The following is a 50,501-nucleotide window of genomic DNA, read 5'->3' as shown; positions in this document are numbered from 1 at the left end:
TCTCCCCCTCTCCCTATCTTGGCCGGCCGAGAGTGGTGATGTAAAGGACGGCTTCATCAGCAGGAATGCCGAGAACTTCGTTAACGTGGTCGTCGAAAAAGCCACCGATACCGCTGACTCCTAAACGTAGGTGGATGGCTGCTAGATTCAATCTTTGCCCTAAATGGCCAGCGTCCAAATGTAGATAGCGGTACACGCGATCGCCATATTTTGCTACTGCTTTCTTCAAGTCGGCGGTATGAAACAGCACTACTCCTGCATCCCTCCCCAGTTCTTGCCCCAAACACAAAAAGTGTAACTCACGCCGAAAATTTTTAAACCGAATTTGTCGCAATTCTTGAGCTTTGGGAGCGTAATAGTAACAGCCCTCTTCTAAACCTGTTACGCCAGAAACGGCGATAAATGTTTCAATTAAACTCAGGTCAAAATAATCAGGCGAACCGTCTAAACCTTGGTCAATATAGTGATGGGATTGATAAGTAAAATCCAGTAAAGCTAGAAGTTCGCCCAAGCTCAAGGTAGCACCTGTGTAAGCGCGGGTAGAACGCCGCTTAAAAATTGTACTTTCTAAGGATTCGAGGTTTGCACCCCAAGGTATGGATGGAGTGACGGCAGAAACTTTTGTGCAGAAAGGGAAGTTATATTTATCTTCTAGTTGCTCTTCACTTTCATCAGCTTTCCAACGATCGGTTCCCAAGGAATCGGAGTTAATCAGAGTAGCTTTGTGCAGCGATACTAGCAGTTGACCCTCTGGAATTTTCGGATAGTCTGTCTGTGTGGGCCCGGACAAGGCGGTTCGGAATCTAGGCAAGTTTTGTTCTATTTCTAGTAAATCCGCTAAGGCTGCGATCGCGATTGTTCCTTCTTGTTCCGAGTCAAGGTATAGCAATTCATTCACCGCAGCATCGGCAAATCCACCGATTAGGTGCGGCCGATAGTCATTCAGAGCACAGGCTAACTCGATATTGCCCAGTAGGTGGCCGCTATCCAAGTAAATTCGCCTGTAGGCGCGATCTTCGTAACGCCAAGCTGAACGAAAAAAAACTGCTGTAATTGCGATCGCGAGTTTAGTCTCCTCTAAAGCCGGATGCCAAAAACAAGCCCCTTGCAAAGCGGGCCAAACTTCGCTATTCCAAAAATGAACTAACGAATGAGTCCTAACTTGATAGTTGTAAAGTCCCGCAGGTAACAATCCCGTACCGCGAGAAATTATATAAACCTCCGCAGGGTATAGCCCACCCGCAGAAGGGGCCGATCTCAAATAAAGCGGAGCTCCCCCCATTGTCGGTACTTTCGCCGTCAAACCGTAACTACAAAGCAGCAACCGAGACAATCGTTGCCACCATTTCACATCAGGATCGGCCGCTAACCCTTCTGATTGATCTCTCAGATATGGCTTTAAGTCAAAAGTTGCCCCAATTTTATATTCCTTAAAGGGAACTGGCTGTTGTTCCCAATCTAGTTGTTTATTTTTGGCCGCTATGGTTTGGGGGTCGTATTTCGTTCGCTCGTGGTAGTGTTGAGCAATAGACAAAGGAAGTTCTGGCATAGGTCAGTTGAGGAACAGTGTTAAATGAAAGTGTTATCGATCTTGGCATTGCCTACTCGGAAAATGTCGTGAAGTCAGCTACAGGGAACGCGATTGGCAGTGTATATAAGCCAACTAAATATCTTTCACTGTACACTTTCTTTCATAAAATTAATACTGCTGAAACGATTGCTGAAGATTGCATTTTCCTTCTGCCCTTGTAGATAGATAAGAAAATTTTTCAGGATAATTGCTTTTTGCCCTTCTAAATAAGAAATTTTTTCAGTATAGCTGCCTTCTGCCTTCTACCTTCTGCCTTACCGTTTCAAAAAAGAGGTGCGATCGGCAGTATACATAATAGGACTTACGCAGGGAGTCCCAGAAACCGGGTTTTTTAGACAATATGTGAGTCACAACTAAGTATTTTGGTCAAAAAACCCGGTTTCTTTGGTTGGATGCGTAAGTTCTGTATAAGCTACGTAAATATCTCTCATTTTACAAATAAATCGGTTTTGGGACAAAATTACTGATTTTGTCCCGGTGGCTGAGCGTAACAGGAATTTACAAATCTAAAAAAAATATTAGAAAAAATGTGTTCTTTATTACACAAGCTTAACATAAAAATAAATGCGTAAGTATAAATACGCATAATATCAGCCATTAATTATTCTGATGGATTGGCAGCGATCGCTGTCGCCGGAAAAGAGGTACAAATGCAAAAGCTAAGCGCTGAGGAATTGCTGGCTCAGTATTCTGCGGGTAAGCGAGACTTTAACGCCGTTAATTTGAGTGAAGCTTACCTATTTGAAGCCAATTTACAAGAAATTAACTTTGAAGGTAGCGATTTGAGTCGTGCTTATTTACCTTATGCAAACTTGAGTCAAGCCAACTTGTATAAAACTCAGTTAACCGCAGCCCAATTGGGAGACGTTCAACTTTATCAAGCCAATTTATCGGGAGCAGATCTAGAAGGGAGCAATTTGTCAAGAGCTAATTTACGTCGTGCTAATTTGCAGGGTGCAAATCTCTCTCGTGCAACTTTACAAGGCGCAGATTTGTACAATGCAGATCTCAGCGGTGCAGATTTAACTTATGCTGATTTGAGCAGAGTTAATTTAGAAAATGCCAAGTTAACGGGAACCCAGTTAAAGGGATGTAATTTGTTTAAAGCGCGAAAGGTAGATGTTTCTAATGCGGAGTGCGATCGCACTACGATTATGCCCGATGGCTATTTAAACGATCGGTAGTTATTGTCAGTAGTTATTGATTGCTAAATCTGTAATTAAAGGTAGGTGATCGGAACCAATTTTGCGACCAGTCCTAATATTCAAAACTTGGATATCTTTGGTGATTAAACAGTGATCTATGGGAATGTATAACAGCGGTTTATTAGTCGGCCAAGTTGGTAAAATACCAAAGCCAGATCGTGCATTTCGCAATCCCCCTGTCTTTACCATGCTTTTGTAAAATGGCGACCACATCGTGACATTAAAATCTCCAACAACTATCACAGGATTTTTGATTTGTGCGGCATATTCACCAATAGCTGCCAACTGCTTATTTCTATCAATAAAACTCTTTTGTCTAGTGGGAACAGATGGATGAACAGCGAGAATAGAAATAATTTTATCTTGAACTCTTATATCTGTAGATACCACTTTTCTTCCCAATGAAAAAATTTTAAGTTCTCTATTTTCCAGCGGAAACTTACTGTATATTACCATGCCAAATTTCTCGGACTCTTGATTTCCGAAAGAATAGGGAAGTAAATCCTTTAAAACTACTAACTCTTTTGCCCAAGTAGACCTGGTGACTTCTACAAAAACTGCAATATCAGGTTTTTCTTCCCTAACTAAAGATATAACATCTGCATAATGGCGATTTCCTGTCAAAACATTGCTTTGGAAAATCCGTAACTTTTGTCCTGAAATTTCTGCTGCAATTGCTGGCTCAGGAAAATACCAAGGCACGATTTCAGCCAGATTAACGAGTATACAGAAAATACTAACAACTAACCATAACTTTTTTGTGCGCGTAAGTCCAAAAAAAATGCAGCAACTGAAACCCACAATTAGATATTGTAGTCTCAAATGAGAAGTCAATTCAAAAAATCTATTGTTTTCCCCTAAGTAGCTAGAGACAGAAAATAGTGCCGAGAGAATTGCGGCAATAATGAAACTCCTTGAAATTATGTGCTTGAACTGCGGTTGAGAGTAGATGCGATCGTGAGTAACCGTCCATTTTAGTTTAATTTTGAGGTCATCGGATAGTGGCAATTTCTCGATTTCTATTAGCAATTTTTCTAGTGGTTCCGACTGCTGCCGCTTTTGATAAAATCTAATTAGCAAGCCATCTACAAGATAGCGGCTAAAATAACTAGCAGCTAACCCGAAAATAACCAATATACCTAAACCCATCAGCAAACCAAAAGGACTGCCGAGCTTTTGTAAAGAGTTCGCGATCGCAGCCTCACCTGTTTTACCCGTAGTGCTTGCTACTGTGAAGAGAAGCCAAGCAGGTAAGCCGATAGTAATTAATTTTCTAATTAGCTCATCCATTAATTTTATATTGCCATCTATATTGCTTGAAATTGCTGCATTAACCAAGCGCCGACTTGAGTTTGATCTGCCTCGCGGCTGCGGTTCAAAGCTGATTCTAATAAACTAATTGCTAATCCCGGAAAAACTAGAGATTCAGTGATGCGACGACTCCCACCATCGCCGACTGCAAAGGCTCTCACTAAGGCTCCTTGTACATCCACAACCCAATATTCTCTAACTGGTACTTCTTCATAAAGCAGGCGTTTATTACCTAAATCGTCAGATAGCGTACTGTCAGAAACTTCTATAGCTAAATCCGGCGGTGGATATTGATTTAACTCTACAATTTTAGTGCCTCTGGGAATAGATTGGGCGCGATCGCCAATATAATAAGCGATATCTGGCTGACACTCCCACAACCCTGCTTTGCGAAAGCTGCAACCAGTCAACCCATTGACAGGAATGCGGTTAAAAATGCAGTAAAAATTGACAGCCAAGATCGTAATCGCTTTGTCGCAAGAATGGTCGTATCCAGTTCCCAGCGCTTCAATCAACATTTTGCCATTATAATAATAACCCTTAGCGCGTTCAAAAGCTGGATTATCAGCAGCCTCGATAAATTCATCCCAAGTTGCTGCCACCCAAGTATCTGTAGATAATTTTGTTTGTGTGTTTTTCATGGTTGACAATATTAAACAAATTTTTGAGGATCGTAAGCTAGCATTTGTCCAGAGTTAAGCCGCTGTAGATAGTCCTTCAGATCGGCAGCTACTTCATTGGATAGGAGATAACAAGCTATTAAGTTAGGGACTGCCATACTTAGCACCATCATATCAGCAAATTCAACGACAGCTCCCACACTGACAATAGCACTCAGAAATGTAAAGAAAACGTAGATACTGCGATAGATAATCAGAGTTGGTCTGCCAAAGATATAAATCCAGGCTTGTTGGCCGTAGTAACTCCAAGAAATTACAGTTGAAATCGCGAAAAGTATCACACAAATAGTTAAGAGTGTCGGGAACCAATCAGCAATGGTTCTGAAGGCTTCGGCAGTGATGGCGATACCTGATGTACCTTCTGGCACTGTAGCATAAACACCTGTAGAGACAATGGTAATTGCTGTCAGGTTGCAAACAACTATGGTGTCTATGAAAGGTTCAAGTAAACTAACAATTCCTTCCCGTAAGGGTTCATTGGTTTTAGCTGGTGCATGAGCGATCGCAGCGGTTCCTAGTCCAGCCTCATTAGAAAAGCAACTTCGCCGAATACCGATGACTATTGAACCGAAAATGCCACCGGTGACTGCCTGCGGGTCAAAAGCTGAACCGATGATTGTGGCGATCGCACCTGGAATCAGGCTGAAGTTATTAATCAGAATTGTCACGCAAGCAATGGTATAAATAATTGCCATAGCTGGAGTGAGTTTATCTGTAATGGTGGCAATCCTAGTAATGCCACCAATGAGTACAAAGCCGATGACAGTGGCAAGGATAATGCCAAACAACCAGTTAGGAAACTCTGGTATAATGTGTGCAACAGCAGCATAGGTTTGATTTGATTGAAAGAGAGTAGTTGAAAAACTCGCAGGAATTAGTAAGATGGTAAAGGCATAAGACAAAATTTGTCCTAGTGAAGCCATTCCTCTGTCAGCAAAACCTTTTTTGATATAGTACATCGGCCCGCCTTCAACTGTTCCATCTGCTTCTATGACGCGATATTTATTGGCTAGTCCGCATTCTACAAATTTGGAAGTCATGCCGAGAAATCCTGCTAATGTCATCCAGAAGGATGCACCAGGGCCGCCAAGTTGAATTGCAATCGCTACTCCTGCAATATTTCCTAATCCTACTGTTCCCGATATAGCAGTTGCTAGGGCCTGAAAGTGAGATACTTCACCTTCCTCGTTAGGATCGTCATATTTACCCATTACTACGTCAATTGCGTGTTTAAATAGTCGAATATTGGGGAAACCCAGGCGGATTGTAAAAAATGTGGCTGCACAAATCAGCCACAAGACAATCAGAGGAAAACCATTTTCGCCACCAATTTTAAAAAAGATAACGAGAGATAATTCATGGACAAGCTGATTGAATACACTATCGATAATATCAATAGTTTCACTCAATAATTGTGTGTATTCAGTGAATATTTGTGTGGGTAATGGCATTAGTAATAAAGTAGTGGATTAGAAGGAAGAAGACTTATGCAAGGTTTACGTAACGCCGCCCTCTGAGTGGTATCATAACCGCCCAGAGGGCGGCCGTACTGCGATTGTGTGTAAGTCCTAATAGGTTATAACAAAAAAAATTCAGAAAATTGATTGTTTGTAACTTTAGATACAAACAACCTTTAAGCAGAGCTGTAATTTACATTGTATGCAGTATACATCCACCGCAAATCTAGGAGAAGCGATCGCGCCATTGACATGAAAATCAAAGTCATAAATCCCAATACGACGGCTAGCATGACCCGAAAAATCGGGATTGCAGCTCAAGCAGCAGCCAATTCCAGCACAGAAATTATTGCTTGCAATCCTGTCATGGGGCCTGCTTCCATCGAAGGGCATTATGATGAAGCCCTCAGCGCGATCGGGATTTTAGATGAAATCCGTAAGGGAGAAGCAGAGGGTATTGATGGTTATGTCATTGCTTGCTTCGGCGATCCAGGTTTGTTGGCGGCTCGCGAATTGGCACGGGGCCCCGTTTTAGGCATAGCAGAAGCAGCGATGCACGCTGCTAGTTTCATCGCCACAGGATTTTCAATTGTGACAACTTTGAACCGCACGCGGATCATTGCTAAACAATTAGTAGAAAACTACGGCATGACTCGCTTTTGCCAAGGAATTCGTGGTACTGAATTATCAGTCCTTGAACTAGAAAAAGAAGGCTCTCAAGCTCAAAAAATAATTACAGAAGAGTGTCGGAAAGCTCTCATTGAAGATGGTTCGGGGGCAATTATTTTGGGTTGTGCTGGTATGACTGATTTAGTTCGCCAGATTAGTCAAGACATCGATGCACCTGTCATCGATGGTGTCAGTGCTGCCGTCAAGTTTGTAGAAGTTCTCATTGCTTTAGGTTTGGGTACGAGCAAAGTAGGTGATTTAGCCTATCCGCTCGCCAAATCTTATACGGGGATGCTCTCAAATTTTGCTCCCAAATCTTAGATAAACGATGAATTTTAAAAATTTACGAAGAAATAGGCTATTGGTATCTTTGATAACTTTTTTCTAGTAATTCATCGCCTAGTGTTATGCAGCATATAAGTTAGTTCTTCCACCATTGTCAACAATCTGTAGGGGCCGGTTTACCAATAGGTTTAATAAAGTACAGATAGGTAAATAAACCCGCTCCCACCCGATGAGAATGGTGCCAGACATCAAATACAACCTACTTTTTGAAGGAGAGGGTGTCATGAATATCGGAACCGAACAAGCCAAGGTCAGAACAAGCGAAATCAACAATGGGAATAGCGCGATCGCGCAAGAATTAGCCTCCAGTGCTCAGGGAGTAAGCTTGCGATCGCTCAGAAAAGAATATGGCTCATTTGTGGCGATCGAGAACCTCAATTTAGAGATTCCCGCAGGTTACTACTGCTGTCTATTAGGCCCTAGCGGTTGCGGCAAAACCACCACCCTGCGGATGATAGCAGGACACGAAGAAACCACTGGTGGCGACGTTTTAATAGGCGATCGGCGCGTCAACCACTTGCCACCCGCCAAACGCGATACTGCCATGATGTTCCAAAATTACGCCCTCTTTCCCCACAAAACCGTCTGGGAAAACGTAGAATTTGGCTTAAAAATGCGGAATGTACCGCAAGCAGAAAGGCGCGATCGCGTCGGAGAAATGCTCGAATTAATCGGATTAAGCCACCTTGGAGAACGCAAACCAGCTCAATTAAGCGGCGGACAACAACAGCGAGTCGCACTAGCTAGAGCCTTAGCAACTCGTCCCAAAGTTCTCCTTCTGGATGAACCTTTAAGCGCCTTAGATGAAACCCTGCGCCTGCGAATGCGAAGCGAACTACGCCGGATTCAAAAACAGTTTGGCATGACATTTATCCAAGTAACGCACGGCGTTGACGAAGCATTTTCCCTCTCCGATGAAATCGTAGTAATGAATCAAGGTCACATCGAACAGGTAGCCAGTCCTGCGGATATGTTCCGTACTCCCGCTTCCCAATTTGTTGCCAAATTTATGGGCGATAATAACCTATTTACAGGTAAAGTATTGCACTGCGTTCCAGAAAGTGATGGCAAAGAATTGGTGGAACTCAATATCGAAGGATTAGGTTCCATATTTTCCATCGGTCAGGGAGCACCACCATTGGGAAGCGAAGCCGCCTGTTCAGTACGAGCAGACTTGCTAAAATTAGAACCCTTCTCAACAACACCTCCACCTCAGCCTTCTCCCTACGCTAATCACATTAATGCTCGGATTACTGCCGTTGAACTCACAGGTTATGTAACGCGCATTTCCTTAATGACAGAAAAAACAGGTCAAGAAATCCTGTACAAAATTGCCACCGATGAATGGGCGAATAATTCCTTACAAGAAGGGCAAATGATTACTCTGCGATGGTCAGCAGAAGATTGCGTTTTTCTGCCTCATTAAATCATCAAATTTCCCGCCAAATCTCAAACCTAAAATAGAACAATGGCTAGACTTTCGCGACGAAAATTTATTCAAGTCGGTCTGGCAGCAGGAACATTTCTGAGCACAACCAATTGCGGTGCAAATAAAGTCTCTGAAACTGCCAACCTTTCAACTACTCCCAATAGAGGGCCGACACTGCTCACCAATAAATTTAAAGATGTTACTCTGCGATTTATTGGCACTGGAGCTGCTCAAATTAATGACATCAAAGAGCAAGCCGAAAAAGACTTAGGTTTTAAAATTCAACTCCGCGCCCTCAGTACCGAAGAAACAGTACAAATCGCCATCACTCAGCCCAAACAATATGATATGTTTGACGGCGAATACTTCGGTTTACCATTAGTATTTCCTTCGGGAAGCTTGCAGCCAATTGATGTTAAGCGAGTCAAGGAATTTAACAAACTCGTTCCCATCTTTACCACAGGAGAATTATACCCAGGCGCTCCTGTGAATAGCTCCCAAGGTAGCGCACCCCGGAAAGTAATGTTTGTCAAGGGGCAAAATTCAACAGAATTTGCTGACGGGCCAACTGATTGGGCAACATTAATTCCTTTTCAATATAATGCCGATACTCTGGGCTACCGACCAGATTTAATTGGTGGTAAAATTGAATCTTGGGCAGATTTATTCAACACCAAATATAAAGGTAAAACCGCACTGCTAGATATCCCTTCCATTGGGATTATGGATGCAGCGATGGCCGTTGAAGCAATGGGATTAATGACCTTTGGCGACAAAGGAAATATGACGCGGGAAGAACTCGATAAAGTCACGCAAATCTTGATCGAGCAAAAGAAAGAAAGACAATTTCGAGCCTTCTGGAAAAGCTTTGATGAATCTGTCAATTTAATGTCGGCTGGAGAAGTCGTTCTGCAATCAATGTGGTCGCCTGCGGTGACAGCCGTAAAAGCCAGAGGCGTTCCCTGCGTTTATGGCCCTTTAAAGGAAGGATATCGCGGCTGGGGAGGCGGAATTGGACTCTCTAAAAACCTTTCAGGATTAGAATTAGATGCTGCTTATGCTTACCTCGATTGGATGTTAGAAGGTTGGCTAGGTGCTTTTTTAGGAAGACAGGGTTATTACAGTGCAATTCCCGAAAATGCCAAGAAATACATGAAGCCGGAAGAGTGGGATTTTTGGTATGAAGGAAAGCCTGCTGCTACTGATATTATTGACCCTTTTGGGAAAAAGATTGAGTCTCAAGGAGCAGTAAGAGATGGAGGTTCTTTCAAAGAAAGAATGGGCAATGTTGTGTGCTGGAATTCTGTAATGAAGGAACAGATATATCTCCTGCAAAAGTGGATTGAATTTGTAGTTGCTTAAAGTTTTAGTATGAGACCCAGAAACGGGGTTTCTTCCTAAATTTCTCAGCACTAAACCCAAAAATCTCTAGAAAACCGGTTTCTTTCAATGAGCGAAATATTTGCTGTATTTTGTTACTTTTGCGGATTGAATCATGACAATCACCCAACCATTAACCACCTCTACCAATTCTCCTAAAACCAAGGTAACTGACTGGAAAAAGTTCAAGCCTTATTTTCTAGTTGCTCCTCAAACTTTAGTCTTTCTGTTGTTTTTAGTATTACCAATTCTTGCCATTTTTATCGTCAGCTTTTGGACGTTTAATGGCTATACAATGGTTCCCACTTTTACTCTCAACAACTATCTGACAATTTTTACCTCAAAGGTATTTCTGTCAACTTATGTCAATACCATCAAATTTGCAGCTATTGTCTGGTTGTTAACTCTGGCGATCGCATATCCAGTCGCTTACTTTCTTGCCTTTCATATCAAAAGCTTGAAATGGCAAACAATTTTGTTTCTAGTTTGTACAGTTCCCTTCCTGACATCTAACATTATTCGGATGATTTCTTGGATTCCCTTCTTGGGAAGAGAAGGTATCCTCAATGGGTTACTAATGGGTCTGCATTTAACAGATCAACCCCTAGAAATGTTTTTGTTTTCCGACTTTGCCGTACTCCTAGCAATGGTGCATCTTTATACCCTGTATATGGTAGCTCCAACCTTTAATAGCATGATGCGAATTGACCGTTCTTTAATTGCGGCCGCAGAAGATGCAGGAGCCTCAGCTTGGCAAATTCAGAAGGAAATAATCTTTCCTTTATCATCGCCGGGAATTGCCATTGGTTCAATTTTTGTCGTCACATTAGTGATGGGAGAATTTGCAACTGTCAGGCTAATGAGTGGCGGACAAACTTCTTCCGTTGGATATTTGATTAAAACCCTAATTGGTAGTTTGCAATATCCGATGGCTGCTGCGAATGCGATCGTTTTATTAGCTGTAACATTACTGATTGTGTTTGGAATTTTGCGAGCGGTTGATATTCGCAAAGAACTCTAAGAATAAACCTTTGTAATTGTCTAAATGGAGTTGAACAATGCAAAAAACAAAACGCCCTCTTTCTTATTACCTATTAGCTGGCTTTTTTGGATTATTTGTTCTGTTTTTATACGGCCCATTTTCCGCTATCTTTCTACTTTCCCTGCAAGGGCCAGAGGGACAATTAACCTTTCCCATGCGAGGTTTCAGCTTTCACTGGATGTCAGCAGTATTTGGCACTCAGCGTGTAGGAGATTTTGTCAGTGCCTTTGGTCGTTCTTTTACTTTAGGTTTGCTGGTGATGGTAATTACTGTCATCTTTAGTCTATTAGCTGGCATGGCATTTCGGCAAAAATTCATGGGTTCAAATTGGATTTTTTACTTAACAATTTCTAGTCTGATTGTGCCCAGTATTCTCATCTCTTTAGGCATTGGTATTGTCTTTAATATCGTTGGTTTAGATACCACTTGGTATTCATCAGCGCTGGCGGGACATCTGACCTGGACATTACCCTTTGCTTTCTTAATTATGGTGGGAGTATTCAATCGCTTTAATCCTAGCTATGAAGAAGCAGCACGGGATATGGGAGCGACTGAAATCCAGACATTTTCGGAGGTTTTGCTACCGTTAATTGCATCTAGTTTGATTGGAGTAGGTTTGTTTGGGTTTACGCTCTCCTACGATGAATTTACGCGGACTTCGTTAATTTCCGGGGAAAAGAATACCCTACCGCTAGAAATTTTTGGGATGACAACGAACGTGACAACTCCTGCAATTTATGCTTTAGGAACGATGACAACGCTCTTTTCCTTTGGATTAATTGCATTAGCTTTTGCTGGCATTCAGTTCTTTTCTCGTCGTCAGTCAGAGTAGGAAATCATAACCAAATTGGCGAACCAAATTGGGCGAATCAAATTGGGCGAAACAAATTGGGCGAAACAAATTGGGCGGTTGAAACCGCATCTACACAAACGAAGTCCGCCTGCGCGGACTCAAAGATAAAGGGGTATTTAAGCCGGATTTAGTGTCAGTTCAAACTCTATTACTTAGAAAACCATGAGCTATAGACCTGAATTTTCAGTAGTTTGGAATAATGCAGGCTTTTTAATCCAAGGTGTTTTCCTAACATTTCAACTCGCTATTGTGTCAATTACTGGCGGGTTAGTGCTAGGAACAATTGGCGCAATGGGAAGAACTTCTGGAAATGCTGTATTTAATGGGATTGCTGTAGCTTATGTGGAATTTCTACGCAATACGCCTTTTCTAATTCAACTGTTCTTTTTCTTCTTTGGCTTGCCGAGTTTAGGAATTAAATTAACCTCTTGGCAAGCAGCGGTACTAGCACTAGCGATTAATTTTGGAGCCTATTCTACTGAGATAATTCGTGCTGGAATTGAAAGCATCCGTAAGGGACAAATTGAAGCGGGATTAGCGCTAGGATTCAAAAAACTACAGATTTTCAGACACATTATCCTCATCCCAGCTTTAGGTAATGTTTATCCATCGTTGGTTAGCCAAATTGTAATTGCAATTTTGTTTACCAGTGTTGTCTCTCAAATTTCAGCGGAAGAATTGACCTTTGTCGGTAATTATTTACAATCCCGTACTTTTCGGAGCTTTGAAATCTACTTAACGATTACCCTAATCTATGTGGGGATAATCTGGGCAATTAAAGCTATTGCGTTTCTGATCCAGAAAAAGTTTTTTGCCTTCATGCAATACACTCGCTAACTGGTTACTATTTTTTACTGATTTTCGATTATGCAAGAGTTTACTCTGTCGAATATCTTCACCAATCTGCTGCTAGCAACGAGGTGGACAATTGCGCTTTCAGCAATTGCTTTTATCGGTGGTGGAATTGTAGGATTTCTAGTCATGCTAATGCGAATTTCACCTAACAAAATCATCAAGTATCTCAGTCTAATTTATGTCGAGTTTTTTCAAGGAACGCCGCTGCTGATGCAACTGTTCCTGACATTCTTCGGATTGTCTGTGATTTTTAACCTCAATTTATCTCCTTGGATAGCCGCCGCGATCGCATTAACAACCTACACCAGTGCTTTTCTAGCGGAGATATGGCGAGGTTCAGTTGCAGCCATTCCCAAAGGACAATGGGAAGCCTCTACAGCCTTGGGATTGAATTACTTTAAGCAGCTTCAACGCATCATTTTGCCGCAAGCAATTAAAATGTCAATTCCCCCCACTGTAGGCTTTGCCGTGCAGGTAATTAAAGGGACATCTTTAGCATCTGTTATCGGCTTCGTAGAATTAACTCGCTCGGCTACGGCTATTAGTAATGTCACTTTTAAACCTTTCTTGGTGTTTACAATAGCCGCTGTAATTTATTTCTGTTTGTGTTTCCCACTCTCCCTTTGGAGCAAACACTTAGAACAGAAGTTTGCTTACAAATATTAAGAGAATAAGTAGGTAGACAGAAATAAACGTAAGGTGGGCGCTCGCCGCAAAAATCTTGTCACGATTCGCTAATATGGTTTCGGCGAGCGCCCACCCTACAAGTTATATAAGCGTTTATTTATGTCCGACTACTTACCACACAGCATATTCTCAAAGTTTCTAGACAACAAATTAGGAAATAACAACCATGTTCAACAGAATCTTCAACCGCCTAAATACCAGATTATCGTTACCAAGATTATTAACAAAACCACTAACAATGGTAGTAGTTAGTTTGGTGGTAATCTTCAGTATCGCCTCTTGTTCAGGCGGCAGTTCTATCACATCTAAACCTGTTGCTGGCGATGTTACAAGCAGTCAAGCAGTAGCCGCAGCACCCAGTCAAAGTACGGCACCAGGAACTTCCACACTCGATAAAATTATCAGTGCTGGTAAAGTGAGAATAGCAGTTCCTCAAGATTCTCCACCTTTTGGATCTGTAGGTACAGATATGCAGCCTCAAGGCTACGATATTGACGTTGCAAAGATGCTTGCAGAATCCTTAGAAGTGAAATTAGAATTAGTTCCCGTCACCAGTACCAACCGGATTCCGTACTTGCAAAGCGATCGCGTAGATTTGGTAATTTCTAGTTTAGGTGCAACTCCTGAGCGAGCTAAATCGATTTACTTTTCTATTGCTTACGCTCCTTTCTATTCTGGCATTTATGGTTTTCCCGGTGTTAACGCCTCATCTTACACCGATTTATCAGGCAAGACTGTAGGAGTTACGCAAGGATCTTTAGAAGACATTGAATTGGCTAAACGCGCTCCCAAAGATATACAAATTAAGCGCTTTGAAGACAATAGCACCACCGCTTCAGCGCTCTTAGCCGGACAAATTGAACTGATGGCAACAGGTAATACGATCGCTAACAAAATCAGCAAAGATAATCCCGATAAAAAGATTGAAAACAAGTTCGTGATGAAAAATTCACCTTGCTACATCGGCGTGCGTCGGGGCGATTTAGATTTGCTGCAATGGGTGAACGTATTTGTCACCAATAAGCGACTCTCAGGCGATTTGAGCGAATTATCTAAGAAATGGTTTGGTGAGCCACTGCAACTACCTACTTTTTAAGAACTAAGCTAGGGAGAATTTGTAGGCACAGACTGAGAACAAATCAACAAGAATTACTGCTAAATTAGGAAGAAAAAAAATGACACAATCTCAACCCCTATCAACTTCCATCGAGCCGACATTGAACAAAGCAGAAGCGATGATTACTGCTAAGGATGTCGAGAAGTGGTACAGCAACAATTTTCACGTTTTACGCGGCGTTAGCATGACAGTAAATCAAGGGGAAGTAGTCGTAATCATGGGGCCGTCAGGTTCGGGGAAATCTACCTTTATCCGCACGTTTAATGCTTTAGAAGACTATCAAAAAGGTAGCATTGAAATTGATGGCATTAAGCTAACTCACAACTTGAAAAATATTGAAGCAATTCGCCGCGAAGTGGGAATGGTTTTTCAACAATTCAATTTATTTCCTCACTTAACAGTGTTGGAAAATGTGCAACTTGCACCCGTTGAGGTTCGCGGTTGGAGCAAAGCGAAAGCGAGAGAAATTGCCTCAGAATTATTAGAGCGAGTGGGGATTTTGAGTCAAGCGAATAAATTCCCCGGTCAACTTTCTGGGGGACAGCAGCAACGGGTGGCGATCGCGCGTGCTTTAGCTATGCAACCGAAGATTATGTTATTCGATGAACCAACGTCTGCACTTGACCCGGAGATGGTGCGGGAGGTACTGGATGTGATGCGATCGCTCGCTAGCACCGGCATCACAATGGTTTGCGTAACCCACGAAGTAGGTTTTGCTCGTGAAGTTGCCGATCGCATCGTGTTTATGGCAGAAGGTTTGATTGTCGAAGAAGCCACCCCTCAAGACTTTTTTAACAATCCCAAGCACGAACGAACTAAGCAATTTCTAGCACAGATTTTGCATTAATGTACATTTTCTAGTTACTATCAACCAGGATTTTATGTCACACATAGAAGTTCACCAAATGGATGAAAATGTTGTAGAAAAGCGGCACAACCTGATTTATGGCTTAAACGATAAACCTCCATTTTTAGACGCTCTTTTTGTCGCATTGCAGCACGTCGGCGCGATTTTTATTCCCATCGCCACACCCGGTTTAATTATCTGTGGTGCTTTAAATTTTGATGTTAATACTACCAGCTACATTCTGGGAATGTCCCTATTTGTATCGGGAATTGCCACATTTATTCAAGCCCGAACATTTGGGCCAGTCGGCTCTGGTTTGCTCAACATTCAAGGCACAAGCTTTGCATTTGTCAGCGCCATTGTTGCCGTAATTACCACCTCTCAAGAGAGTGGAAAAACTCCTGAACAGACAATAGCACTGGTCTTAGGACTATGCTTTTTCGGCTCATTCATCCCTATAATTCTCAGTCGCTTCTTGCACCTGACGCAAAAGATTTTCACCCCCTTAGTCACAGGAACTACAGTTACTTTAATCGGTTTGACCCTAATTAAAGTCGGAATGTTCTACATGGCGGGAGGAGCCGCAGCCAAGCAAAACGGTACATTTGGCAGCTTGCAAAATTGGGCGCTCTCTGGCTTAGTATTTGCGATAGTTTCATATTGTAGCGCCAGTACAAACAAATATCTAAAAATGGGTTCAGTTGTGATCAGCTTAACAATCGGCTTCGTCATCTCCTTAGCTTTAGGAATTGTTGACTTCAGCCGTTTAGGAGGCTTACCTCTGATTAATATTCCCGTTCCATTTCGCTTTGGTTTAGCATTTGATTTCGCCACATTTATCCCGTTTGCAATCCTTTATATAGCCTTAACCCTTGAAGTCGTAGGCGACATCACTGCAACGGCGATGATTTCAGGCGAACCAATTAAAGGAGGTCAATTCTTCAGAAGATTGAAAGGCGGAATTTTGGGAGATGGAGTTAACTCTTTACTTGCAGCTTGCTGTAGCACCTTCCCAGTTGTTACCCTAGCTCAAAATAATGGCATTATTCAATTAACAGGAGTAGGTAGTCGTTATGTCGGCTATTATGTCGCCGCTATCTTAACCTTTCTCGGCTTGTTTCCCATTATTGGCGGACTTTTAATTACCATTCCCATGCCCGTATTTGGCGGAGCAGTCATGCTAATGTTTGGAACAGTTGCCGTAGCTGGATTTAATATCTTGCGCGGTGTAGAAATGGATAATCGCTCTTTTGTGATTCTGGCAGTTGCTTTATCAACAGGTTTAGGAGTAACATTTCTTCCAGAAGCAATACATGAGTTTCCTCCTCAGCTTAGGAGTATTTTTGAATCAGGAATTGCCACTGGCTCAATCTTTGCGCTGGTTTTAAACTTGATTATGCCCAAAACAAAAGAGTTATCCAAGGAGGAAGCTCTGATGCTCTCCGATTTACATAGACCTGTAGAACCAGACTAGCGCGTTATTTAGAGCAGATCTACTAACAATAGTAATCGCTGATACTGTTATGAATCTGCTCCCAAAAGATAATTAAAGAAATTAATTCATCAGCGTCCAAAGTTTCTGCAAAGTCTTAGAACCTTTATGACTATCCACATCAAAATTATTCACTGCCAAACACCGTTCTAAATACTCAACTTGTTGCTCCTCTACCAGTTCTTGAGTGAGAGCAATAATTAGTAGCCGCCAAACTCGATCGAGTCCGAAGGCAAAGGTGACTTTGCTAGCTTCAGAATAGGGTACTGAGTCAGGAATTAACTCTAATTCTTTGTAAGTTTGCCACTGACTTTTATTTGTGATGTTGCGATGTATAAATTGCATAGGACTTGCCTCTCAATTGCTATATTTGGTCGAGGCGCGTTCCTTCGGGCTACATTCCCTACTTCCGTCTCTATTGCCCCTCGGTCAACAACCTGAGTCCACACAGAGATGAACGATTAGATTTATATCTGTATTATACGACACTTTTTCTAAAGTTTGTCAACTTTTTTCCATCTAGCGAGGAAGAATATGCACAGCCTGAAAATTATCATCATCGGTGCCGGCATCGGCGGTTTAACCGCAGGTATTGCTTTGCGGCAAGCTGGCTACGAGGTCGAAATTTACGATAGAGTCAAGGAATTGCGCCCCGCCGGGGCCGGAATTTCCCTGTGGTCAAACGGCGTGAAAGTTCTTAATCGGCTAGGTTTGGGTGAAAAAATGGCCGCAATTGGCGGAATTATGAATCGGATGCAGTATCGCAGTCTTACTGGTGAACTGCTAAATGATATTGATTTGCAACCATTAATAGAAGAAGTTGGACAGCGCCCCTATCCTGTTGCCCGCGCCGATTTGCAAAAAATGTTGTTAGAAGCTTATCAAGGAGAAGTTAAGCTAAATTCCAAGTGCATTGGAGTTGAGGAAAGTGAAAATAGTGTGACTGCAATTTTTGAAAATGGACATCGCGCAACGGGGGATTTAGTAATTGCAGCAGATGGAATTCACTCAACATTAAGAAAGTATGTGTTGGGAGAGGAAATTCATCCTCAATATGGCGGTTATATCAATTGGAATGGATTAGTAGAAGCGAGTGAAGATTTAGCACCTAAAAATACTTGGGTGGTCTATGTTGGCGAACATAAACGAGCTTCAATGATGCCTGTAGCTGGCGATCGATTTTACTTTTTCTTTGATGTTCCCCTACCAAAAGGTACGCCATCCAAACCAGAGAATTATCTAGCTGAATTAGCAGAACACTTCCAAGGTTGGGCGCAACCCGTACAGACTTTAATTAAACGGATCGATCCCATGAAAACCAGTCGCCCGGAAATCAATGATATCGGCCCGCTCGATCGATTTGTTCGCGGTAGAGTAGCGTTGTTAGGAGATTCTGTACACGCAACCTGTCCAGATTTAGGACAAGGTGGCTGTCAAGCAATGGAAGATGGACTGGTTTTAACCCAATACTTACTCACCACAAATTTAGGAGTTGAATATGCTCTCAAACGCTACGAAGCAGAACGTAAAGAACGCGCAAATGCAGTAGTTGTAAAAGCTCGAAAACGTGCTGAAATGATTCATGGTAAAGAACCAGAAATTACTGAAAAATGGTATCAACAGCTAGCACAAGAAAGCCCTTTAGAGGTGACTGGTGCTATTTCTAAAGTGATTATGGCAGGGCCTCTGCATTGATATGACAGCAAAATATCCTGGCGATTGAAATCGCGGCTACAAAAACAAAGTCCGCCTACGCGGACTAATGAGGTTGATGAGCTTTTGCAAGAGGTCTAATTAATTGTATTTTCCTTCTTCCTTCTCCCTTCTCCCTTTTTCCTTCTTCCTTCTTCCTTCTTCCTTCTTCCTTCTTCCTTCGGCTATAATTTATGACAGGTAAACTGACAACTCATGTATTAAATACAGCTCAAGGATGTCCTGCTGCTAATATGGCTGTAGAACTGTGGACAGTTAATATTCAATCGGGAGAAAAGACCATTTTGAAAACAATATCTACCAACATTGATGGGCGTACAGATGCTCCTTTGCTAGCAGAAGATGAATTAAAAATTGGTGTTTACGAGCTTGTATTTGCAGTAGGAGATTATTTTGCTAAAGAAAGTGCGATCGCCACCCAGCCACCCTTTCTCGATCGTGTGCCAATTCAGTTTGGCATCGCCGATACTACAATACATTATCACGTCCCTCTGCTCGTCTCCCCTTGGTCTTACAGCACCTATCGAGGTAGCTAAAAAAGTTTGTTATTATCCATAAATAGGAGTCACTATGTTAGTCACAAAACAACCAGCCTTCAAACGTTTTTGGTATCCTGTCATTCCCATGACAGAGTTATCCGATCGACCCGTACCATTTGAATTATTAAGTCAGCCAATAGTTCTCTGGTTAACAGCAGAAGGAAAACCCGCCGCAGTAGAAGATAAATGCTGTCATCGTACAGCCAAACTATCTCTAGGAAAAGTTATTGACGGCAACATTTCTTGTGCCTATCACGGCTGGACTTTCAACGCCTGCGGAGAGTGCGTCCACGTTCCACAAATCAGTGAAGGGACTATTTCTTCAAGCTACAAAGTCAAAGCTTATCCCTGTGTTGAGCGCTATGGCTATGCTTGGGTATGTCTAGGAGAACCCTTGATAGATATTCCCAATATTACTGAAGCTTTCGATCCAGACTATCGCCAAATTCACGAATTTTACGAAACCTGGAATTGTGCAGGTTTGCGAGTCATGGAAAACGAATTAGATATGGCTCATCCTACCTTTGTCCATACAACAACCTTTGGCAGTGAAGATCATCTTACTCCAGATTCTATGGAGTTCCAAGAGAAAGAATGGGAACTGCACTATCGCAGCACTTTGGGAGTAACTAATCCCAAAGAACAGCAGGACAACCTGAAAATGGAGGAAGAAAAAACAGTCCGAACTATAGACGGAGTTTGGTTCATGCCGTTTACAGTTAAATTGAAAATTGCCTACCCTAACGGACTGGTTCATATTATCGTTAATACGATGACTCCGATTAATGATTCAAGTTCTCAAATGGTACAATTTTGTCTGCGGAATGATACAGAAGCCGACACTAAAAGCAGCGATATTATTGCCTTCGATCGCGCTGTAACTTTAGAAGATAAACGCATTCTAGAAAGCACCGACTATGACATACCTCTGGAACTAAATAAAGAGCAACATATGCTCACTGATAAGCCAGGAATCATCATTCGTAAGAAAGTAGCAGCTTTTTTAAAAGCACATGGTGAAATTGAACAAACTGTTAACTGTTAACTGTTAACTGATAACTGACTTTAGGCAATATTAGTAGGGTGCGTCAGAGGCTAAACCTCTATTGTATACTATAATGAAAGTCTGACGCACCATACAAGCTGATTTAAGTGTGACAGGAGCTTTAGTCCTATTATTTCATTCAACCTACCAACCTCAAATGACAACTTTACTCGTCAAAAATATCCATACTCTTGTCACAATGGATGCGACGCGAAGAGAAATCCGCAGTGGTGCGATCTTTGTTCGAGACAACGTAATTGAGCAAGTAGGAACCTCTCAAGAAATCTCGCAAACAGCAGATGAAGTTTTAGATTTACAAGGAAGATATATCGTACTTCCTGGTTTAGTTAATACTCATCACCACTTCTGTCAAACTCTAACGCGGGTCATCCCAAAATCGCAAAATTGCGACTTATTTAACTGGCTGATAAATCTTTACCCCATTTGGGCAAATCTGACAGCAGAAGCGATTTACATCAGCGCTCAAATGGCAGCCGCAGAATTAATTTTGTCTGGCTGTACTACTGCCAGCGATCACCTTTATATCTATCCAAATGATTGCACTTTGGATGATGAAATTCGCGGCATTCAAGATATTGGAATCCGATTTCATGCCAGCCGAGGCAGTATGAGTGTGGGTGAGAGTTTAGGCGGATTGCCACCAGATTCTTTAGTAGAAAAAGAACCAGATATTCTCAAAGATTCTCAGCGGTTAATTGAGCAATATCATGATAATTCCCGTCATGCTATGTTGCGGATTACTCTTGCACCTTGTTCGCCTTTTTCTGTTTCCCAAGACTTGATGCGGGAGTCGGCAGCAATGGCACGTTCTTATCAGGGAGTGAGGCTACATACGCATTTAGCTGAAAATAAGGCTGATGTTACTTATAGCCTGGAAAATTTCGGCATGATTCCTGGCGATTATGCAGAGTCAGTTGGCTGGTTAGGTGAGGATGTTTGGCACGCTCATTGCGTACAATTAAGCGATGAATCTATTTTGAAATTTGGTAAAACAGGGACTGGTGTTGCTCATTGTCCTTGTAGTAATATGCGTCTTGCTAGTGGGATTGCTCCGCTCCGTAAAATGCTAGATAATAAAGTGCCGGTGGGGTTAGGCGTGGATGGTTCTGCTTCTAATGATGCTGGTAATTTATTACAGGAAGCACGCACAGCTTTTCTACTAGCTCGCGTTGGCAGTTGCGATGCTTCGATTATGACTGCTCGTGAAATATTGGAAGTAGCAACGATTGGCGGTGCTAAAGTTTTAGGTAGAGATGATATTGGCTATCTTGCGCCTGGGATGTCTGCTGATTTTATTGCTATTAATATCGATCGTCCTCAATTTGCCGGAGCTCATCACGATTTAGTCGCGGCGTTGATTTTCTGTCAGGTAAATTCTGTGGATTATAGTTTTATTAATGGTAAAAAAGTCGTCGATCGCGGACGGCTAACTACGGTTGAATTAGAAACTTTGGTGGAGAAAACTAATCGCATTGCTCATCAATTGGTAGCTTGATATTATTTCTCACAGGACTTATACACTTACTACTGTTTTCTGTCATTGCGAGGCTTCCGAAGCAATCTCAAACCATTGTTATACCGTTATAATCTGTAAGTCCTGTCTTAGTTAAGAGACTACACGATATGTTAGGAGTTTTGAATGCCTTACAGCCAATTTACACTTACAAAAGTCAAGAAAGACTTTAAGTTAACTATTGTAGAAGGAGAGCAGTTTTTCCCATCTATTGAACCAATCGCTCCCAGTTCCCGGCTAGTCAGCGAGCTAGAAGACTTAACTTGGACAATTGCGGTTGGTTCTGAGAAAGCTAGATCGGAAGCGATTATTTATCCAGTTCTTCAAGAAGTGCGCCGTATTTTTGACCGTAAAATTAGCTTATTTTCCGGTCGAGAATTCAGTGTAGATCCAATTCTTGACTTGACTGGTTATGTGGATTTTTTGCTCGGTCGCTCGTCGGAGCAATTGATTATTGAAGCGCCTGTAATTGTGGTTGTTGAAGCCAAAAAAGCTGATTTGAATGAGGGATTAGGGCAGTGTGTTGCAGAAATGCTCGCAGCGCAGCGCTTTAATGAAGCAGCAGAAAACTCAATTCCCACCGTTTATGGCTGCATCAGTAGTGGGACTCAGTGGCGATTTCTTAAGCTTGAAAAAGCAGTCGTTACTGTCGATCTGGTTGATTACCCGCTGCTACCGATTGAGCAAATTTTGGGTTTTTTGGTGTGGATGGTGAGGGAAGGGTGACACTTTATTTTGAATAATTAGTAGGATATGTTTTATACAATTGCTGAGTTAAATCAGATGAGCCAAGACGAGTTTGTTACAGCGTTAGGTGCGGTGTTTGAACATACGCCTGCGATCGCGCACCGAACTTGGTATCAACGTCCCTTTACTGATGTTACCCATCTGTATCAGCAGATGATTGCTGTGGTAAATGCCATGAGTTGGGAGGAACAACTAGCGTTAATTAAAGCTCATCCCGATCTCGGAAGTAAAGCTAAAATGGCGGAAGCTTCTGTAAGAGAACAGGCTGGTGTCGAGTTGGATCGGCTGACTCCAGAAGAATACGATCGCTTTCAAGCATTCAACCAAGCATACAAGGATCGATTCGGTTTTCCCTTTATTGTTGCTGTCAGGAACCATAGCAAAACGACTATCCTCGAAGCGTTTGAGCGTCGTTTGCGAAATTCGGCGGATGTGGAAATGCAAGAGGCGATCGCACAAATCAACCAAATTGCCCAGTTTCGTTTATTTGACCTTCTCCATCCATAGCTAATCCTTGATTGGATACTTTATGATTACTTGACGCAACGCCGCCCTCCGAGCGAGAATTACCCCCCAGAGGGCGGCGTTACCGGTATTTATTCTCCCCATGATATGATAAGATGTATCCTGTATACAGCAATAGAGGCAGCAAAAAATTAGGAATAATGACTTTAACTCTTTCGTCGGGTTCAATTCATCGCTCTGAATCTCTCCACGAACAAACTTATAAAACTCTTCGGACTGCAATTCTGTCCGGCGAATTAGCTAGTGGAGAGCGTTTAATAGAAACTCAATTGGCCCAAACGCTACAAGTTAGCCGAACTCCAATTCGAGAAGCTTTGCGACAACTTCAAAGAGAGAACTTAGTAACCGATACCAGTGCGGGATTGCGTGTTGCTGCACTTTCCATCGCTGATGCAGTCTATCTTTACGATTGTCGCATTGCCCTAGAGCAATTATCAGTAGCAGAATCCTGTCAAAATGCTACACCAGAACAGTTAGAAAAACTTGACTTTGTAGTGCAGCAAGCAGAGAATGTAAAAGATCAACAATTGCAACCGTTAACGAATTATCAACTCCTGCACATGGACTATAATTTTCATCGGTTGCTAGCGGAAAGTTCCGGCAATCCCTGGTTAGTATCTTTTCTGGATCAACTATTTGATAAAATGGCACTCTTGCGAATTCGCACCATGCAGCAAAATCCAGGCGTGCTGGAAATTCGGAGCGAACACCGCCGGATCTATCTAGCAGTAGTAGAACGCAATCAAGAAGTAGCAGTGACGGCAATTAGAGAACATTTAATTGCTAGTAAAGCACGAGTAATCCGAGAAATTCAGCAACTACAACAAAAATCTAATTTTGCTGAATCTGTCTGATAAAATTTTGATAATTTGATAATAAGGAGCAATGAAATTATGACCTCAGACAACTTAAATACCAAACGGATCTTTATCTGTGGCTCGGCTTTACGCGGACAACCAGACCACAAAAATCTGCAAACGGCTAAATTTATTAAAGAAGCAAAAACTCAACCCAAATATCGCCTTCATGCTGCTGGCGACGGTTGGCATCCCGCAATTTATGAAGTAGAAATTGGGGGTATTTCTATCCCTGGGGAAGTGTACGAAATCACCCTAGAAGAGTTTGACAATTTAGCATCAACGGAACCGCCGAATATGTATCCGGCTGATGTGGTACTTGTTGATGGAGAAGTATTGACAGCTTTCCTCTATCCCCAAGAATTAGTGCAGAAATATAACTGGCCCGATATTTCTGACTTGGGAGGTTGGGCTGCTTATAAAGCGAGTGCTTGAAACAAAATAATTTGTAGTAGTGGCTTTAGCGGCTAAAATTCTACTGTTTGTAACGCCACCCTCTGGGCGGTGAGGATACGGCCCAGAGGGCGGCGTTACGTAAAGCGTGAATAAATCTTACTTAAGTTGACGCTAATACTGGGTAGGAGTCTGTTTTAATTCACTTCAAAACCACTTAAAATAATAAGATAAATTATTACAATGTCAGCAAATTATCCACGAGATATGATTGGGTACGGTCGTTTCGCACCCGATCCTCAATGGCCAAATCGAGCCAGAATTGCAGTGCAGTTTGTGATTAATTATGAAGAGGGGGGAGAAACTTGTATCCTGCATGGCGATCAATCTTCAGAGACATTTTTATCGGAAATTGTAGGTGCTATTCCCTTAATGGGAGTGCGGCATCTTAACATGGAATCCTGCTATGAATACGGCAGTCGGACAGGTTTTTGGCGGCTGCACAGAATATTTACACAAAGGGGAATTCCGGTTACAGTTTATGGGGTAGCGATGGCCTTGGAACGCAATCCAGAAGCAGTGGCAGCGATGTTAGAAACTGATTGGGAAATTGCTAGTCACGGCTATCGCTGGATTGATTATAAATATTTTGGGGAGGAAGCAGAACGGGAACATTTACAGAAGGCGATCGCACTTCACGAAAAAGTTACTGGTAATCGTCCCCTTGGTTGGTATACTGGGCGTACCAGTCCTCATACTCGTAAATTAGTTGTAGAAGCAGGCGGATTTCTTTATGATTCTGATAGCTATGCTGACGATTTACCCTATTGGGTTCGCGATTACAGCAAACCTCATTTAGTCATTCCTTATACGCTAGATAATAATGATATGCGGTTTGCAACTAATCAAGGATTTAATTCGGGCGATCAATTTTTTGCCTATCTTCGAGATGCCTTTGATGTACTCTATTCTGAGGGAGAAACCGCACCAAAAATGATGAGTGTGGGATTGCATTGTCGCCTGGTGGGAAGGCCGGGAAGGGCCGCTGCTTTAGCGAGGTTTTTGGATTATGTGCAGCAGCACGAACGGGTGTGGTTATGCCGTAGAGTTGATATTGCTAAGCATTGGCATAAATATCATCAGCCCAGTTTGTAATAATGGCTTTTAAAGTTAATAATAAAAATGGATGTGAATTCTAGGATTAAGTAGTGATTTTACCGGTTTGCCCCCTTTAATATGTTGTTCAACGATCGGTGGCACGTCACTGGGTTTAACTCTGCAATACCAAATCTCTTCAGGGGTGATTCGCACCGTAGGCCCGACGCTACACTGTCCCTGGCAATCGCTAGCCTTTACTGCGATACCTGGGAGTTCAGCAGCCTCAAAGGCTGCTAGCACTTCTGCTGCACCGTTTCTGAGGCAGGATTGGTACTGGCAAACTAATATGCAGGGAGGTTGGGGATCGGAGTTAGTGCGATCGCCCTCTATTTCTGGCATGGGTCAGGATTTCTCAAGTTATTCTTTAATACATCTTAACAATTTTCTCAGTTGTTCCTTGCTTCGCTGTGGCAATCTACTTTAGCAATTAGCAAATCGTGCTTTTGGGCAGATTGTTTACAGTAAGCGATCTGCTCTCTTATTTTCTAACACCCAGCGGCGGAATAATTCGACAATAATCTGGTATTGCTGATTAGTCTCTTGGATGACATCGTGACGTTTGAGGGTTTCTATCGCTTCATTTAATGTTGTTTCATCTATATTTGTGGCATGAATTATGGCCTCTAAATTGATGCCTTCTGGGTGAGGCGCTAATATTTTTAAGATTTCCTGTTGTCCCCTTGCACCTTGGGCAGATTGACCCCAAACTCCTGTAAAATAGTAGCGACCTTTGATGAAGAAATCGGGGTCATTAATGACAGCTTCCACATCATCTCTGGTAAAGACTGGATCGAGGGTTTTTCCCATTTCAAATACTAGGTCATTGTAGCGGCGGACTAGCAGAAAACCGATCAGTTGTACGAGATAGGGTTGGCCGTGTGTTAGCAAATAAATTTGATCTACTACCTCTAGCGTGTAACCAAGAGGAAAACCTTTAGCAGGATTAATTAAGAGTTGATGGGTAGCCTCTGGTGTTAGAAAGCTAACTCGAATAGGAATAACACTCGCGAAAAAAGGTTGAAAGTAATCTGCTGTCATCTCCTCCAAAGTGTGCAAGCCAGCAAATGCAAAAGCAATTTTGGGACTCATTTGCACCAAACCTCGCAGAAATCCCATAAAGTTTGGTGGGATTTTGCCATTAATGATGAGAGTTTCAATTTGCTCAAATTCATCTAAGGCAATGATCAAACCTTTCTCTCCAATTTGGGAATTGACATCTTGCAAGTAGCGTTCAAAAGTACGGTAGGGAAGGTTCAACAAATCTTCATCGTTAGGTGGCGTAACATTGACTTCTTTATAAATAGCATCGCTGATTGCGATCAGCACTTCCCCAACCCCCAGAGGAATATCTACTAGAAGTAATAGATTGATATAAGCTACCTTAACTCCCGCTCCTAAGTGTTCAGATATATTCAGTAAAATTGAAGTTTTCCCCATGCGTCGGTGACAGTAAATAACCACAGACTGAAAGTGATAACCTAAAACCCATAATTCTTTTAGCAATCTCAAGACATCATCTCGACCTACAAAAAGATTACCCTCAACTGGATCGCCAATAATATAAGGATTAGGTACAGGTTCAGTAATAGAATTTTTTTCTAACTTGCTAGTTACTTTCCATAGCGCTGCTTTCCAATTGTGAGCAATATAAATTATTAATCCTTTCTCTGATTGAGGCAGAATTGATATTTTGTCTAAGAGGTTATTTAGGTCTTCCAAACCTCGGTTAAGGTAAAATGAGCGAGTAGCACTAGATAAACTACGTTGGACAACACGGGCATCATGGACTACGCGATATAGACAAGCGATTGCTTCCCAACTAGCAGGGCTAAATAAAGGTTCTTCGGGAATATTTAGTGTTTTTAGGAAAGCGATAGCTGCTAGATCCTCAGCTTCATAAAAATGGGCTAAAGTTTGAGACAGAAGCAACATCTCTTCACCATAAAGAAGAGAACGGATCTCAGTAAACGCTTCGGCCGCCTTATCTGGTAAACCTGAATATAAGTACCAAAAACCAGCAGCAGCAGCGCGAGGTTCGGTATCTAAACGAAGCTCAAAAACATATGAATCTACCCCTAATCGAAGTTTCTCTGAGCCAAAACGAAGTAACCTCTGATCGTAAGAACTGTTAGCCAATTGAGCTACGCGAAAGATAACCTGTTCTGATGGGAGTTCGGATAGAACTTGGTTAATAGCCTGGATAACGGGTTGAAACTGAAGAGTGTAAGCAAGGATTTGATTGGCGTTATGCAAACCAATTTCCCAGTCATGTCGCAGCCAATTTTTCAATTGAGAGCAGATATTAGGAATGGGAAGTGGGGTAACGTGAGGAATATACCAATATTGATTATTAGGTGTTAGCAACATCAGGGATAAACCAAATAACCAATTTTCAAGTCGAATTATTGCTAGACAGGACATTAAAGCAAACGCTAGACCGAACCCTATACCTGTTACTAAACTGGATAGCAAGGTGAAGTTGAAACTAATAAAAGAACCCAGACTAACCAGCATCCCGAAACATATACCAAAAAAAGGAAAATAGAACACACTTAGCGCTACACCTGATACCACACCTATCGTCACACCAAACGAGACTCCAAACGAGATTCCAAACAATAATCCAAAGAAAACGATCTGTGCCAAGTGTGCCTGTGCCAAGATTGTCATGGTGTCATTCCCTGGAAAACTTGCCCAGCTTGAAGCTACGCTTACAGCTACAACTACCATTATGTTTCCTAACGTGCGGCTCACCACAAAAGTGATTATGATAAATCCCAAACCAGAGGCGACCCATGATGCAACTCCTCGCTTCAAACCATACTTCTCGTAGATTACCCAAGCACTGACTAAGCCAACTATGACATACAATATTACTGGAAACATTAGCAAGTTATACCAATCTAAGGGAACTCCTCTGAGTTCTAAAATCTTTCCCAAAATAAGTACCGTAAAAATAGCTAATGCTAATCCTTGTAAAAGTAACTGACGCTCAATGGTACTGTGCCTCAACCAACCTAAAGCTTTTCGCCAAGTTACTTTTCCTGTAGGAATAAATTTATTTCCAAACGTATCTACATACACTCGCAATGCTTGAGGAAAGAATAAAGACCAGTACAACAATTGCAGATAATCTAGTGGGTTCAACAAAGAAAGTGGTCGCCTTAACTTAGGAGCTAAGTCCAAGCGGGGAACTGTTGTTTGCGGTTGACTCATACTGACTCCTTCAAATAACGAGCATACGTTTCATGGCATTGTTGCATTAATTTTTGAGGATAACCGTCACTGTCCTGCACTATTTTTGCAATTTCATCCTCAGTAAAAGCCACCGGAGTAGAATTTAAACGACTGCTAATAAAAGCGTGAGCCGTCTCATTATCCCAAGGCTCTAGGTTTTGTGAAATACAAATATTTGCAAGGGGAGATGTTATGCCTTCATCATTAAACAGAACATCTAACGATGTGCTGGTAGCTAAAACTAGACGAATTGGGGCATCTCTGCCTTCTGCTAAACCGCGCATTTGTGAACGGATATCAACGGTAAAAACTGCTTTATTTTCTACTTCATCTAAAGCTAATAATAGAGGTTTTTTTTGTAAAGCTCGAACTAGCTTATATCCCCTTAGTGTTTCCTTAAATTCTGCTTTATCACACAAAGCACTGTAAAAATCATCCTCAGTTTCTAGTGGTTGCAAGTTCAAATAAAGTGGGTAGCGAGGTTTTTGAAGGTAGCTTTCTGCTTGCCTGCAAATTGCTGATAATAAAGATGACTTGCCGATCGCTCTCTCTCCAATCACTGCGACACTGCTACCAGAATTGAGCGTCTCGAATACCTGCCCGATTTCCTTTTTCCGGTCAAAAAACAGTTGCGGATCATCCACCCTGCCACTCAAGGGAACGAAGGGATTACGCAGACCAAGGGTGACATCGAGTTTATAGTCACCAACAGTTTCTCTAAGGATATGAGCAGTTGCCCCTAGTAACTCAGGCTTGTACTTAGCAACCAGAGCTATTAAGTCACTTCGCCTTGAGCGACGCTCGCCCCCAAGCTCCTTTAAATCAAAATCATCGCACAGCTTAGAAATCTGATTTCTAACAGTTCCCGCGTGGATACCTAAAGACTCGGCAATCTCCTCATCTGTCTTGCCTACCAGCAGCTTCAGCAATACCTCCCGCCTGCGGGGAGGCAGTTCCGCAAAGGCTTGCTCAAATTTAGTCAACTCCTGTTTATCCATAGCCCCTATTATATACACCACATACTCAATTGTCTACTAAGTCCGTTAATTGCTCTTTGTTGTGCATTAAAAATCTTTATATTTTTTTAAGGGTTGACCAATTAATAACACTTGACAGCCACCCGTGACTGTGTTGTAAGATAAGCAGAGTATGCAGATGAGTGTTACTCGACAGGCAAGTACGCAAATGATTGTCTATCTTGACCATCTAGCCAAGTAGGCCCAGGCAATATCCTCAGCCTCCTAGCAAACGTCACACCCATACCCCTAATCTCTGATTAAGGAAAAAACATGAAATCCAAACTTTGGTCAAACAACCCCCTCCCCCGCCACAACGCCAAACCCATTAACAAAAACGGTATCGGATTTTCAATGGACGACTTTGGAAATAGCGCTCCCAACGTCACACCTATCCTAGAATCTACCAGACCCCCAGAAGAAATAGCACGACTTGTAAATTGGCGAAAAAGTAAAGGAATCAAAGCCAACGACATTTTAAACATCGGCAGACAAGGCCACCGCCAAATAGAACGATTCCTTAATGGTGAAAATATGCCTTGTTCTTCCTTACTCGAACCCTACTGGAACAAATTGCTACCCACCTTACAAGAATTACATCACATTAGACTTGTAGAAGGAAACGTTTTCAACTTTTACAAAGGATACGCAGGTCGAGTTGACTGCGTAGGTCGCCTTTATGACTTGCCAGAATGCGCGATAGAATTCAAGTTTTCCGATGAAATTAAACCCATCCACGAAAGTACAAAATTACAAGTAGCTGCCTATATCGGAGCCTTAAATCGTCAGTACGGCCCGCCTTATGGAGTAAAAATCACTCAAGGTCTTGTCATTGTCGCTACTCCTAATGAGGTTGACATCAATTTATTAGATGAAGTGGAAGTAATGAAATACTGGAAACAATGGGAGAATAAAGTAGAGCGTTTTTGGAAATTGCAAAGATTTGCAGCTTAGAGCATTCTATCGGCGAGATCGCTCTTTTTTTTGCTACAATAAAAAAAGCGGTATATTCCATCCTCTCATAATGACTCGTTTCATCCACGACCAATTTGCCAAAGACTACCTAGAGGAATTACTCTCACCACTAGGGGAAATACAATCACCTCGCCGCGTCGCCGGGGAAGTCCGCCAAATTGATGTTTACTTCGTCCCAAATCCCACAGCAACAGCCGATAGAAATGCACTAGGATTATTAGGCAGACTCGCGACAACTACCGCTCTTTTTGAACCATTCCGCAATCCTGCCACACCCCCAGAAATCTGCGATTGTCTGTTAAAATTGCTAGAAGTAAGGGGCGAATTGCAGAGAGAAGCCAACCGCAACTCACGCAATCTATCCGAGTCTGAATTGCCGAAATTGTGGATACTTACTCCCACAGCATCAGCACAATTATTATCAGGTTTCGGTGCTACCCTCATAGCAGATTGGGACTCTGGCGTGTACTTCATGCCAGAATATTTAAGAACAGGCATTATCGCCATCCACCAATTGCCCAGAATTCCCGAAACCCTGTGGCTGAGAATTCTAGGTAGAGGTAATGCACAAAAACAGGCAATTGACGAACTAGAAGCATTACCAGCGGATAGCCCCCTCCGCACAAATGCGCTAGAATTGTTTTATCAATTGCAGGAAAACTTAGGTTTTAATCAAAGTTTAGCAGTAGAGGATAGGGAGTTAGTTATGCGATTACGACCTCTTTTTCAAGAACGATTGGCAGAAGTAGAACGACTCGGAGAACAGCGCGGTGAAAAAATTGTTGTAGAAAATTTATTGCGCGTCAGGTTTGGCTCATTAGATGAGGAATTATCAGCAATTATTGAGCCTTTATTAGCTTTGTCGCCAGAAGAATTTACCCCCTTGCTGGTGCAGTTATCCCGCGAGGAACTGTTAGCTAGATTTAGAGAGCAAAATCTTTAGCTATCGTAAATACCCGGACGATCTGAGGCGGCATGAATAAAGCTTAACTTTAATAAGACTTACGCAGGTCGTTCCAGAAACCGGGTTTTTGAGAGCATCTGTGGGTAACAACGAAGTATTTTCGTAAAAAACCCGGTTTCTTTGCTTGGGTGCGTAATTCCTGTTTACTCTACAATACGATTTGTTTGGCGGTGCGATCGCACCCCTAAATTCTCTGACCCTTAAAAAGTCCGATCGCGATCGCCCTCTATTTCTGGCAGAGGTCAGCATTGCTCCAGCTATATCTTTAATATATCTTAACAATTTTCTCAGATCATCCCTACTTCTATATGGGGATAGGTCTGTGTCGCGCTTTCCTCTATGATCTACCCAGAGAGATCAATCGAATCAACCGCCGATCATGCCCAAAACTGTAGCCGACGTAATGACCCGCGACCCCATCTTGGCGCGACCTGAAATGCCTCTTTCCGAAGCCATTAAGATTTTGGCCGAACGGCGGATTAGTGGCCTGCCAGTGGTGGATGAAAATGAGAAATTAGTAGGCGTTATCTCCGAAACAGACTTGATGTGGCAGGAAGTAGGGGTAACGCCCCCAGCATATATCATGGTACTCGATAGCGTGATTTACTTGGAGAATCCCGGCCGTTACGAACGAGAACTCCACAAAGCTTTAGGACAAACGGTTGGAGAAGTGATGAGTCGCGAGCCCATTACTATTACACCCGATAAATCTCTCCCAGAAGCAGCGCGACTAATGCACGAGCGTAGCATCCATCGCTTGCCAGTCCTCGATCCCGCTGGCAAAGCGATCGGCATTCTGACGCGAGGAGATATTGTCCGAGCAATGGCCGCCGAGTATTAATTATCAACCAAGAGTTAACGGTTAACAGTTAACCGTTAACAATTACCAATTAACAATTACCAATTAGCAATTACCAATTTAATGAGTATTACCCCTGAGTCTGTCCAGCAATTGCTAAGTTCCCAGGATCTAGGCGATCGCTTACAAGCATTGAATAAAATGCGCCAACTAGAACCGGCCACAGCTTTCGACCTGATCCAAGGTGCGATCGTCGATAAAAATGTCCGCGTCCGATATGCGGCCGTCAGTCAGATGGCTACCCTCGGCGAACAGAATTTACCTCAATCATTGAAAGTCCTCCGCGCAAGCCTCAAAGACCCCGAACCAGACGTGCAAGCCGCCGCCGCTGATGCCTTGGGTGCTTTGAAATTAACCGCAGCTTTTGAAGAATTGGAGCAACTTTACCACAGTACCTCCGAGTGGCTAGTCCAACTCAGCATCGTTGCCGCCTTGGGAGACATGGGAGAACCGCGAGCTTTTGAACTGTTAGAAGTTGCTCTCCAATCCAGCAACGAACTGATCCAAACCATTGCCATTAGCGCATTAGGGGAATTAGGCGATAGTCGAGCAGTCCCCGCGATCGTACCCTACGCCTCCAATCCTGACTGGCAGGTGCGCTACAGAGTTGCCCAAGCTTTGGCACGCTTAGGCGGCCCTGAAGCTGAAGCCACTCTCAAAACCCTAGCCAACGACGAAGTGCAACAAGTTGCCCAAGAAGCCAAAGCTGCACAAAATACCAACTAATTTACACTAATTTAAAAGGTTGCCAGGGATGCCCTCTCCCCTCGCGACGCGCTACGATCCAATTATTGCTACCGCTGGCGAAAAGCAGCGCAAGGAGACCAAAAATGTTCCTCAACGAACTAACCCCAGTGCTAAAAGAACTAACCCAGCAGCCGATCGCTTTCTTGGGCGGATTTGTTTCTGGCCTGCTGCGACTCAACCTTTACGACGACCCAGTAAAAAGCTGGCTCGACCAGCAAACTGGTTCGACTTCCTACACTCCCCCTACTGAAGAAAACAACGGTAATAGTAGTGGGCCTCAGTCCATTAACATCGATTAACTATCACAATTTGGCGATTAAAATCGCGTCTACACAAGCAAAGTCTGCCTATCCAGACTGTAGAATTTCAACCCGCGTAGGCGGGTTTTGTCTGTATAGACGCGGTTTCAACCGCCCAGTCAAGCTTAGTGATGAGGTGCCAGCGGAATCTCAATAATAAACTCACTACCCTCAAAAGGTGCGGAAATACAAGTCAAATTTCCACCGTGAGACTTAACAACAATAGAGTGGGAAATAGACAGACCCAAACCAGTACCAGACCCCACAGGCTTCGTTGTAAAGAAAGGGTCAAAAATCTTGTGAACCACATCAGGAGTCATACCAGGCCCGTTATCAGCAATTCTAACGATCGCATTTCTACCTATAACCTCAGTGCGAATTGCGATCGTAGGTTTTTTCTCTGCATCTTCGCTATTACTTCTCACAGATTCCAAAGCATCAATCGCATTGGTAAGAATATTCATAAACACCTGATTTAACTGAGAAGCATAACAGGTAATCTGCGGCAGTTCAACGTACTCTTTAATCACATCAATGCCTAATTTTCCCCCTTCTTTTCTCAGACGGGGCTGCAAAAGCATAACCGTACTATCAATGCCAGAATGAATATTAACCGGCTTCATTTCTGCTTCATCAAGGCGCGAAAAATTCCGCAAACTGAGAACAATATCGCGGATGCGTTCTGCGCCTACCTTCATCGAATCCAGAAGTTTTTCCAAATCTTCTACTAAGAATTCCAATTCTACTCTATCTATTTCCGATTGAATTTCAGGTGCAGGTGTGGGATAGTGTTGCTGGTAAAGGTAAATGATATTTAGCAAATCTTTGACGTATTCACTAGCTGGAGTTAAATTACCGTAGATAAAACTGACAGGGTTATTAATTTCATGAGCTACACCAGCCACCATTTGCCCCAAACTAGACATCTTTTCAGTTTGGATGAGTTGGGCTTGAGTAACTTTTAGTTCCACTAAAGTTTGTTCTAAACGCCCATTTTTTTCGTTTAATTCCTGCGTGCGTTCTTGCACTTTTTGCTCCACTGAAGCATAAAGCAAAGCATTTTCTAGCGAAATAGCAACTTGAGAAGAAAGCAGCCTTAAAACTTCCAATCTGTCAGGAGTAAATACCCCAGTGGTTAAATTATTTTCCAAATATAGAATCCCGATGAGTTTGCCTTGATTGATAATCGGCGTACACAAAAGAGATTTGAGTTGCTGTTTGACAATATAAGGATCGGCGGCAAATCTTCCCTCAGCAGCAGCATTACTTAACACCACATCAGATCGAGTCCTCTCAACATAATTAATCACGCTCACAGGTAAATCTTGAGATTCCTCAAGTGGAGTTGATTGTTGCACAATAACATCTTCTGTAGCTGTTCTTCCCGATTTGTTTGCTAAACCTCCCGCTACAGATGCTTGAGCAGAAATCAGCAATTTTCCTTCACTCAGCAAGATCAAAAATCCAGATTGCGCTCCAGCATTTTCAATGGAAATTTTCATCAATGAAGCCAGCAATTTATCGAGAAAAATCTCACTAGAAATTGCTAATGATGCTTTCATTACTGTAGCTAAATCTAGAGCCCGTGCATCGCTACCAGTAGAGGTGTGAATAGTCGCATTTAAGGAATTTTTAAAGGTTTTACTAGCTATTACTGCGTCGCGTAAATAAGGATATTTTTCCTCTAAATCTTCCACTTTCCGAGTAGCACCCCAGCGTTTATAACCGGAGTAAGCTTCGTGTAAGTGGATGTTGGCATACTTCGGTTTGTCTTTACTAAACCAAAAATTTGCTGCTAGTTCATTTGCCAAAGCTTCATGCTGAATATACTCATTTTTCTTAGCTAAAGATATAGCGCGATCGTAGAAATCAATTGCCTCTGATTCTTGACCAGAAATACGCGCGATTTCTGCTCCCACCAACAGGTACTTGTGCAGGAAATTTTCGGGACTGTTTTCTGCCCAGATTTTCATCTGCTTTTGATTAGATTCTAACTTCGCTCCATATTCCTTTTGCTCATCTTCTGAAACTTGAGAGTAAAGAGCAGCGAATATTAACGACGCATAAAAATTATATTCTGTAACTGGAAAAATCCCGGTGATAAAACTTAGTTGCTTTTCCGCAGATAAAACCCATTTGAGTGCTTCAGTTAGATTCCCATAACAATAAAAAACCTGAGCTTTAAAAATATTATAGAAGCACAGCGTAAAAAAGTTTTGATGTTCCTGGCAACTTTCGATATACTCTAATTCGGTGATTCCTTCGTTACTAAAATCATTTTTTTCTGAAGTCAGCTTACTTAAGTTACGCAGAATTAATTGCAATCCATTTAATGTATCCGTAACCATCTGATTTTTAGTCTTCAGGGAAAATTGTAAATAGCTAGGCACTTCTGTCAGCAGTGGGCCAATATTTTTACCTTGAAAAAATGAGTAAATCGCTTTATAATTGAGAATATAGCCTGCATACTGTAAATCTCCAGAGTTCAAAGCGGCTTTATACCCTTCATTATTAATAGGAATAGACTCTTTTAGATGTTGAAACCAGTAACTTAAAGCATTAGCAAATACAGTAGAAACTTTACCTTTGAGTTCTAAAGTTCCAAATTTATCAGTTAGTTTCAGCGCCATTAAACCAAACTCGTAAGCTGATTTATACTCTCCAAATACTGCATTCAGGAGAATTCCATAATTAGCATAAGAGAAAGATGATTCAGGAGCATGACCGTATTTGAGAGAAAGATTAACTGATTTGAGGATGCTAAAAGTCCACAAAGCAGGATTAATAAAGTAAGCCGATGGCAACAAATTATTGAATAATTTTAAGGCGACTTTTTTCTCCGGCAACGTCATTTCAGGTTCATCTATTAATACCGCCACTTCTTTATTACCTTGACTGGCTTTGGCTTCTGCAAATTCGGCTCCAATTGCCGCATCTAAACCATCTTCAGGTAAGTCAATTCCTAGCAAGGTAATAGCATTTTTCCCGGCTCTGACTGCTTCTTCATTTTTCCCGCGCAAAGCATACTGTACGAGAAGAAGATTATAAATTTCTGCCTTTTCTAAATCCGATCTCGTCTTCATCAGAGTTAGGTTGATAAATTCTTCGGATTGCTCAAAATTGCCATTTAAATATTCAACTTCAGCCCGTTCTTTATGCAAAGCTATAGCTAAGTCGTAATCTGCATTCCAAATATCTTCAGTTAAGCCGTCCATGCTGGCAGTTAAATATTCCCTAGCGGCAACGTAAGCTGTTGCCTCTTTAGCTTTTCGCGCTGCTTCTAAGTTCAATATTGCTAATTCCATCTGTTCTTCTTCGTCTAGGATTAGCGACCTACCAACATTGAGATGATCTACTAATTCAAAAATTCTTTCGGATCGATATTCCTTGGGAGTATTTGCCAAGATTTGGCGACCAATTCTGAGGTGAACTGCTTTTTTTTGCGAGTCCTCAATCAGGGTATAAGCTGCCTGTTGCACGCGGTCGTGCAAGAATTTATAATTGAGAATTAGTAAGGGGTAGTGAGTCAATTCTACGGACTTAGCTTCTAAGTCGGAAGTTGGGAGAATTAACCCTTCTTGAATGGCTGGTAAAAGAGCATGAAAAGTTTCCGATGCTTCTTTTTCATGGATGAGAGAAAGGGTATTTAAATCAAATTGGTTGCCCAAACAAGCAACAAGGCGTAAAATTTGCTGCGTTGATTCTGGGAGTTTCTTTAATTTCTGGATCATCAATTCTACTACATTATCCGTGATGGCGCACTGCTCAATATCAGAAATGTTCCATTGCCACTCACCTTTACTGCCAGACTGCGGAGGAGAAAAAGTTAATAGGTTTTCTTGATAGAGAGTTTTCAAGAATTGATTGACAAAGAAAGGATTGCCATCAGTTTTACTAATTACCAATTCTGCAATTGGTTTTACTGATTCTTTATCACTGTGTAAAGTCTCAGCAATCAAATTAGTAACGTGCTCAACATCTAACGGTGCTAAAATAATTTCGTTAATAATCGCTTCCTGGTTTCGCAGATTTTCCAGGGTCATTATTAAAGGATGTGTGGGACTGACTTCGTTATCGCGATAAGCACCAATTACAAACAAATATTTTGTCTCTTCATCGGAGAAAATTAATTCTATCAGTTTAAGGGTAGCAGAGTCAGCCCACTGCAAATCATCTAGAAAAATTACTAGAGGATGTTCCTGCTGACAAAATACCCGGATAAAGTTTTGAAAGACTAGGTTAAAACGATTTTGGGATTCAGTTGGTCCTAATTCTGCTACGGGAGATTGTTGGCCCACAATCAATTCTATTTCTGGGATGACATCGATAATAATTTGTCCGTTAGGGCCAAAGGCATTGCGGAGTTTTTCGCGCCATACTGTTAGCTGCGTTTCACTTTCTGTCAGCAATTGCCGCACTAATTCGGAGAAAGCGCTGACTACGGCTGAGTAGGGAGTAGTTCGCTTGTACTGGTCAAATTTGCCCCAGATGAAATAACCATGTCTGTTGGTAATAGGTTTTTCTAGAAGCCTAACTAATGCTGATTTACCAATCCCAGAATAACCAGCAATTAGCATCATTTCGCCCCCCCTGCTCTCGGAGTAAGGGGTGTTGACACGCTCAAAGGCTGCTAGCAACGTTTCTATTTCTTTTTCTCTGCCATAAAGCTTTTTGGGAATTTGAAATTTGTCCGAAATATCTTGGCTACCGAGAGGAAATTCGGCAATATATCCAGAGGTTTGTAATTGAAAAAGACAGGATTCTAAATCAGCTTTAATTCCCCAAGCACTTTGATATCTTTCCTCAGCAGTTTTAGCGAGCAATTTCATTACAATGTTAGCAAGAGCTTGCGGAATTTCAGGTGTAATTTCGCGAGGAGAAATTGGCTGTTTAGCGATGTGGCAGTGAACTAATTCCATCGCATCGGTAGTGTCAAAAGGCAATTTGCCTGTCAGCAGTTCATAGAAGGTTGCACCGAGGGAATAAAAATCAGTGCGATAATCTACAGCTCGGTTCATTCTGCCCGTTTGTTCGGGCGACATATAAGCTAAAGTACCTTCTAAAATATTGGGATTTTTAATCTGAGTATTTTCGCGGGTCAATTCTGTAGCAATGCTAAAATCAATGATTTTGAGCTGCCCAGTAGTAGGATTAACAACAATATTGGAGGGATTAATGTCTTTATGAATAACATTTTTTGCGTGAATTTCTCCTAAACTTTCAGCGATTTTGATCGCCATAGTTAAGAATCCAAAAAATGTCAGTTTTTGGGAGGACATGAATATTCTTAAGGATTCACCGCCAAAGTCTTCTAATATCATTACTAAACTGTTCCTAAAAGGTTGTAAGCTATAGGCTTTGACAACGCTATCTAGGTTTAGATTCTGAATAATTTCATACTCAAGTCTATATCTCGCAAGTTCTTCTGGTGCGGGATATTCTTCTTTTATAAGTTTAAGAATAACTGGTTGATTGTCCTGTTCGATGCGGCCGCGATAGACTAGGGATTTACTACTTTCGTAGATTAAAGCTATAACTGCAACGCCGGGAATCGCGATCATAGTGGGGTTCTCCCTGATTGAGTTTGATTTCTCGTTGCTATTGCTCATTATCACTCAAGGTTAATATAGATGAGCTTGATTGTGGGCGCTCCGCCCTATCTTGCGTTTTTAGTCGCTTTCAGTACCGGTTGATTGCTAAGGACGCTATATTTTCCGATAACAATGCCCGTTGCATCTGTTGCGATCGCACGACAATACTCATAATATCATTTTGTCGAGATAGCTGCAAAGTTTTTGGGAAAAAATACTACTTGCAAGATGGCTTTTTGCCATACTTGCTTCTGTTTCTGCTTCCTGAATCACGATATTAATTTGTTCGCTTAGAGCCTCTTCAATTTGTTTGTCCTGTTTCTGAAGCTGCTCTGGAGGGATGTAGGATTTTGCTACTTCTAAAATACGCTGGCGCAGCATACCTAGTAACTGATGTCTGACATCAGCACGAAAAGATTTGAGTTTAAGCAAGCGAGTCACTTGATACTGAGCTTGTAGTCCTACAGTAGCGGCAATTTCTCCCATAGTCCGTCCCTGACAATGAAATAGCTGAAGTCCCATCAAGAATTGTTTAATTTTCTTGGGATTTTGACGCTGAAATTGCTTAATCCATAAGTTTGTCACTTGGGCAATTGCATCCTCTAAACAAAGTAAAAGTTCCTGGCGATATAATTTCAAAAACTCTGTTTGTTCATCTCTATTTTCAAAATTATTTAAAGTTTCTGTAGAATTCAAAATGTTGACTGCATAGCTATTTTCTGAACTATCTAAAGATTCATATTTGGGAGAACCTCCTCGCACAGAAATCCGGTAATTTCGCAATTTCGATGCTAGCTGCTGTAGGAGTAGCATCACGATTTTAGGTAAAAACTTTTGGCTGGTTTTAGTTTCTATAAATTCTGCAATTTGTTGCAATTGCTCAGGTGTGGGTGGCTGGCACTGCCTCTTCCCTCCTGCTTGACGTTGCTGAAGTCTGGCGGTGCGGTAGACAGCATGATAAGCTTCTAAAAGTTGGCAAAATTGCTGGATTTCAAAGGATGTTAGTTGGTAAAAATCAGATAAAATTCGCTCTAGCTGTTTGGTACGAGTGTCGTTGAGTATTGCCCAATCGCTGACCATATAAACACCGCGTTCTAGCAAGAAAGAATTTAATTCAGAATGATGTTTTACCCTTCTATAAGTCCAGGTGCTTAAACTGCTCTGTTCTGGATCGAAGCTTTCCAGAATTATCTTAGCAATTGATTTGTAGGAACTAGAGGCACGAGCTTCACTGGAGAACTTGTTAAATCTGCCATCTTCAGAGAGGACAAATGGCAATAAATCCTGGTAAGTGAAGCCGTGAGCCGCCCCAAATTGGGTTTCAAGATGTCGGCAAGCTTGCTCAATGTGATGGGAAATAAAACAGAGCAAACAGCGTTCTGCAAATACAGATTTTTCTGATTGATGGGGAGGGGAAAATCTCATCCATTCCCGCAATTGGCGCTGAATTTCATCATCAGGTACATCGCCTTGTGCAGTATCAGTACCTTTGAGAAATTCTGAAGCAAAAAAGGCTTTTGCTTCGGCAATCACCTCGATTTTGCACCCTCCAGCAATATCAATTCTTACAAGTGTCCAGTATTTTGAAGCAGCACCCATAGCAATTACCCATTACCAGATGTATAGGAGAAGGCAGAAGGATTTAATCGTCTACTTTAATCATCTACAAAAGATTTTGCACTCTAAAAGCACAGAAGTAAAATGCAATAATAGCAATAGTTTTGGCAATTGGAAATATCCTATCCACCTCGTTTTTGATAGCTCTCATTTAATTTAAGACCATTATCCCTATTAGCCTGCCTAATTGACTTTCTGAAAGTAGCCAAAGGCTGACAAAACTGCTGGGGGATGTTTTGAATAAATTTTGCGAGAGCTTCTGAAGGATTTTGCACTTGATAAGCAGACTGTAAAACATCTGACCACATCTGGCGCTCGGCAAAATAATTTGCTTTGGCATAAGCAATCTTTTCTGGCGTAGCTCCCTCTTGCTGCAATTGCCTTTCTAAGCTGTTTAAATCTGCGGTAATGCGATCGCGTTCCTCGGCGGGTACGATTTGGAATGAAACTTGGAAAGTGGGGATATCCTCCCCATCTTCAAACAGCACCCAATCGTAACTTTCTCCCGGTTGCAGAGGCTGTCCGCTATAGGTGGCGCTGTTATTGCTAGGCGCGAGTTTCTGACTCCACATTACTTGCTCGCTACGCCGTCGGCGCACCTCTATTTTTGATATATTTCCTTGCCATAGAAATAAAGGGCGAAGGTTCCAAATTCTTATTTCTTCCCCTGACAAAGATTCGGGTGAGATGGTGCAGACGAGTTCAACTGGGCCCCGCGAACCTCCTGTTTCTTCCTTTCTAGGAGGTTCTTTCTCGTACAATTTATCCCAGGGTAACTGTTGCTCTTCTGTTTCTGCCATAGCATTTGGCACGGATAAATGTAGCAAAAACGGGAGGAAAATCAACGGTAAAGATAGCAAAAAAATGGTTAATCCCTTGTGAAATCTCATTTTGAATCCTTCAACAAACTATATCCCCAAAAACGTAAATCTTTGGCAGATTTTTTCTGATTTAATAATTTTACCAGTATGGGCAGGATGTAAATACTCAGCGTTGCAGCAGGTAGAACAAAAGGTAAAAGCACGGCAGCAGTAATGTAAAGTTGTAAGCTAATTAATCCATAAATGGTAGTTCCAATTAATATCGAACCAACTGCTTGCTGGCGATGTGCTAGGGCGAGTGCAGCCCCTTTTCCTAACAACACCGCTAGGCCGATCGTCCAGAGATCGGGAATAGGAATTACTAACCTTTTATGCAAGAAATGGTGTATCATGTAAGCGTGAGCTTCCCCGCCAGTAAAATAGCGGCGCTGCTTGTGGCGGCGCTGATTGAACCAGTACCTAAGTGCTGCGGGAATCCTAAAATTATCTTCCCCATCTCTAATTACCCCCGCTTCGCTATATCCTCCCGGTGCAATCAGCACAACTTGCTGCTGTAAATGCTGCAATTCCGGGGAATTAACTTCACTTTCCAGCAGTTGCCAAGCGGGGATATGCTGATAGATATATTCAGGTGGAACTGAAAAATCAATGATTGGTTGTAACCACATTTGCCCCCAATCATAAGACAAGCTGGTAATCGGTTGTAGTTGCGATGAAGGCGAGAATAATGTTTTGTAATTAAGTCCTTTTTCCCGATTAAGATATGCAATTGCTTCCGAGAAAAGTTCTGTCTTGCTGTCCAATCTAGGCGCAGGTAATTGAGACGAATCTTGATTTCCTGTTGCCAATTTTTGATTTGCTGCCACAGATGGCTGTGAATAAGCTTCTATGTTCAAATGATAGGCTAAAGCCAGCATATAAGCTAAGGGCATTTTTGCGGAACTAGAATTTTCTTCGGGTACTAATCTCATGTACCAGTGTACCATATTAATATGACCTTGAAAGCTCCAATTAGGGCTGGCAATTTCCGGCAGCACTTTTAGCCATCCTTCGGTATCGTCGCGGACAGATGCAAATACAAACCAAGTGGGGTGAGGTTTTTGAACGGCGGTTTGTATAGATTTAGAAAGTATGCGATCGCTCTCCTCGTGGGGACGATCTAATAAATAATCAATCCCTACAACTTTAGCATTACTTGCCGCAAGCTTGTCAATTAAACTAGCTAAATATTGGCGATTCATCGGCTTGGGATTAGAAATTTTAGCCTTGCGGATTGACTTATCATCAATTGCTACTAATAGCACTTTAGGGGTAGCACCTATCGGGAGTTGTCGGGTAATGTCGCGATAAATTGCTTGTACTAAAACGCGCTTTTCCAGCAGCCCATCTTGTACGGGAAGTGACAAACTAAGGAATGTTAAAATTGACAGCGCGATCGCTTCTATCCGAGTTGGTAAAAGACGCTTAACAAATTCTCTAACCCCGTAAGGTTTAATTTGAAAGAAAACTGCTCCCGGATGACAAAATAGCGAAGGAACTAAGCAAGTAGAGGGATAAGTTAGGCTCTTTTCCAATCGCAGATATTGACAAGCACCGACTAAAGAATCTTGTACATCTTTGTGTTGTGCAAGTCCTTGGAGAAACCGAGCTAAAAACACCTGCGCTACCTGATTATGAATGGGTTCTCGCATCACCGCTACTTGACTTAATCCTAAATCAATTAACGAATTAGCAATGGTCAAACCGCAACAAGAATTGAAGAGGGCAAACTTTAATCCTCGCTCTTTTGCTAAGAGAAGTTGAGGTTTGATTTCACTAATTGATATGCAGGTTTCGGGCGCGATCGCCAATTCTCCGCCCGTCATTGCTGTTTCATTGCTGTGTCCCGCAAAAAATAGTATATCCCAGCCTCTCTCATCGGCTAAAGCCTGACAAATATTAGCTTTCAATTCAGGAATATTTAATCCCGGTTGCCAACCTACAAACTTAATCTCAGCGATGCGAGAAAGGGAGCGCACTGCGGTGCGATCGCCCTGAAAATTTAATCCCGTCTCGTCTCCTAAAATTGCTAAAATCCTGGCTTTTTTTCCTCGTTTTTGCGGGGGATCTTTATCAGTTTCACTCCTAATATTTACAGGAGTCCGAACAATACGAATTTCCCCTAATCTCGGAAAATCAGCGCCGATTTCCCAAGATTCCCAAGGCAAGCGCTCGATCTCAACTGGATGACAAGTAAGGAATACATTAACATTTGAATTGTGGCTGCCCACAATTACCGACTCAGTAATTTCCGGTAATCTACTATTAGCAATTTCTGCTCGGATTTCAAATAACTCTGCACTTCGCAGCCAGTGATGAAATTCTGACAGTAATCTAGCTTCGGCTTGAATCAGTCTAGCGTGCCAATCTATGGGTGGCGGTGCAATGCTACCACTAGCTTCTACCCGCCCTCTCAGAGCTGATTTGTAAAAGCTTAAATAAATTCGCTGCCACTCTTGATATAAAGTCGCGATTGATTCTGGATAATTTAACGTTGCAGACAGTTGTTGTCCTGTACCCCAAGACAATTCAAACAGACAATTTTGAGCAAAACGCTGAATTTTTAACCTAAAAATTGTCATCGATCCCACTTTCTAATGAGGACGAAAAGCAAAGGGAGGTAATGTTAATCTTGCTCCATTGCTGAGGGCGAGAGTAACAGTAAATTGTTCGTCCCAGGTTCCCGCTACCAGACTGTAAAGATAGGGTTCAGCAGTGTTTTGGTTGAGGACTTGTTCAACCAGCACGCTCGTATTGTCACTGATTTGCATTCTTGTGCCTTCTGGGAGCCGAGTGCCAGAGGGGGAACCTCCTAATATTAACAGCAATTTCCACTCTGGGATATTTTCTGTTGACAGCATCGGCCAACTGAGGGCATAAAGCCGCAGGGAAATTGATGCTAGATTCAAGGTTTTGCAAGCTCCCCTCGCGGCTGCCGAAATTGCTGTACCCCGCCGCTCTAATTGGGTGACAATGGCTTCTAGTTCTTCAATGGGCGATCGCATTGCCGTCCCTCCAGCCAAACCTAACTTTTCTGAATTGAAAGCGGGAAGCAATACCCAAGACAATTCTCGCGCTAAATCATCCATTTCATCCCGTAACCACAGCCCGACATTTAATATTCTCTGAGTTAATTTAGACTCTTGATGGGGGCGTATTGACTCTTGATATAGCCAATTTAAAAGCGGCGGATTTGTCAGTATTTCTGTTGCTTTTTCCCAAGTTAATAGCTCCCATAGTTCTCGACTGCCAGCTCGTAACTGCGGCAATAGCGGAGACAATTGAGCCTGCATTATTGATAAGGTATCGATAGGGCGAACTGGGATAGAGGGGAGCGCGATCGCGTCTGGTTCTAAATACCGTAAATATAGCAGTAAATCATCAGAGTTACTATTAAAATAAGCTAAGGGTAAACGATATGTCCAGTCATTTTCTTTGGAAAAATTAACCGAACTAAATTGCTCGATTAATTGGTCATAACCAATAAAGCCAATAATTGTAGCTTCTTCAAGTTCTTCAGCTACTTCTACAACGACATAAAAATGAGCGGTAAATTCTGGCAAATCAATTACAGCTCTAGGAATAGATACTTTTTCCTCTGTTAAGCTGCCAATTGCTAGTAAGCAAATTTTGAAATCACCTAATTTTAGATTGCAAGCAGCTTCAATTATATTAGCATATTGTGGCTGTAAAATTGAGCATTCTTCCTGATTTAACGCAATTTTAGGTATACGTTCTTCCGCCCACTGACGGAAAGTAAACAGCGCTAAAACAGTCAAATAAGTTTGCCACTGCCGCCCTTGATTTTTAATTTGCTGGCTGATTTGGATTGCCTGGTTAATCGAGGCGGGAGCAAGTGGGATCGCTTCTATTTGTAAGCTTTCAAAGTCAAACTCAGAATTAGCTAAGTAATTTATCATTGGTTAATATCTCCTCCGAATTCAGCGTTGAAATAAAAGCTGTTCTGGCAGGTGAAGGTTTGTGCTGTCGATCTATATCTCCCAAAGTCTAGGGGGTATGCAAGAATAGTAGCAACAAGATTTACACATCGACCTATTTCTCATCATTCCCTTGCAGAGGAGGAGGTTGCGGGGTTGAGGTGGCATTACAAATAGTACAGTCTAGAGGCGTAAAAGCTTAGCTTGCCCGTTTTGTTTAAGACCGTAGCAGCTTATCCAACTCTACTGAGCACTCCTTGATTCGGCAATTCTACTATAAAAGTTGTTTGAAGATTTGCAGATTCTAAATGAATTGTTCCTCCTAAATGTTCTGCCAGCCTTTTAACTAATGCTAACCCTAAACCAGTTCCGCCCTGCTTCCAAGGATCGGCACTTTTAATTCGGTAAAATTTGTCAAAAATTCTGGCAAATTCCTCAGTCGGAATTTCAGTCCCAAAGTTGGTTATTTTTAGTTGAACTTTACCTGGTTGAGCGCTAACGGTGACAATGATTTGCTTACCAGGAGGCGTGTACTTGCAAGCATTATTTAACAACTCGCTGACCAGACGATCCAGGCTGGAAATATCAGAAACTAAGGGAGGTATTTGTGTTTGCGGAATGTCAATACTTAGGGTAAGTTGCCTAGCTTCCGCGCGTTCTTGAAAACCTTCCAGCAGTTGCGGTAGCCAATGCTGAATCTGAACTGTTTCTAACACTAAAGATTGCCTTCCCGCTTCTAGCCGTTGCAGATCTAACAAGTCATTAATTAAAGTAATTTCTCGATCGCATTCCCGCTGCAAAACTTCCAAGTATTGAGTTGCTTTTTGGCGGTGATGAGGCGATAGCTGATCCTGTTTCATACAGATTTCCAACATCCGAATTGCCATTTTCATGTTAGCAACTGGAGCTCGCAATTCATGAGAAACTGTACTCAAAAAGTCATCTTTAAGCCAGTTTAGTTTTTCCAGAGATTTCACTTGCGCTTGCGCGGCTTCGTAGAGCCTGGCTTGGCGGATGGCGATCGCACATTGATTTGCTACCTGCTGCACCATTCGTATTTCTAATTCCCGGAAAGCGTAGTCTCTATCATTAATTAACCACAAATCGCCGATCGCTCCCTGATCGTCAAAAATTGGGCAGGCTAGCATTGCCACTTTGCCGCGCACAGGATTAGGAATAATGTTGCAAAACTGTAAATATTGAGCTTGAAAAAGTAACTGGTAAATTTCTGGGTACTCTGCCATCAAAGCCACGCGACCTCGATCGGAAAACATCGAATTAGTCCACTCATAACAGATGGTTGATGTATCAGCATCAAGGTCATATAATGAGGCGTTACAACAGCGCACTCCCAGCCCTATTCCTAGTTCTTGAACAGCAATTTGTAAAATCTGCTTTTCATCCAGGGAATCGCGTACTTTATCGGTAATTCGCTTCAGCATTGCTTCAAAGTCGAGGGCCTGTTGCAGTTGGGCTGTACGGTCTTTTACTTGCTGTTCTAAACCCCTGTGGAGGCGTTGGGCGATCGCACTAACCAAGCGCTCTCGTTCTGTCTGCTGGTAGAGAGCTATTTCTGCGGCTTTACGCTTGCTAATGTCCATTGTTGTACCTACCATTCGTACTGGTTGACCCTTTTTATCGCTATGTAACTGAGTTTTTAAAACCATCCAATGAATGCTGCCATTACTCCAAATAACGCGAAAGTCAAAGTTGCAGTTCTTCTTTTCTTGAACAGCTAAATTTATAGTTTGACGTGCAAATTCGCGGTCTTCCTGGTAAACGCATTCGAGAAAAGCTTCGCAGTTTCCTTGAAAAGGACTTGACGCTAAACCTAATAGCTGTTCAGTGTTATGATACCAAAGCAGTTGATTAGTCAGAATGTTCCAGTCCCAGATGCCCGTGTTGGCAGCTTCCAAGGCTAATTTTAATCGTTCTTCCTGCTGCTGTAGCGATGAATTAACGAGTTTTATATTAGTTATATCAAAGGCGATAGCTAAATATTGGAACGGTTTTTCGCGAGCATCTAAAAAAGGAACAATTCTAACATCGAGCCAGAAATAGCTTCCATCTTTGGCTCTATTATGAATCTCTCCTTGCCAAACTTGCCCTCTAGAAATGGTTGACCAAATGCTGTTAAAGAACGCTTGAGAATGATTGCCAGAGTTAAGCAGACGTGGATCTTTACCAATCAGTTCTTGCCTAGAATATTGGGAGATTTGACAAAATTTATCGTTGAGATCGTTAATAAGTCCTTTAGAATCTAGTGCTACCCAGATAGCAGTTCGATCTAAAGCAGATTTGAGGTCAGACAATCCTTTGACTGATGGTGGGATTTCTGAGTTAGCCTGTTGGTCGGAGGAAAACTTGCCTTGACTGCCATTAGAACTTACAAAAATCTTACTTAGCAGACTTTTTAGAAGATTATTTAAGCAAGCCTTGATATTAAGATAGGTAGTATCAAAAGGCTGTTCTACAATGGTCGTAATCAAACTCATCATTAATACTCCGAACGGTAACGATTTTTATATTATTGCAACCTATCTTAAACATTTTTTGTATTTTTGATCTCATTCTTGAGTAGTAAGAAACTTAACTTAAAGGTAGAGAATTGAAAGTGCCATAACTTATTATTTACAATTCTACTGTGATTGTCGTCACTTGCATAAATTTTCTCACATATTAGAGTTAGTCTGTCAGCCTTTAAGTCAGAGAATATACTTAAATCTCAAACACCAATGACTGAAAACCAGGCTAGCTCAGTCTTTTCCGTTCTGAATTCTACTAATTACCAGGGCTTTCTACTTATAGAGGCAGTAGATTATGGAGTAGGCGATACCATGAAGACATTAAATCTAGAGGCATTGATACTTTTATTATTTTTGCTATGGTCTGTTTTTTGGATGCTTCAGTTATTCAGAAAAATTCTTGACCTCATCCTTCATCCTCAACCTTTCCTTATCGTAAGAGGTAGAGACGGCAGTGCAGATTTCGGAGTCGGAGATGTCGGTGATTTGGGTTGGGGTGATTCGGGTTGGGGTGATTCGGGTTGGGGTGATGGAGGTGGTTGTGACGGTGGTGGTGATTGATAATAACTAAATTTCTGGAAAAGCAACCTTGACAGATGATTACATCGAAATAATTGATCTAGTCCGGTTTGCTTTTGGGGGGCTGCATACCCTAGTATGATCTAGTCACGACTTGCTGCTTAATGACTGAATGGCGATCGCAATTGACTTTGGCACTAGCAACACCGTAATCGCTCGCTGGAATCAAGCCTCCCAGCAGCCAGAAACCTTGAAATTACCAGGTTTATCGCTGATCTCGGCGCAAAATCCGCCCCTAATTCCCAGTTTGCTCTATGCTGAGGACGCGGCCCAGGGTAAAGTGGTACTGGGTCAACAAGTGCGCGATCGCGGCCTCGACTTAAATGCAGACCCCCGATTTTTCCGTAACTTCAAACGCGGAATAGGCACTCCCATCCAGGGTTTTTTGCCAGAATTAGACGGTCAAATTGTCACTTTTGAACAAGTTGGTCAATGGTTTCTTAACCACATTGTCGGCTCAATCCGTGAATTGCCATTACCTGTAGATTCTTTAGTTTTTACCGTCCCGGTAGATAGTTTTGAAGCTTACCGCAACTGGCTAGGTAAAGTAAGTCAATCTTTACAAGTAGAACAAGTGCGGATGTTAGATGAACCCACCGCCGCCGCTTTGGGTTACGGTTTGGCAGATAGAGAAATTCTGCTAGTAATAGACTTTGGTGGCGGCACTCTAGATCTTTCTTTAGTTAGGTTAGATAATTCTGAGGGTAAAAAACCTCTAGGTTTCATTCTTAAATGGGGCGAAAAACTCCTCGCTGAATCTTCAGGACAAAAGCTAAAAACTGCCCGTGTTTTAGCTAAGGCTGGACAAAACTTAGGTGGTTCTGATATTGATAACTGGCTGGTAGATTATTTTGCCCAGTCGCAAGGATTGGCGAAATCTCCTTTAACAACTCGTTTGGCAGAACGCTTAAAAATTCAGTTGTCCCTGCAATCGAAGGCCACAGAAGTTTATTTTAATGACGAAACTTTTGAGAGTTACGAACTAGAATTAGAGCGCGATCGCTTCGAGGATATCCTTGCCGAACATCAGTTTTTTGATAACCTTGATGAGTGCATGAATCAAGTATTGCAGCAAGCGCGTCGTCAAGGTATAGAAACGGCAGACATTGATGCAGTTTTATTAGTTGGTGGGACAGTCCAAATTCCAGCAGTTCAAACTTGGGTACAAAAGTATTTTGACTCAACAAAAATTAGGTGCGAGAAGCCATTTGAAGCGATCGCGCACGGTGCTTTGCAACTAAGTCAAGGCGTAGAAGTGAAAGATTTTCTCTATCACAGCTATGGTATTCGCTATTGGAACCGCCGCGACAATTGTCACAGTTGGCATCCTTTGATTAAATCCGGCCAAGCTTATCCGATGAGCGAACCAGTAGAATTAGTATTAGGCGCATCTATCGAAAGTCAGCCCAGTATTGAATTAATTGTAGGGGAATTGGGGGCGGAAACTGGCGGCACGGAGGTTTATTTTGATGGCGATCGCTTGGTAACTCGTCAGCTATCTGGGAGGACATCTGTACAAGCACTTAACGATCGGGAGGGCGCACGCAGTATTGCTCAGTTGAATCCGCCTGGGTATCCGGGAAGCGATCGCATTAAAATCCTATTTCGAGTGGACAACCAGCGATTTTTGCGAATGACAGTAGAAGACTTGTTAACAACCCAAACCCTATTAGAAGATAAACCTGTTGTACAGCTAAGTTAGACTAATTGCTAATTGCTAATTGCTAATTGCTAATTGCTAATTGCTAATTGCTAATTGCTAATTAAACGTAGGGTGGGCGCTCGCCGCAACCAGCCTGTAACTCATAGAAGAAGATGGTTGC

The 50,501-nt window shown here is 42.1% G+C and carries 41 protein-coding genes and 1 riboswitch; of the genes, 27 read left to right on the top strand and 14 right to left on the bottom strand.

Features of this window, described 5'->3' with window-relative positions; translation table 11 throughout:
- Window positions 1-13 precede the first annotated feature (13 nt).
- Window positions 14-1,549 (bottom strand): SagB/ThcOx family dehydrogenase, encoded by a 1,536-nt coding sequence (locus PN499_RS10340; RefSeq protein WP_272031771.1) that lies wholly within the window; start codon window positions 1,547-1,549, stop codon window positions 14-16.
- Window positions 1,550-2,241: 692 nt separating this feature from the next.
- On the opposite strand from PN499_RS10340, the gene PN499_RS10335 reads away from it, so the two are divergent.
- Complete coding sequence (locus PN499_RS10335) at window positions 2,242-2,775, top strand: pentapeptide repeat-containing protein (RefSeq protein WP_272031769.1); 534 nt, start codon at window positions 2,242-2,244, stop codon at window positions 2,773-2,775.
- A 6-nt stretch (window positions 2,776-2,781) separates the two neighbouring features.
- Here the strand turns inward: PN499_RS10335 and PN499_RS10330 are convergent, their stop codons facing one another.
- Genes PN499_RS10330 through PN499_RS10320 form a run of 3 tightly spaced genes read right to left on the bottom strand, consistent with a single transcriptional unit; the run spans window position 2,782 to window position 6,238 of the window.
- Window positions 2,782-4,086 carry an endonuclease/exonuclease/phosphatase family protein gene (locus PN499_RS10330; protein ID WP_272031768.1) on the bottom strand — a complete coding sequence of 435 codons (1,305 nt, stop codon included), beginning with the start codon at window positions 4,084-4,086 and terminating at the stop codon, window positions 2,782-2,784.
- A 17-nt stretch (window positions 4,087-4,103) separates the two neighbouring features.
- Complete coding sequence (locus PN499_RS10325; RefSeq protein ID WP_272031766.1) at window positions 4,104-4,748, bottom strand: Uma2 family endonuclease; 645 nt, start codon at window positions 4,746-4,748, stop codon at window positions 4,104-4,106.
- A gap of 11 nt (window positions 4,749-4,759) precedes the next feature.
- Window positions 4,760-6,238: an alanine/glycine:cation symporter family protein gene (locus PN499_RS10320; RefSeq protein ID WP_272031765.1), complete on the bottom strand. Its 1,479-nt coding sequence runs from the start codon at window positions 6,236-6,238 to the stop codon at window positions 4,760-4,762.
- Between the two features lie 204 nt (window positions 6,239-6,442).
- Between PN499_RS10320 and PN499_RS10315 the strand changes: the two genes are divergently transcribed.
- The 10 genes from PN499_RS10315 to PN499_RS10270 all read left to right on the top strand — a co-directional run bounded on the left by PN499_RS10315 (window position 6,443) and on the right by PN499_RS10270 (window position 16,942).
- Window positions 6,443-7,234, top strand: coding sequence for an aspartate/glutamate racemase family protein (locus tag PN499_RS10315; protein ID WP_272031764.1), 792 nt, complete (start codon window positions 6,443-6,445; stop codon window positions 7,232-7,234).
- Window positions 7,235-7,481: 247 nt separating this feature from the next.
- On the top strand, window positions 7,482-8,684 hold the full coding sequence (locus PN499_RS10310; protein ID WP_272031762.1) for an ABC transporter ATP-binding protein: 1,203 nt from the start codon (window positions 7,482-7,484) through the stop codon (window positions 8,682-8,684).
- Between the two features lie 42 nt (window positions 8,685-8,726).
- Window positions 8,727-10,049 (top strand): ABC transporter substrate-binding protein, encoded by a 1,323-nt coding sequence (locus PN499_RS10305; RefSeq protein WP_272031761.1) that lies wholly within the window; start codon window positions 8,727-8,729, stop codon window positions 10,047-10,049.
- A 133-nt stretch (window positions 10,050-10,182) separates the two neighbouring features.
- Window positions 10,183-11,088, top strand: coding sequence for an ABC transporter permease (locus PN499_RS10300; protein ID WP_272031759.1), 906 nt, complete (start codon window positions 10,183-10,185; stop codon window positions 11,086-11,088).
- 37 nt (window positions 11,089-11,125) lie between these two features.
- Window positions 11,126-11,941 (top strand): ABC transporter permease, encoded by an 816-nt coding sequence (locus PN499_RS10295; RefSeq protein ID WP_272031758.1) that lies wholly within the window; start codon window positions 11,126-11,128, stop codon window positions 11,939-11,941.
- Between the two features lie 183 nt (window positions 11,942-12,124).
- Window positions 12,125-12,799: an amino acid ABC transporter permease gene (locus tag PN499_RS10290; RefSeq protein WP_272031757.1), complete on the top strand. Its 675-nt coding sequence runs from the start codon at window positions 12,125-12,127 to the stop codon at window positions 12,797-12,799.
- Window positions 12,800-12,829: 30 nt separating this feature from the next.
- On the top strand, window positions 12,830-13,483 hold the full coding sequence (locus tag PN499_RS10285; RefSeq protein ID WP_272031756.1) for an amino acid ABC transporter permease: 654 nt from the start codon (window positions 12,830-12,832) through the stop codon (window positions 13,481-13,483).
- A gap of 259 nt (window positions 13,484-13,742) precedes the next feature.
- Window positions 13,743-14,600, top strand: a complete 858-nt coding sequence (locus tag PN499_RS10280; protein WP_272031755.1) for a transporter substrate-binding domain-containing protein — start codon at window positions 13,743-13,745, stop codon at window positions 14,598-14,600.
- 79 nt (window positions 14,601-14,679) lie between these two features.
- Window positions 14,680-15,468, top strand: coding sequence for an amino acid ABC transporter ATP-binding protein (locus tag PN499_RS10275; RefSeq protein ID WP_272031754.1), 789 nt, complete (start codon window positions 14,680-14,682; stop codon window positions 15,466-15,468).
- 34 nt (window positions 15,469-15,502) lie between these two features.
- Complete coding sequence (locus PN499_RS10270) at window positions 15,503-16,942, top strand: uracil-xanthine permease family protein (protein ID WP_272031752.1); 1,440 nt, start codon at window positions 15,503-15,505, stop codon at window positions 16,940-16,942.
- 81 nt (window positions 16,943-17,023) lie between these two features.
- Here PN499_RS10270 and PN499_RS10265 read toward each other — a convergent pair whose 3' ends face one another.
- Window positions 17,024-17,305, bottom strand: coding sequence for a hypothetical protein (locus PN499_RS10265; RefSeq protein WP_272031750.1), 282 nt, complete (start codon window positions 17,303-17,305; stop codon window positions 17,024-17,026).
- Between the two features lie 33 nt (window positions 17,306-17,338).
- Window positions 17,339-17,422, bottom strand: a riboswitch (Glutamine riboswitch).
- Between the two features lie 72 nt (window positions 17,423-17,494).
- Between PN499_RS10265 and hpxO the strand changes: the two genes are divergently transcribed.
- From hpxO to puuE, 9 genes are all read left to right on the top strand, one after another.
- Window positions 17,495-18,655, top strand: coding sequence for an FAD-dependent urate hydroxylase HpxO (hpxO, locus tag PN499_RS10260; RefSeq protein ID WP_272031749.1), 1,161 nt, complete (start codon window positions 17,495-17,497; stop codon window positions 18,653-18,655).
- A 191-nt stretch (window positions 18,656-18,846) separates the two neighbouring features.
- Window positions 18,847-19,209: a hydroxyisourate hydrolase gene (gene uraH, locus PN499_RS10255; RefSeq protein ID WP_272031748.1), complete on the top strand. Its 363-nt coding sequence runs from the start codon at window positions 18,847-18,849 to the stop codon at window positions 19,207-19,209.
- Window positions 19,210-19,243: 34 nt separating this feature from the next.
- On the top strand, window positions 19,244-20,257 hold the full coding sequence (locus tag PN499_RS10250) for an aromatic ring-hydroxylating dioxygenase subunit alpha (protein WP_272031747.1): 1,014 nt from the start codon (window positions 19,244-19,246) through the stop codon (window positions 20,255-20,257).
- 157 nt (window positions 20,258-20,414) lie between these two features.
- Window positions 20,415-21,773, top strand: coding sequence for an 8-oxoguanine deaminase (locus PN499_RS10245; protein WP_272031746.1), 1,359 nt, complete (start codon window positions 20,415-20,417; stop codon window positions 21,771-21,773).
- Window positions 21,774-21,917: 144 nt separating this feature from the next.
- Window positions 21,918-22,517, top strand: a complete 600-nt coding sequence (locus tag PN499_RS10240; protein ID WP_272031745.1) for a hypothetical protein — start codon at window positions 21,918-21,920, stop codon at window positions 22,515-22,517.
- A gap of 27 nt (window positions 22,518-22,544) precedes the next feature.
- Complete coding sequence (gene uraD / locus PN499_RS10235) at window positions 22,545-23,045, top strand: 2-oxo-4-hydroxy-4-carboxy-5-ureidoimidazoline decarboxylase (protein ID WP_272031743.1); 501 nt, start codon at window positions 22,545-22,547, stop codon at window positions 23,043-23,045.
- 158 nt (window positions 23,046-23,203) lie between these two features.
- Window positions 23,204-23,917 carry a GntR family transcriptional regulator gene (locus tag PN499_RS10230; RefSeq protein ID WP_272031741.1) on the top strand — a complete coding sequence of 238 codons (714 nt, stop codon included), beginning with the start codon at window positions 23,204-23,206 and terminating at the stop codon, window positions 23,915-23,917.
- A 39-nt stretch (window positions 23,918-23,956) separates the two neighbouring features.
- On the top strand, window positions 23,957-24,355 hold the full coding sequence (locus tag PN499_RS10225; protein WP_007357844.1) for a gamma-glutamylcyclotransferase family protein: 399 nt from the start codon (window positions 23,957-23,959) through the stop codon (window positions 24,353-24,355).
- A 201-nt stretch (window positions 24,356-24,556) separates the two neighbouring features.
- Window positions 24,557-25,468 carry an allantoinase PuuE gene (gene puuE / locus PN499_RS10220; protein ID WP_272031740.1) on the top strand — a complete coding sequence of 304 codons (912 nt, stop codon included), beginning with the start codon at window positions 24,557-24,559 and terminating at the stop codon, window positions 25,466-25,468.
- A 15-nt stretch (window positions 25,469-25,483) separates the two neighbouring features.
- On the opposite strand, the gene PN499_RS10215 is transcribed toward puuE, so the two are convergent.
- From PN499_RS10215 to PN499_RS10205, 3 genes are all read right to left on the bottom strand, one after another.
- Window positions 25,484-25,810, bottom strand: coding sequence for a (2Fe-2S) ferredoxin domain-containing protein (locus PN499_RS10215; RefSeq protein ID WP_272031739.1), 327 nt, complete (start codon window positions 25,808-25,810; stop codon window positions 25,484-25,486).
- A 117-nt stretch (window positions 25,811-25,927) separates the two neighbouring features.
- Complete coding sequence (locus PN499_RS10210) at window positions 25,928-28,687, bottom strand: ATP-binding protein (RefSeq protein WP_272031738.1); 2,760 nt, start codon at window positions 28,685-28,687, stop codon at window positions 25,928-25,930.
- Window positions 28,684-29,706 (bottom strand): helix-turn-helix domain-containing protein, encoded by a 1,023-nt coding sequence (locus PN499_RS10205; RefSeq protein WP_272031737.1) that lies wholly within the window; start codon window positions 29,704-29,706, stop codon window positions 28,684-28,686. The genes PN499_RS10210 and PN499_RS10205 overlap by 4 nt, the downstream gene beginning before the upstream one ends.
- Window positions 29,707-29,997: 291 nt before the next feature.
- Here PN499_RS10205 and PN499_RS10200 point away from each other — a divergent pair, with 291 nt between their 5' ends.
- The 5 genes from PN499_RS10200 (at window position 29,998) to PN499_RS10180 (ending at window position 33,568) form a co-directional block, all read left to right on the top strand.
- Window positions 29,998-30,678 (top strand): exonuclease, encoded by a 681-nt coding sequence (locus PN499_RS10200; RefSeq protein ID WP_272031736.1) that lies wholly within the window; start codon window positions 29,998-30,000, stop codon window positions 30,676-30,678.
- Between the two features lie 70 nt (window positions 30,679-30,748).
- Window positions 30,749-31,642: a hypothetical protein gene (locus PN499_RS10195; RefSeq protein ID WP_272031734.1), complete on the top strand. Its 894-nt coding sequence runs from the start codon at window positions 30,749-30,751 to the stop codon at window positions 31,640-31,642.
- A 400-nt stretch (window positions 31,643-32,042) separates the two neighbouring features.
- Window positions 32,043-32,504, top strand: a complete 462-nt coding sequence (locus PN499_RS10190; protein WP_272031732.1) for a CBS domain-containing protein — start codon at window positions 32,043-32,045, stop codon at window positions 32,502-32,504.
- 81 nt (window positions 32,505-32,585) lie between these two features.
- Window positions 32,586-33,248 (top strand): phycobilisome degradation protein NblB, encoded by a 663-nt coding sequence (gene nblB, locus PN499_RS10185; protein ID WP_272031730.1) that lies wholly within the window; start codon window positions 32,586-32,588, stop codon window positions 33,246-33,248.
- A gap of 104 nt (window positions 33,249-33,352) precedes the next feature.
- Complete coding sequence (locus PN499_RS10180) at window positions 33,353-33,568, top strand: hypothetical protein (RefSeq protein WP_007357859.1); 216 nt, start codon at window positions 33,353-33,355, stop codon at window positions 33,566-33,568.
- 125 nt (window positions 33,569-33,693) lie between these two features.
- Here PN499_RS10180 and PN499_RS10175 read toward each other — a convergent pair whose 3' ends face one another.
- The 6 genes from PN499_RS10175 to PN499_RS10150 all read right to left on the bottom strand — a co-directional run bounded on the left by PN499_RS10175 (window position 33,694) and on the right by PN499_RS10150 (window position 48,069).
- The gene (locus PN499_RS10175; RefSeq protein WP_272031728.1) at window positions 33,694-39,129 is read right to left on the bottom strand and encodes a trifunctional serine/threonine-protein kinase/ATP-binding protein/sensor histidine kinase; all 5,436 of its coding nucleotides are present in this window, start codon (window positions 39,127-39,129) and stop codon (window positions 33,694-33,696) included.
- Window positions 39,130-39,327: 198 nt separating this feature from the next.
- Window positions 39,328-40,758 carry a hypothetical protein gene (locus PN499_RS10170; protein ID WP_272031727.1) on the bottom strand — a complete coding sequence of 477 codons (1,431 nt, stop codon included), beginning with the start codon at window positions 40,756-40,758 and terminating at the stop codon, window positions 39,328-39,330.
- 140 nt (window positions 40,759-40,898) lie between these two features.
- The gene (locus tag PN499_RS10165) at window positions 40,899-41,666 is read right to left on the bottom strand and encodes a hypothetical protein (protein WP_272031725.1); all 768 of its coding nucleotides are present in this window, start codon (window positions 41,664-41,666) and stop codon (window positions 40,899-40,901) included.
- The gene (locus PN499_RS10160; RefSeq protein WP_272031722.1) at window positions 41,663-44,218 is read right to left on the bottom strand and encodes a CHASE2 domain-containing protein; all 2,556 of its coding nucleotides are present in this window, start codon (window positions 44,216-44,218) and stop codon (window positions 41,663-41,665) included. The genes PN499_RS10165 and PN499_RS10160 overlap by 4 nt, the downstream gene beginning before the upstream one ends.
- 12 nt (window positions 44,219-44,230) lie before the next feature.
- Window positions 44,231-45,556 carry a DUF1822 family protein gene (locus tag PN499_RS10155; RefSeq protein WP_272031721.1) on the bottom strand — a complete coding sequence of 442 codons (1,326 nt, stop codon included), beginning with the start codon at window positions 45,554-45,556 and terminating at the stop codon, window positions 44,231-44,233.
- Between the two features lie 251 nt (window positions 45,557-45,807).
- On the bottom strand, window positions 45,808-48,069 hold the full coding sequence (locus PN499_RS10150) for a sensor histidine kinase (protein WP_272031720.1): 2,262 nt from the start codon (window positions 48,067-48,069) through the stop codon (window positions 45,808-45,810).
- A gap of 240 nt (window positions 48,070-48,309) precedes the next feature.
- Between PN499_RS10150 and PN499_RS10145 the strand changes: the two genes are divergently transcribed.
- Together PN499_RS10145 and PN499_RS10140 are read left to right on the top strand one after the other, a co-directional pair.
- Window positions 48,310-48,660 carry a hypothetical protein gene (locus PN499_RS10145; RefSeq protein WP_272031719.1) on the top strand — a complete coding sequence of 117 codons (351 nt, stop codon included), beginning with the start codon at window positions 48,310-48,312 and terminating at the stop codon, window positions 48,658-48,660.
- A 130-nt stretch (window positions 48,661-48,790) separates the two neighbouring features.
- Window positions 48,791-50,380 carry an Hsp70 family protein gene (locus tag PN499_RS10140; RefSeq protein ID WP_272031718.1) on the top strand — a complete coding sequence of 530 codons (1,590 nt, stop codon included), beginning with the start codon at window positions 48,791-48,793 and terminating at the stop codon, window positions 50,378-50,380.
- Window positions 50,381-50,501: the final 121 nt, after the last annotated feature.

The organism is Kamptonema animale CS-326 (assembly GCF_028330895.1).
Taxonomy (GTDB): domain Bacteria; phylum Cyanobacteriota; class Cyanobacteriia; order Cyanobacteriales; family Microcoleaceae; genus Kamptonema; species Kamptonema formosum.
Note: the sequence above shows the minus strand (reverse complement) of the source record. Positions and strands in the feature narration are given on the sequence as shown.

What these genes read in the sequence shown, in the direction of transcription:
- PN499_RS10340 (WP_272031771.1), bottom strand. Translation starts at nt 1,549, where the DNA reads ATGCCAGAACTTCCTTTGTCTATTGCTCAACACTACCACGAGCGAACG.
- PN499_RS10335 (WP_272031769.1), top strand. Translation starts at nt 2,242, where the DNA reads ATGCAAAAGCTAAGCGCTGAGGAATTGCTGGCTCAGTATTCTGCGGGT.
- PN499_RS10330 (WP_272031768.1), bottom strand. Translation starts at nt 4,086, where the DNA reads ATGGATGAGCTAATTAGAAAATTAATTACTATCGGCTTACCTGCTTGG.
- PN499_RS10325 (WP_272031766.1), bottom strand. Translation starts at nt 4,748, where the DNA reads ATGAAAAACACACAAACAAAATTATCTACAGATACTTGGGTGGCAGCA.
- PN499_RS10320 (WP_272031765.1), bottom strand. Translation starts at nt 6,238, where the DNA reads ATGCCATTACCCACACAAATATTCACTGAATACACACAATTATTGAGT.
- PN499_RS10310 (WP_272031762.1), top strand. Translation starts at nt 7,482, where the DNA reads ATGAATATCGGAACCGAACAAGCCAAGGTCAGAACAAGCGAAATCAAC.
- PN499_RS10305 (WP_272031761.1), top strand. Translation starts at nt 8,727, where the DNA reads ATGGCTAGACTTTCGCGACGAAAATTTATTCAAGTCGGTCTGGCAGCA.
- PN499_RS10300 (WP_272031759.1), top strand. Translation starts at nt 10,183, where the DNA reads ATGACAATCACCCAACCATTAACCACCTCTACCAATTCTCCTAAAACC.
- PN499_RS10295 (WP_272031758.1), top strand. Translation starts at nt 11,126, where the DNA reads ATGCAAAAAACAAAACGCCCTCTTTCTTATTACCTATTAGCTGGCTTT.
- PN499_RS10290 (WP_272031757.1), top strand. Translation starts at nt 12,125, where the DNA reads ATGAGCTATAGACCTGAATTTTCAGTAGTTTGGAATAATGCAGGCTTT.
- PN499_RS10285 (WP_272031756.1), top strand. Translation starts at nt 12,830, where the DNA reads ATGCAAGAGTTTACTCTGTCGAATATCTTCACCAATCTGCTGCTAGCA.
- PN499_RS10280 (WP_272031755.1), top strand. Translation starts at nt 13,743, where the DNA reads ATGGTAGTAGTTAGTTTGGTGGTAATCTTCAGTATCGCCTCTTGTTCA.
- PN499_RS10275 (WP_272031754.1), top strand. Translation starts at nt 14,680, where the DNA reads ATGACACAATCTCAACCCCTATCAACTTCCATCGAGCCGACATTGAAC.
- PN499_RS10270 (WP_272031752.1), top strand. Translation starts at nt 15,503, where the DNA reads ATGTCACACATAGAAGTTCACCAAATGGATGAAAATGTTGTAGAAAAG.
- PN499_RS10265 (WP_272031750.1), bottom strand. Translation starts at nt 17,305, where the DNA reads ATGCAATTTATACATCGCAACATCACAAATAAAAGTCAGTGGCAAACT.
- hpxO (WP_272031749.1), top strand. Translation starts at nt 17,495, where the DNA reads ATGCACAGCCTGAAAATTATCATCATCGGTGCCGGCATCGGCGGTTTA.
- uraH (WP_272031748.1), top strand. Translation starts at nt 18,847, where the DNA reads ATGACAGGTAAACTGACAACTCATGTATTAAATACAGCTCAAGGATGT.
- PN499_RS10250 (WP_272031747.1), top strand. Translation starts at nt 19,244, where the DNA reads ATGTTAGTCACAAAACAACCAGCCTTCAAACGTTTTTGGTATCCTGTC.
- PN499_RS10245 (WP_272031746.1), top strand. Translation starts at nt 20,415, where the DNA reads ATGACAACTTTACTCGTCAAAAATATCCATACTCTTGTCACAATGGAT.
- PN499_RS10240 (WP_272031745.1), top strand. Translation starts at nt 21,918, where the DNA reads ATGCCTTACAGCCAATTTACACTTACAAAAGTCAAGAAAGACTTTAAG.
- uraD (WP_272031743.1), top strand. Translation starts at nt 22,545, where the DNA reads ATGTTTTATACAATTGCTGAGTTAAATCAGATGAGCCAAGACGAGTTT.
- PN499_RS10230 (WP_272031741.1), top strand. Translation starts at nt 23,204, where the DNA reads ATGACTTTAACTCTTTCGTCGGGTTCAATTCATCGCTCTGAATCTCTC.
- PN499_RS10225 (WP_007357844.1), top strand. Translation starts at nt 23,957, where the DNA reads ATGACCTCAGACAACTTAAATACCAAACGGATCTTTATCTGTGGCTCG.
- puuE (WP_272031740.1), top strand. Translation starts at nt 24,557, where the DNA reads ATGTCAGCAAATTATCCACGAGATATGATTGGGTACGGTCGTTTCGCA.
- PN499_RS10215 (WP_272031739.1), bottom strand. Translation starts at nt 25,810, where the DNA reads ATGCCAGAAATAGAGGGCGATCGCACTAACTCCGATCCCCAACCTCCC.
- PN499_RS10210 (WP_272031738.1), bottom strand. Translation starts at nt 28,687, where the DNA reads ATGAGTCAACCGCAAACAACAGTTCCCCGCTTGGACTTAGCTCCTAAG.
- PN499_RS10205 (WP_272031737.1), bottom strand. Translation starts at nt 29,706, where the DNA reads ATGGATAAACAGGAGTTGACTAAATTTGAGCAAGCCTTTGCGGAACTG.
- PN499_RS10200 (WP_272031736.1), top strand. Translation starts at nt 29,998, where the DNA reads ATGAAATCCAAACTTTGGTCAAACAACCCCCTCCCCCGCCACAACGCC.
- PN499_RS10195 (WP_272031734.1), top strand. Translation starts at nt 30,749, where the DNA reads ATGACTCGTTTCATCCACGACCAATTTGCCAAAGACTACCTAGAGGAA.
- PN499_RS10190 (WP_272031732.1), top strand. Translation starts at nt 32,043, where the DNA reads ATGCCCAAAACTGTAGCCGACGTAATGACCCGCGACCCCATCTTGGCG.
- nblB (WP_272031730.1), top strand. Translation starts at nt 32,586, where the DNA reads ATGAGTATTACCCCTGAGTCTGTCCAGCAATTGCTAAGTTCCCAGGAT.
- PN499_RS10180 (WP_007357859.1), top strand. Translation starts at nt 33,353, where the DNA reads ATGTTCCTCAACGAACTAACCCCAGTGCTAAAAGAACTAACCCAGCAG.
- PN499_RS10175 (WP_272031728.1), bottom strand. Translation starts at nt 39,129, where the DNA reads ATGATCGCGATTCCCGGCGTTGCAGTTATAGCTTTAATCTACGAAAGT.
- PN499_RS10170 (WP_272031727.1), bottom strand. Translation starts at nt 40,758, where the DNA reads ATGGGTGCTGCTTCAAAATACTGGACACTTGTAAGAATTGATATTGCT.
- PN499_RS10165 (WP_272031725.1), bottom strand. Translation starts at nt 41,666, where the DNA reads ATGAGATTTCACAAGGGATTAACCATTTTTTTGCTATCTTTACCGTTG.
- PN499_RS10160 (WP_272031722.1), bottom strand. Translation starts at nt 44,218, where the DNA reads ATGACAATTTTTAGGTTAAAAATTCAGCGTTTTGCTCAAAATTGTCTG.
- PN499_RS10155 (WP_272031721.1), bottom strand. Translation starts at nt 45,556, where the DNA reads ATGATAAATTACTTAGCTAATTCTGAGTTTGACTTTGAAAGCTTACAA.
- PN499_RS10150 (WP_272031720.1), bottom strand. Translation starts at nt 48,069, where the DNA reads ATGAGTTTGATTACGACCATTGTAGAACAGCCTTTTGATACTACCTAT.
- PN499_RS10145 (WP_272031719.1), top strand. Translation starts at nt 48,310, where the DNA reads ATGACTGAAAACCAGGCTAGCTCAGTCTTTTCCGTTCTGAATTCTACT.
- PN499_RS10140 (WP_272031718.1), top strand. Translation starts at nt 48,791, where the DNA reads ATGGCGATCGCAATTGACTTTGGCACTAGCAACACCGTAATCGCTCGC.